At 40.4% G+C, this 57,671-nt stretch carries 54 protein-coding genes (1 of these 54 running past the window's edge); 13 read left to right on the top strand and 41 right to left on the bottom strand.

The genetic code is table 11. The features are described from left to right. On the top strand, nucleotides 1–338 hold a 338-nt coding region (locus tag DMI82_RS15120; protein ID WP_110103784.1), incomplete at its 5' end, for an RNA-guided endonuclease InsQ/TnpB family protein. Between the two features lie 193 nt (nucleotides 339–531). After that, complete coding sequence (locus DMI82_RS15125) at nucleotides 532–1,665, top strand: ROK family transcriptional regulator (RefSeq protein WP_044962240.1); 1,134 nt, start codon at nucleotides 532–534, stop codon at nucleotides 1,663–1,665. Between the two features lie 109 nt (nucleotides 1,666–1,774). Here DMI82_RS15125 and udk read toward each other — a convergent pair whose 3' ends face one another. The 13 genes from udk to DMI82_RS15190 form a co-directional block, all read right to left on the bottom strand. After that, on the bottom strand, nucleotides 1,775–2,395 hold the full coding sequence (udk, locus tag DMI82_RS15130) for a uridine kinase (RefSeq protein ID WP_110103785.1): 621 nt from the start codon (nucleotides 2,393–2,395) through the stop codon (nucleotides 1,775–1,777). 175 nt (nucleotides 2,396–2,570) lie between these two features. After that, nucleotides 2,571–3,449, bottom strand: coding sequence for a methylenetetrahydrofolate reductase (locus tag DMI82_RS15135; protein WP_015526188.1), 879 nt, complete (start codon nucleotides 3,447–3,449; stop codon nucleotides 2,571–2,573). Nucleotides 3,450–3,573: 124 nt separating this feature from the next. Beyond that, the gene (locus tag DMI82_RS15140) at nucleotides 3,574–4,194 is read right to left on the bottom strand and encodes a methylenetetrahydrofolate reductase C-terminal domain-containing protein (RefSeq protein WP_021976351.1); all 621 of its coding nucleotides are present in this window, start codon (nucleotides 4,192–4,194) and stop codon (nucleotides 3,574–3,576) included. Between the two features lies 1 nt (nucleotide 4,195). Continuing rightward, entirely contained in the window at nucleotides 4,196–6,160 is a 1,965-nt protein-coding gene (gene rsxC, locus DMI82_RS15145) for an electron transport complex subunit RsxC (protein WP_092069875.1), read from the bottom strand. A gap of 419 nt (nucleotides 6,161–6,579) precedes the next feature. Continuing rightward, the gene (locus DMI82_RS15150; protein WP_022426202.1) at nucleotides 6,580–7,104 is read right to left on the bottom strand and encodes a hypothetical protein; all 525 of its coding nucleotides are present in this window, start codon (nucleotides 7,102–7,104) and stop codon (nucleotides 6,580–6,582) included. 111 nt (nucleotides 7,105–7,215) lie between these two features. After that, the gene (locus DMI82_RS15155) at nucleotides 7,216–7,842 is read right to left on the bottom strand and encodes a response regulator transcription factor (RefSeq protein ID WP_022426201.1); all 627 of its coding nucleotides are present in this window, start codon (nucleotides 7,840–7,842) and stop codon (nucleotides 7,216–7,218) included. Next, a complete protein-coding gene (locus DMI82_RS15160; RefSeq protein ID WP_021652748.1) occupies nucleotides 7,790–9,133 on the bottom strand; it encodes an ATP-binding protein in 1,344 nt (447 codons plus the stop codon). The genes DMI82_RS15155 and DMI82_RS15160 overlap by 53 nt, the downstream gene beginning before the upstream one ends. Then, nucleotides 9,130–10,797, bottom strand: coding sequence for a histidine kinase N-terminal 7TM domain-containing protein (locus tag DMI82_RS15165; protein WP_110103786.1), 1,668 nt, complete (start codon nucleotides 10,795–10,797; stop codon nucleotides 9,130–9,132). The genes DMI82_RS15160 and DMI82_RS15165 overlap by 4 nt, the downstream gene beginning before the upstream one ends. Before the next feature lie 146 nt (nucleotides 10,798–10,943). Next, complete coding sequence (locus tag DMI82_RS15170; protein ID WP_021652746.1) at nucleotides 10,944–11,897, bottom strand: DUF4428 domain-containing protein; 954 nt, start codon at nucleotides 11,895–11,897, stop codon at nucleotides 10,944–10,946. A gap of 380 nt (nucleotides 11,898–12,277) precedes the next feature. Further along, nucleotides 12,278–13,840: a recombinase family protein gene (locus DMI82_RS15175; protein ID WP_110103787.1), complete on the bottom strand. Its 1,563-nt coding sequence runs from the start codon at nucleotides 13,838–13,840 to the stop codon at nucleotides 12,278–12,280. Beyond that, complete coding sequence (locus DMI82_RS15180; RefSeq protein WP_008369877.1) at nucleotides 13,833–15,488, bottom strand: recombinase family protein; 1,656 nt, start codon at nucleotides 15,486–15,488, stop codon at nucleotides 13,833–13,835. Before DMI82_RS15180 ends, DMI82_RS15175 begins: the two co-directional genes overlap by 8 nt. Next, nucleotides 15,489–17,162 carry a recombinase family protein gene (locus DMI82_RS15185; protein WP_110103788.1) on the bottom strand — a complete coding sequence of 558 codons (1,674 nt, stop codon included), beginning with the start codon at nucleotides 17,160–17,162 and terminating at the stop codon, nucleotides 15,489–15,491. 113 nt (nucleotides 17,163–17,275) lie between these two features. Further along, on the bottom strand, nucleotides 17,276–17,521 hold the full coding sequence (locus DMI82_RS15190; protein ID WP_008369874.1) for a DUF6870 family protein: 246 nt from the start codon (nucleotides 17,519–17,521) through the stop codon (nucleotides 17,276–17,278). 644 nt (nucleotides 17,522–18,165) lie between these two features. Between DMI82_RS15190 and DMI82_RS15195 the strand changes: the two genes are divergently transcribed. Continuing rightward, a complete protein-coding gene (locus tag DMI82_RS15195) occupies nucleotides 18,166–18,741 on the top strand; it encodes a helix-turn-helix domain-containing protein (protein WP_008369868.1) in 576 nt (191 codons plus the stop codon). A gap of 203 nt (nucleotides 18,742–18,944) precedes the next feature. Here the strand turns inward: DMI82_RS15195 and DMI82_RS15200 are convergent, their stop codons facing one another. The 7 genes from DMI82_RS15200 to DMI82_RS15230 all read right to left on the bottom strand — a co-directional run bounded on the left by DMI82_RS15200 (nucleotide 18,945) and on the right by DMI82_RS15230 (nucleotide 26,668). Continuing rightward, complete coding sequence (locus tag DMI82_RS15200; RefSeq protein ID WP_005333791.1) at nucleotides 18,945–20,684, bottom strand: ABC transporter ATP-binding protein; 1,740 nt, start codon at nucleotides 20,682–20,684, stop codon at nucleotides 18,945–18,947. A 1-nt stretch (nucleotide 20,685) separates the two neighbouring features. Then, a complete protein-coding gene (locus DMI82_RS15205; protein WP_008369865.1) occupies nucleotides 20,686–22,440 on the bottom strand; it encodes an ABC transporter ATP-binding protein in 1,755 nt (584 codons plus the stop codon). A 111-nt stretch (nucleotides 22,441–22,551) separates the two neighbouring features. After that, nucleotides 22,552–23,181: a TetR/AcrR family transcriptional regulator gene (locus DMI82_RS15210; protein WP_008369863.1), complete on the bottom strand. Its 630-nt coding sequence runs from the start codon at nucleotides 23,179–23,181 to the stop codon at nucleotides 22,552–22,554. A 399-nt stretch (nucleotides 23,182–23,580) separates the two neighbouring features. Further along, nucleotides 23,581–23,766, bottom strand: coding sequence for a hypothetical protein (locus tag DMI82_RS20725; protein WP_227159739.1), 186 nt, complete (start codon nucleotides 23,764–23,766; stop codon nucleotides 23,581–23,583). Nucleotides 23,767–23,844: 78 nt separating this feature from the next. Next, nucleotides 23,845–25,335: an ABC transporter ATP-binding protein gene (locus DMI82_RS15220; protein WP_005333781.1), complete on the bottom strand. Its 1,491-nt coding sequence runs from the start codon at nucleotides 25,333–25,335 to the stop codon at nucleotides 23,845–23,847. Between the two features lie 11 nt (nucleotides 25,336–25,346). Further along, entirely contained in the window at nucleotides 25,347–26,084 is a 738-nt protein-coding gene (locus tag DMI82_RS15225; protein ID WP_005333779.1) for an energy-coupling factor transporter transmembrane component T, read from the bottom strand. Then, the gene (locus tag DMI82_RS15230) at nucleotides 26,084–26,668 is read right to left on the bottom strand and encodes an MptD family putative ECF transporter S component (RefSeq protein WP_005333775.1); all 585 of its coding nucleotides are present in this window, start codon (nucleotides 26,666–26,668) and stop codon (nucleotides 26,084–26,086) included. Before DMI82_RS15230 ends, DMI82_RS15225 begins: the two co-directional genes overlap by 1 nt. A gap of 192 nt (nucleotides 26,669–26,860) precedes the next feature. Here DMI82_RS15230 and DMI82_RS15235 point away from each other — a divergent pair, with 192 nt between their 5' ends. Next, nucleotides 26,861–27,850, top strand: a complete 990-nt coding sequence (locus DMI82_RS15235) for a helix-turn-helix domain-containing protein (protein ID WP_005333772.1) — start codon at nucleotides 26,861–26,863, stop codon at nucleotides 27,848–27,850. A gap of 214 nt (nucleotides 27,851–28,064) precedes the next feature. Here DMI82_RS15235 and DMI82_RS15240 read toward each other — a convergent pair whose 3' ends face one another. From DMI82_RS15240 to DMI82_RS15260, 5 genes are all read right to left on the bottom strand, one after another. Further along, nucleotides 28,065–28,778: a DUF6040 family protein gene (locus DMI82_RS15240; RefSeq protein ID WP_242981852.1), complete on the bottom strand. Its 714-nt coding sequence runs from the start codon at nucleotides 28,776–28,778 to the stop codon at nucleotides 28,065–28,067. Next, entirely contained in the window at nucleotides 28,711–29,952 is a 1,242-nt protein-coding gene (locus DMI82_RS15245; RefSeq protein WP_227189164.1) for a relaxase/mobilization nuclease domain-containing protein, read from the bottom strand. The genes DMI82_RS15240 and DMI82_RS15245 overlap by 68 nt, the downstream gene beginning before the upstream one ends. Continuing rightward, nucleotides 29,901–30,281, bottom strand: coding sequence for a plasmid mobilization protein (locus tag DMI82_RS15250; RefSeq protein WP_172675350.1), 381 nt, complete (start codon nucleotides 30,279–30,281; stop codon nucleotides 29,901–29,903). Before DMI82_RS15250 ends, DMI82_RS15245 begins: the two co-directional genes overlap by 52 nt. A gap of 511 nt (nucleotides 30,282–30,792) precedes the next feature. Continuing rightward, entirely contained in the window at nucleotides 30,793–30,927 is a 135-nt protein-coding gene (locus DMI82_RS20490; RefSeq protein ID WP_015540887.1) for a hypothetical protein, read from the bottom strand. A gap of 111 nt (nucleotides 30,928–31,038) precedes the next feature. Beyond that, nucleotides 31,039–31,302, bottom strand: coding sequence for a hypothetical protein (locus tag DMI82_RS15260; protein WP_005333764.1), 264 nt, complete (start codon nucleotides 31,300–31,302; stop codon nucleotides 31,039–31,041). 106 nt (nucleotides 31,303–31,408) lie between these two features. Between DMI82_RS15260 and DMI82_RS15265 the strand changes: the two genes are divergently transcribed. After that, entirely contained in the window at nucleotides 31,409–31,642 is a 234-nt protein-coding gene (locus DMI82_RS15265) for a helix-turn-helix domain-containing protein (protein ID WP_015540886.1), read from the top strand. 51 nt (nucleotides 31,643–31,693) lie between these two features. Here the strand turns inward: DMI82_RS15265 and DMI82_RS15270 are convergent, their stop codons facing one another. The 8 genes from DMI82_RS15270 to DMI82_RS15305 all read right to left on the bottom strand — a co-directional run bounded on the left by DMI82_RS15270 (nucleotide 31,694) and on the right by DMI82_RS15305 (nucleotide 40,148). Continuing rightward, entirely contained in the window at nucleotides 31,694–32,146 is a 453-nt protein-coding gene (locus DMI82_RS15270; protein ID WP_110103789.1) for a hypothetical protein, read from the bottom strand. Continuing rightward, on the bottom strand, nucleotides 32,143–33,087 hold the full coding sequence (locus tag DMI82_RS15275) for a ParM/StbA family protein (RefSeq protein WP_040015520.1): 945 nt from the start codon (nucleotides 33,085–33,087) through the stop codon (nucleotides 32,143–32,145). The genes DMI82_RS15270 and DMI82_RS15275 overlap by 4 nt, the downstream gene beginning before the upstream one ends. 195 nt (nucleotides 33,088–33,282) lie before the next feature. After that, nucleotides 33,283–35,121, bottom strand: a complete 1,839-nt coding sequence (locus DMI82_RS15280; RefSeq protein ID WP_242981853.1) for a DNA primase family protein — start codon at nucleotides 35,119–35,121, stop codon at nucleotides 33,283–33,285. 111 nt (nucleotides 35,122–35,232) lie between these two features. Beyond that, the gene (locus DMI82_RS15285) at nucleotides 35,233–35,580 is read right to left on the bottom strand and encodes a TnpV protein (RefSeq protein ID WP_040015519.1); all 348 of its coding nucleotides are present in this window, start codon (nucleotides 35,578–35,580) and stop codon (nucleotides 35,233–35,235) included. Between the two features lie 195 nt (nucleotides 35,581–35,775). Next, a complete protein-coding gene (locus DMI82_RS15290) occupies nucleotides 35,776–36,618 on the bottom strand; it encodes a S8 family serine peptidase (protein WP_242981854.1) in 843 nt (280 codons plus the stop codon). Nucleotides 36,619–36,725: 107 nt separating this feature from the next. Beyond that, nucleotides 36,726–38,318 carry a recombinase family protein gene (locus DMI82_RS15295; RefSeq protein ID WP_005428244.1) on the bottom strand — a complete coding sequence of 531 codons (1,593 nt, stop codon included), beginning with the start codon at nucleotides 38,316–38,318 and terminating at the stop codon, nucleotides 36,726–36,728. Further along, nucleotides 38,315–39,904, bottom strand: a complete 1,590-nt coding sequence (locus DMI82_RS15300; RefSeq protein ID WP_110103791.1) for a recombinase family protein — start codon at nucleotides 39,902–39,904, stop codon at nucleotides 38,315–38,317. The genes DMI82_RS15295 and DMI82_RS15300 overlap by 4 nt, the downstream gene beginning before the upstream one ends. Nucleotides 39,905–39,980: 76 nt before the next feature. Continuing rightward, the gene (locus tag DMI82_RS15305) at nucleotides 39,981–40,148 is read right to left on the bottom strand and encodes a hypothetical protein (protein WP_009245398.1); all 168 of its coding nucleotides are present in this window, start codon (nucleotides 40,146–40,148) and stop codon (nucleotides 39,981–39,983) included. A gap of 343 nt (nucleotides 40,149–40,491) precedes the next feature. Between DMI82_RS15305 and DMI82_RS15310 the strand changes: the two genes are divergently transcribed. Beyond that, complete coding sequence (locus DMI82_RS15310) at nucleotides 40,492–42,735, top strand: tetratricopeptide repeat protein (RefSeq protein WP_005428247.1); 2,244 nt, start codon at nucleotides 40,492–40,494, stop codon at nucleotides 42,733–42,735. 336 nt (nucleotides 42,736–43,071) lie between these two features. Here the strand turns inward: DMI82_RS15310 and DMI82_RS15315 are convergent, their stop codons facing one another. From DMI82_RS15315 to DMI82_RS15340, 6 genes are all read right to left on the bottom strand, one after another. Further along, nucleotides 43,072–44,751 (bottom strand): ABC transporter ATP-binding protein, encoded by a 1,680-nt coding sequence (locus tag DMI82_RS15315; RefSeq protein WP_005428253.1) that lies wholly within the window; start codon nucleotides 44,749–44,751, stop codon nucleotides 43,072–43,074. Between the two features lie 25 nt (nucleotides 44,752–44,776). After that, complete coding sequence (locus DMI82_RS15320; RefSeq protein ID WP_009245400.1) at nucleotides 44,777–45,871, bottom strand: S8 family serine peptidase; 1,095 nt, start codon at nucleotides 45,869–45,871, stop codon at nucleotides 44,777–44,779. A 115-nt stretch (nucleotides 45,872–45,986) separates the two neighbouring features. Next, a complete protein-coding gene (locus DMI82_RS15325; protein WP_005428257.1) occupies nucleotides 45,987–47,507 on the bottom strand; it encodes a DUF6034 family protein in 1,521 nt (506 codons plus the stop codon). A gap of 255 nt (nucleotides 47,508–47,762) precedes the next feature. Further along, a complete protein-coding gene (locus DMI82_RS15330) occupies nucleotides 47,763–48,404 on the bottom strand; it encodes an ABC transporter ATP-binding protein (protein ID WP_009245407.1) in 642 nt (213 codons plus the stop codon). A 12-nt stretch (nucleotides 48,405–48,416) separates the two neighbouring features. Next, nucleotides 48,417–49,310 (bottom strand): hypothetical protein, encoded by an 894-nt coding sequence (locus DMI82_RS15335; protein ID WP_005428264.1) that lies wholly within the window; start codon nucleotides 49,308–49,310, stop codon nucleotides 48,417–48,419. Beyond that, nucleotides 49,303–50,058, bottom strand: coding sequence for a hypothetical protein (locus tag DMI82_RS15340; RefSeq protein WP_005428267.1), 756 nt, complete (start codon nucleotides 50,056–50,058; stop codon nucleotides 49,303–49,305). The genes DMI82_RS15335 and DMI82_RS15340 overlap by 8 nt, the downstream gene beginning before the upstream one ends. Before the next feature lie 537 nt (nucleotides 50,059–50,595). Between DMI82_RS15340 and DMI82_RS15345 the strand changes: the two genes are divergently transcribed. From DMI82_RS15345 to mobQ, 6 genes are all read left to right on the top strand, one after another. Then, a complete protein-coding gene (locus tag DMI82_RS15345) occupies nucleotides 50,596–51,513 on the top strand; it encodes a ParM/StbA family protein (RefSeq protein WP_009245410.1) in 918 nt (305 codons plus the stop codon). A gap of 3 nt (nucleotides 51,514–51,516) precedes the next feature. Further along, entirely contained in the window at nucleotides 51,517–51,900 is a 384-nt protein-coding gene (locus DMI82_RS15350) for a hypothetical protein (protein ID WP_005428271.1), read from the top strand. Nucleotides 51,901–51,924: 24 nt separating this feature from the next. After that, the gene (locus tag DMI82_RS15355) at nucleotides 51,925–52,641 is read left to right on the top strand and encodes a replication initiator protein A (RefSeq protein ID WP_005428274.1); all 717 of its coding nucleotides are present in this window, start codon (nucleotides 51,925–51,927) and stop codon (nucleotides 52,639–52,641) included. Next, nucleotides 52,638–53,495, top strand: a complete 858-nt coding sequence (locus DMI82_RS15360) for an ATP-binding protein (protein WP_005428275.1) — start codon at nucleotides 52,638–52,640, stop codon at nucleotides 53,493–53,495. The genes DMI82_RS15355 and DMI82_RS15360 overlap by 4 nt, the downstream gene beginning before the upstream one ends. Nucleotides 53,496–53,664: 169 nt before the next feature. After that, the gene (locus DMI82_RS15365; RefSeq protein WP_005428277.1) at nucleotides 53,665–53,886 is read left to right on the top strand and encodes a hypothetical protein; all 222 of its coding nucleotides are present in this window, start codon (nucleotides 53,665–53,667) and stop codon (nucleotides 53,884–53,886) included. A gap of 135 nt (nucleotides 53,887–54,021) precedes the next feature. After that, a complete protein-coding gene (mobQ, locus tag DMI82_RS15370; RefSeq protein ID WP_023924145.1) occupies nucleotides 54,022–55,731 on the top strand; it encodes a MobQ family relaxase in 1,710 nt (569 codons plus the stop codon). Nucleotides 55,732–56,142: 411 nt separating this feature from the next. Here mobQ and DMI82_RS15375 read toward each other — a convergent pair whose 3' ends face one another. Both DMI82_RS15375 and DMI82_RS15380 read right to left on the bottom strand, forming a co-directional pair. After that, complete coding sequence (locus tag DMI82_RS15375) at nucleotides 56,143–56,808, bottom strand: PBECR4 domain-containing protein (protein ID WP_005428282.1); 666 nt, start codon at nucleotides 56,806–56,808, stop codon at nucleotides 56,143–56,145. A gap of 309 nt (nucleotides 56,809–57,117) precedes the next feature. Further along, complete coding sequence (locus tag DMI82_RS15380; protein ID WP_005428283.1) at nucleotides 57,118–57,498, bottom strand: TnpV protein; 381 nt, start codon at nucleotides 57,496–57,498, stop codon at nucleotides 57,118–57,120. Between the two features lie 156 nt (nucleotides 57,499–57,654). Between DMI82_RS15380 and DMI82_RS20110 the strand changes: the two genes are divergently transcribed. Continuing rightward, nucleotides 57,655–57,671 carry the 5' portion of a hypothetical protein gene (locus DMI82_RS20110; RefSeq protein ID WP_005428285.1) on the top strand. Its footprint extends 154 nt past the window's final position, so 17 of the gene's 171 nt are visible here — the first part of the coding sequence; its start codon is at nucleotides 57,655–57,657; its stop codon lies beyond the right edge, outside the window.

Here is a 57,671-nt window from a genome sequence, read left to right on the forward strand (position 1 = left end):
AGCTTGCGGAAAGATATGATGCAGTATGTGTGGAAGATCTGAATCTGAAGGGAATGTCCGGAGGGCTGCACCTTGGGAAAGGTGTGCAGGATAACGGGTACGGGCAGTTTCTGTTCATGCTGGGATACAAGCTGGAAGAATGTGGAAAACATCTTATAAAAGTAGACCGTTATTTTGCATCCAGCAAGATCTGCAGTCTATGCGGACATAAGAAAAAGGAACTGGCATTGTCGGATAGAATGTATGTTTGTGAATGTGGAAACAGGATGGACCGGGATGTGAATGCAGCAGTCAACATCCGTGAAGAAGGAAAAAGAATCTATAAAGAATGTGCCTGACGGCACAAGAAAAAAATCCGTAACCGGATAAACATAAAAAACAAAACCGCGGGACACGCGGGGATAGCCTGTTTTAGCTTTGCCCTAAAGGGTAATCGAGCAGGAAGCCCCCACTTCAAAATCGTAAGATTTAAGTGGTGGGAGCATGTCACGACTTAAACATATCTATAATTACTTTTATCAGGAGAATCTCATGAGTGAAAAAGGATTAACCACCATCAATTTAAAAAAAATAAACCGCTCCAAGGTTTACCAATATATATACAAAACACACCAGACTTCCAAAATGCAGATCGTCCAGGATCTTCAGATGGGGCTTTCCACCGTAAGCCAGAACCTGAACCTGCTGGAAAAAGAAGGGCTTATTGACAGAAACGGATATTTTGATTCCACAGGTGGTCGAAAGGCCCAGGCCATCCAGATCGTCTCGGATTTCCGGATTTCCATTGGAATCGGGATCCTGAAAAACATGTTCCATATCACAGCAATCGACTTATATGGAAATGCCTTTTATACAGAAACCATTGCTCTTCCCTATTCCAACACAGAAGAATATTACAGACAGCTGACCGATAAAGTACGAAAATTCATCGCAGAAAATCACTATCCGAATGAAAAGATCCTGGGTATTTCCATTGCCACACAGGGGATCACTTCTCCGGATAATTCCACTGTGATCTACGGAAACATCATGAACAATACCGGAATGAAACTGGAGGATTTTTCCCGGCATCTTCCTTACCCCTGCCATCTGGAACATGATTCCAAATCCGCTGCTTTTCTGGAGCTGTGGAATCACCCGGAGCTTGACAGTGCTGTCGTGTTCCTTCTGAACCGAAACCTGGGCGGTGCCATTATCACCAATCATCAAATTCATCAGGGAAGTTCCATGCACAGCGGAACCCTTGAGCATATGTGCGTCAATCCTGACGGCCCTTTATGTTACTGCGGAAACCATGGCTGTCTGGAAACCTACTGCTCTGCCAACGCTCTGGAACAGTCTGCCGGGATGCCTGTGAAGGAATTTTTCCCTCTGCTCCGCGAAAAAAAATCCCCCCGGCTTGCTGAGCACTGGGAAGATTATCTGAACCATCTGGCCTTTGCCATGAAAAATCTGAACCTGATCATCGATGCACCGATCATCATCAGCGGATATCTGGCACCTTATTTTACAGAAGAAGATATTAATTATCTGTTAGAACACATCAACACAGACGCACCATTCACCCTGGACAGAAGCCAGATTCTGGTCGGCACCCACGGGCAGTATACACCTGCCATTGGTGCAGCTTTATATTATGTAGAGAAATTTACACAGAGCGTGTGAATACAGACATATTCACCTGAACCGGTCAAAAAAGCATGTCATACACAGCCAGACGGATACAATCTGATCCGCTCTGTCCTAGAGTATGACATGCTTTTTATTTTACTTATTATTTTTTCAGTTCTTTCAGCAGCTGCCCGATTTTTGACACAAACAGATCAAAGGCCACATTATTCTTACCGCTGTTGATCACAATATCTGCTTTCGCCCGTGTGGGCTCCACGTACAGATAATGCATCGGTTTTACTGTGGTAAGATACTGATCGATGATTCCGTTTAAATCCCGTCCACGTTCCTCCACATCTCTGGAGATACGTCTTAAGATCCTCTCATCTGCATCTGCTTCCACATAAACCTTGATATCCAGAAGATCTCGGATACGGGGATCTGCAAGAAGCAGGATTCCCTCTACCAGAATGACCGGTCTTGGTTCGATCTTCAGCACTTTGTCGGATCGGTTGTGCTGACTGTAATCGTATACCGGACATTGGATGGTTTTGCCCTCCTTGAGTTCTTTGAGATGCTCTACCAGAAGATCGGTTTCCAGTGAATCCGGGTGATCGTAATTCACCTTCACACGTTCTTCAAAGGGAATTCCGTCCTGTCTGCGGTAGTAATTATCATGATAGATCACCACCACATCGTCTCCGAAATACTTCTTCAGTCTGTTTGTAAATGTAGATTTGCCGGAGCCTGACCCTCCGGCGATCCCGATAATAATACTTTCCATCGTCTCTTTACCTCTTAAGCTAGAATTCTTCCGCTGTGGATCCCGCAGGCTTCCCGAAGAGTTTTTCCGTATAGAGAAGCTTTTTCTTACACAAAAGCTGCCCGGTCGGTGTGCATCTCCTGCATCCGGTTCCGGACAGCTTTTCTGGTTATTTTTTATAAAGCAATCGTTCTGATCAGATCTCAGCCTGCTCCAGAAGTGCCGGGATCTTGGACTCCCATCCAAGTGCCATGATATGTACACCCTGGCAGTATGGCTTACACTCTTTGATGATACGTGCAGCGATCTCAACACCTGTGATACCAGCTTTTGTCTTCTCTTTGTCAGCTTTCAGCTCCTCGATCATCTCATCCGGAACATGGATGCCGGCTACGTTGTTGTTCATGAACTTAGCCATTCCGGCAGATTTCGGAATGATGATACCAACCTGTACAGGTTTTCCGAACTGTTTTGCTTTTTCCATAAATTTGATGAATTTCTCCGGCTCAAATACAGCCTGTGTCTGGAAGTAGTCTGCACCTGCAGCAACCTTTCTTTCCATCTTTGCAAGCTGAGCGTCAACGGAATCGCTGCATGGAGATACAACGGCACCCTTGGAGAATTTCGGTGGCTCACCAACCAGCTGGTTTCCTCCAAGATCTACACCGGACTCGAGAAGCTGTACTGTATGAAGAAGAGATACAGAATCAAGATCGAATACCGGTTTTGCCTGCGGATGATCACCCATCTTCGTATGGTCACCTGTCAGACAGAGGATGTTCTCAATACCAAGCATAGCAGCACTTAAAAGATCAGACTCCAGTGCGATACGGTTTCTGTCACGGCATGCAAGCTGGAAGATCGGATCCATTCCGGCGTCTTTGAGAACTTTACACATTGCAAGAGATCCAAGACGCATAACCGAAGACTGGTTATCTGTTACATTGACTGCATGAACGCCTTTGAGATAAGTTTTGGCTTCTTCTACCAGTTCATCTACATGGATCCCTTTTGGCGGTCCTACTTCTGCAGAAACTACAAATTCACCACGGTCGAATAATTCTTTCATTTTCATATTATATTTGCTCCAATCATTTAAAATTTGGGGTACGGTCCACCTGCTCTGCTGCATACATTGCGGAATATTTCCGGTGAACCGTATCATAATTTAATTTGGCTTCTTAATAAATCTTTGCTTATTATTTCACTTCATCATCTGTAGCGAAATTATGGATCTGTGTCGGGCATTTCAGTGCGTCAAGGCGTCCGATCTCTTTCAGACGTCTGTAGATGCGCTCCCATCCACACTCCATATCACTGTCCACTTCGCATTTACCATTCTTGGAACCGCCGCACTGGCCGTTGACAAGACTTTTGGAGCATGCTGTGATCGGGCAGATCCCGCCGGTAAGGTTCAGATAACACTCACCACACTGGTCACATTTATATTCTAACGGTGTTACACCCTGGAAACCAGGTACCGGGTATGTATCGCAGGCTGCGCATACCATCTTGTCTTCCAGATATTCTGCGATGGTCTGTACACCAACACCACAGGAGAATACCAGGACCAGATCCGCTTCTCTGATCTTATCCATGTGTTTCTGAAGACGTAACTGCATATTTTCCGGATTACAGATATAATCCGTTGTCATGATCCCTGTCACATTTCCTTCAGCGGAAAGCTCCTTCTGAAGTTCAACAGCTTCTTTTTCCGGAAAACGAACTTCCTTGCATCCATGGCAGTTGATGATAAAAACTTTCTTTCCGGCTGCCAGTGATACGATAGTTTCTTTTGCTTTTAACTGGGTAATCAACATATCACTTCATCCCCCTTACTGCATTTTTTCCGGCTTTGATACTGTTAATGATCGGAATCTTGGAAGAACAGATATACTGACAGCATCTGCACTCAACACAGTCCATGACATTCATGTCCTTCATGCCCTGCCAGTTCTCTTCTTTCGCATATTTTACGAAATACAGAGGAGAAAGTTCCATCGGACATACGTCCACACAGCGTCCGCACTTGATACATGGCTGCTCTTTGGTCTCATCTGTATCAATGGCGATGATACCGTTGGAGCCCTTCATCATAGGTACCTCCAGAGTGTTCAGAGGGAATCCCATCATAGGTCCGCCCATCTTGACCAGAACATCGTCATCTGTAAATCCACCGCAGTAATCGATCAGCTCTTTTACGCTGGTACCGATCTTGATGATAAAGTTGCCAGGATTCTTGATCTTCTCGCCTGTTACGGTTGCAACACGCTCGATCAGTGGCATACCCTTCTGGATCGCATCGGAAATTGCCTTTACGGTACTGATATTATCTACGATAACGCCAACATCTGCCGGAAGGCCGCCGCTTGGAACCTTTCTGCCCATGACGCGCTTGATGAGAGTTTTCTCAGCACCCTGCGGGTATTTGGTTCTTGCAACAAAAACTTCCATATTTCCGATATCGGCAACTTTTTCCTGCATTAATTCGATCGCATCCTGCTTGTTATCCTCGATGACAATGATGCCCTTCTCAGCACCTGTTGTCTTGAGGATCGCTTTCAGACCGAAAATAATATCATCAGCAAACTCAAGGAGAACCTTATGGTCTGCTGTTAAATATGGCTCACACTCACATCCGTTGAGAAGGATGGTATCAACCGGTTTTGCAGGTTTCAGCTTGACACAGGTCGGGAAACCTGCACCACCCATACCAACGATTCCGGCTTCTTTTACGATCTCAATGATCTCATCCGGTGTAAGTTCATCCAGGGCTTTATGTGGCTGTACGGATTCGTGCAGAGTATTTTTTCCGTCGGATTCGATGACAACTGCCATCACCTCACTGCCTCTTGTACCATGCATACGTGGCTCAACAGCAACTACGGTTCCGCTTACACTGGAATGTACCGGTGCGCTGATAAATCCGGCAGCTTCTCCGATCTTCTGTCCAACCTTTACTGTGTCGCCTACTTCCACGATCGGGTTAGCAGGTGCACCAAGATGCTGGGACATGGAGATCACAACCGTCTTCGGATCCGGGAATTTCTTCAAATCGATATGCTCGCTGAATTCCTTGTGCTCTGACGGATGAACGCCACCATAGTATCCGTTCAGTCTGTCCTCTCTAATAGACTTCACGTAATCATTGATCACCTTAAAGTTAACCTTGGAGTAATCACGTACCTGTACCGGCTGGTTCAGGAACTCTTCCAGACGACCCTGTTTTGCCAGTCTCTGGTAGATCTTCTCCCATGCGCAGTCCTTGTTAGGATCCACTTCACATTTCCCGTTCTTTGCTCCGCCGCACTGTCCATTCACAAGACTCTTGGAACAGTCGACGATAGGACAGACGCCTCCGGTAATGTTCAGATAGCACTGTGCACATGCATCACAGCTCTTTTTGGTAAGTGCCATGCCGTGATGGCCTCTGTAGTTAAGGGTATTACTTGCTGCGATCACCGGCTTACCGGTCAGATCTGCAACAGTCTGGATACCAAGACCACAGGAGATCACAACTACATTCTCTGTACCTTCCGGCAGCAGATCCTGTAATTTTCTTTCTGTGTGCATCTTGTTGCACAGAAAATCGAATTTCGCACTGCCTGTGACGGTTTTTCCCTGCTCCGCAGCAAATTTCAGGAATTCCTCGCAATCCGGTTCGTCAACGGTCTCAAATTCCTTGAAACACTTGTTACAGGCGATTACAAACAGATTGTCCCTGCCGTTCAGCACTGATGCAAGCTCATCACTGCTTTTCAGCTTGTACTTAGTATAGTTTTCCAATTGCTCACCTTCCTTATAAAGATTATATCCTTATGATTATCTGCTCTTATCCGTTCCCTCCTTCTCTGCACTCCCAGGAAAGAAACAATAAAACCAAATAAATAAGTTCTTTGTTATTTGTTCAGCCCTTCGAAAATCCCGGTCCCAAAAAAGGCCGCAGTATTTCCTCTGACCGCTACAATAAATGTACCATAATTTGAACATATTATCCAGTTTTATTAGCTATTTTTATAAATTTATTCTATGATTTCATCCCAATCGTCTATGGATGTACGGATATTTGTACAACTTCTGTTATGCTGCATGCGTTAGTTATATGCAACTTATATAATTTTGTTTATAAAATATCCTTTTTATGCATTGAGCATATTGCACAAGGATTTTATCTTTAACAGGGCAGATCCGACAGGTGTCTTTTGTCATGGGGTAAGACGCTGTCCGCAATATTCACAGGTGCTCAGACGACCTTTTATTACCTGATTCTTTGCACCGCAGCTGGGGCAGGTAACTGTAATATAGATCTTCTCATTTACGCGTCTGTTCGGTGCAGTGATCATAATATAATTTCCTTCTCTGTCTATCTGGATATTCCGGATATATCCCCCCGCAATAAATTTTTCCAGCTTTTTCACTGCACCTTTTCCCAGTTCCTGCTCAAACTTTTCAAATGAGACAGTATTCTGGGCATAGGATTCAAACCAGCAGGCAATTTCTCCAGCTTTTTTCTTCTTTAATGCTTTTTGAATTTCCCGGAAGGTTGGATACAGAAACAGCAATCCAAGTATGATCTCTGTTGCTGCCATTCCCCAGCGCCCTTCACCAATATACTTCTCCGATGCGCCAATAGCTCCCAGGGAAAAAAGTATAAAAAAGCCACAAAGAACCCATTTCAGTTTCCCAAGTATTCCTGTTTTTTTATTTTTTTCTGTCAAAAAATCGCTCATGTCTATTTCCTCTTTCCTATTATTCAAAATCTTATGCTATATTTGTGAATGCTCCGTCAGCTCACGCCAAACTCCCTCTGTCCGAATATGTTTCTGCATTCTGTGGATCTTCTATTTCAGTGTGGTTACGATCAGTTTACTTTCCAGTGCAGCTGCTATCAGATCCTCTTTGCAGCTGTATCCCGCCTTGGCGATCATTTCCTGAAAATTCCATCTCACCCCAGAAGCAGAACAGTCCATTTTCCTTGCGATCTCGGAATATGACATCCCGTGAATATACAGGCGCAGCATCTCCAGCTGTCTGGGACTGATATCACCGCTTGTGATCCAGTTAAGTTCCACCTCCGGTGCCACATCCGGAAATACATGCTCCCCATTTAACGTTCTGTAGATCACACTCCGTATTTCCTCTTCACCGTGATCCTTATACCATAGACTGTCTGCACATCCGCTCTTTGCTCTTTCCAGCACCTTGGGATCGATCAGCGAAGTAACAACCAATACCTTTGTATATGGATATTTTTCCCTGATGATCTTTCCGGCACTCAGCCCATCATGATTATGAAATGTCTGCACATCCATAAGCACAAGATCAATTGCCGAGTAAGAGCAGATCTTTACAGCTTCACAGGCATCCGAAACTGTCTGGACATGTCGGAATTCCGGTTCCCGCATAATAATACTTTCAAAATACTTCTGCATGATCCTCTGATCTTCTACTATCAGTATCCGTACCATAGACTCCCATCCTTTCTGTCAGTGGCATTTTCAACACCAGACAAAACTCCGGCGAAAAAGAAACCTGCATAATACATTTCTCTGACTCCGCAGCTTTTCTCAGTGCAGACAGACCACCACCTTCTTCTGCATTTTTTTCAGGTGCATCTCCATCATTCGTTATCCGGATGCTGTATTCATTTGCACCTTTTTCTATCTTCACCAGAACTGTACTTCCATGGGCATGTCTGGCACAATTTGTCACACATTCACGGATCGCTCTGTCTGTCAGCAGCCTGTAGGAGGGATGTTGAGGAAAATTCCCGCTGATCTGAACATAAATTCCAAGTTCTTCTGCATGCCTGATCGTATCCGCGCATAATTCTTCCATATTCTCAACAGAAGAATCTGTAAGAATATAGACCAGATGCTTTAGTGCAGATAGCTGTTCATCCATTTTATCCTGATTTTCTTTTCTTTCCAATATCCTGCGTATTGACAGAAGGCTTCGGCCAAAATTGTCATGAACCTGCATTTTCATGGCAAGTGTCTCCTGCTCTCTTATTTTATCTCCGATTTTTTCATACATTTCCTCCAGCTTATGATTCAGGATTTCCAGCTTTTCATTATTTGCTCTGATCTTTTCACCATTGTAATAAATTTCTGATACATTAACTGCCACTGTCTGCAGATATCCTGCACAATCCGGCTCCTGCAGACGATATTCCTGAAACATCCAGACGGAATCATCCGGAAAATAAAATACATTACTGTCACTGTTTAATCTGCGAAGTCCCTCTGCTTCGGATCCTCCATTTATTACTTTCCGCAATGCCTCATAATCCTGCAGATAGGAGCCTGTCATTATCCTGCTCAGTTCATGCATCTTAGTGTTGCATAAAACGATCCTTCCAAGAGGATCCGAAAAACACACCCCACATGGAACATCATCAACAGCTTCATTCACAGACCAGTAAGACAGAGAATGATGATATCTGCGTCTCTCTCTCCAGATTGCCCAGCAAAGATAAAGCAACAATACCACCATCGCTGCCATCAAAACACTGACCGGACACATTCGGAGCATTAGCTGATATGCGCTTTCCCCCTGGCAATATCTGTGATCATTCATCAGGAACCCCATAAGCATAAAAGAAACTGCAAAAACAGTCACTGCTGTTATAATTTTCTTTTTCCCGTAAAAACAGGTTATCCTGATCAACAGAAGGATCAATTCCAGAATCAGGCAGATTTCAAGAAGGATCATCAAAAAATCCTGCATTGCCATACTGCATTCCGCAAAATCAGTCATCTTCCGCCTCTCTTTCTGAATACGATACATCCGATAAACCATTCGTTTTCATCTTCCTGCTGCACATTTAATTCCGGTCTTTCTGACATTAATCCCCGAAGATCTGCTTCTGCTACAATATGAACCGAGATCCGCAAAGCATCATCGATCTGCGACACACGGTAAAAAACAGACTGCATTGTATCAAACAATCGTTCCACAAGCCATTCAAAGGTATCATAGCATTTTAGTATATCATCTGCATTCAGCTGCACTTCACCATTTTCGACATAATAAGCTGCCCGGATCTTACATAATTTTAAGCTGTCACAGGATTCCGCAAGACTCTGTCTGAGATCCTCCATTGTAAGCAGATTTCCGTCTGATGCATATTGTGTCAATACCAGATTTTTTCTTCTTTTTAAATATGTACCAACAACCACGATTTTTCCCAGGATCCGGTCATAGTGTTCCCTTGACTCCGTTCTTTCCAGCTCATCCATCAGCTGTGACAGCAATTCCAGCTGCCCGGCTGTCTGATTCTGTATCATGTTCAGCAGTCGGTTCTGTTCTTCTGTTTTTCTCCGCTCAGCTTCTTTCTGATAGGTTTTCTGCAGCAGACGATTTCTGGCAGTCAGCTCCTCCTGCTGTTCCCGGATATCCTGATACTGATCCAGAAGCACCGAAATATCTTCTGACCAGAACAAATGTCCTCCTCTTATAGGAATATGGTTGATCCGGATTCCCTGTTCCTGTACAGCTGATCTGTTTATTACAATTTTACGCAGTTCCGGTGACAGCTCAGGAAAATCACCGGAATGATAATAACGCTGAAAGGAATCATCCGTAATCTCTGCATCCAGTCCTCCGGAGGTCTGGAATAATTCAAAATATCGATTGTTCGTCTGTATCAGGCCGCATAATATACATCCCTGGTAAATTGCCGCCATCAAAAGGCAGCATACCGCTGTCATATCTCCGGCAATTGTTTTGATCAGAGGCAGACGGAGTAAATTCCCGATATTCCATCCCAGAAGCAATATTCCCGGAATAACCGGCAGCCAAAATTGCTTTCTTCCCGGAATCCTGCTTTTTCTGATCAGCATAATTTCCATCCATATCAGGCAAAATATGATCCATCCCTGGATCACTATAAAAAGAATACCATAGCTGTAATCTCTGTCCGAAAACGGAGGCCGCCCGGAAAACCGAAACACCAGCTGATGCAGGTCATTTGTAAAAACACAGACGATCATAATCACCGCAAAAACCAGCAAAACAATAATTTTTCTGCCCGTTTTCTCGCCGTCCTTTTCACCAAGAAACATCGCTGCTGCCAGTCCAAGGACCGGTATCAGGATCATCGGGATATAATACAGATACCAGCAGATATGTTCTCCAAGCGGATCATGAAAAATATGAAATTTTACTGTCCGTACAAAAAACCAGAAGACCATCAGACAGCCAATTGCAGTCAGACATCTGCGCGTTTTTCTATGCACTACATGCTTTTCCAGATAAATCACCCAGGCACAATACATTCCCAGATAAATACAGTTACGACACTGATCTGCGAGATTTCTCATAAAAACATTTTCCGGTCTTCCCAGCCTGCAGAAATACGCCAGAAATACACTTATCAGGATTCCTCCATACGACAGTGCCCTTTTTTTATTGTATGTCATGAAAATTCCTCTCTCATCAATACACCTCTGTGATAAGTATACTATAAAGTTCTATTTTATTATATAGTTTTCAGAGAAACCATCCATTCTCAACCCCTGTTATCACAAACAGAGTGAACAATTCTGTCCACTCTGTCTATCATCACTCAAAATGGTCTTGGCTGGCCACAGTATTCGCAGAATCTTCCGGTATTCTCTGCACCGCACTGACATTTCCACAAACCGCCGGGCTGCTGCATTCCGTTGTTCATCTGCATTCCAGATTGCTGCATTCCGTTGTTCATATTCATCCCAGGCTGCTGCATTCCACTGTTCATGTTCATTCCGGACTGCTGCATTCCATTGTTCATGTACATCCCGGACTGCTGCATTCCGCTGTTCATGTTCATCCCGGGCTGCTGCATTCCATTGTTCATGTTCATTCCGGACTGCTGCATTCCATTGTTCATGTACATCCCGGACTGCTGCATTCCGCTGTTCATGTTCATTCCGGGCTGCTGCATTCCAGCCGCATTTGGTGTCAGGGCGGCTATGATCTGATGACCTGTCTGCTCCACTTCCATCAATTCACCTCTGTTATCGCTGCTTATGGAAAAAGTATTCAAACGAAAATCCATATCATCAAACCATGGAGTTTTTACTTTAATACGCATAGTATAATCAAATTCATACTTATATACCGGTGGCTGATAGCTTACGGTTTCTCCATCCTTTGTTGTATATGTTTCCTCGTTCTGCTGTCGCTCTACATCAACTCTGCACTGCACAACAGCGGATAAAGGAACTATATCCGGATTTTCATTGACATCCAGCTTCCGTGCAACAGTAAAATTCCCCTTATTGTCATCAATAAAAACATTGTAATTTCTGGTATTGATCTGACGTGTTATACAAAAATCCATTACGGCTTTTTTGTTTTTTTCACGATATTCCAGTTGACGTTTTATATCCTCTACCGTACTGTGCCGCCGGTCTTCAAACCATGGTGACAATTTTTTTGCACAATCCTTACACAGATTTCCGTCATCCAGTTTTCTGTTGCCTAATAAACCTATTTTCTCTCCGCAGATATCACAGATCTTCTTATCAAATAATCCCATACCCAATCCTCCTTCTTTTTATATTTGTGTTTTTGTTTATCTACATTATGCGTGAATGCTTCGCCATTTGCACTAGCATCTCTGACAGTAACTGAATTCATCTTCATATCAATGTCAGGATCATAAGGCTCGTATCTGAAAATCCTGTCCGTTTCTATATGTTCAGGATATGCCGTATGGGATACTCTCTGCCAGACACAACCGTCCCGAGGATGTCAAGTCATTGCTACAAACTTTTTTGCCACTTTTTCCTCGATTTTTCCCATAAAACCGTTGTTTTGGAACAGAGGACGTTATATTGTTGTCACAAAATCAGCAGGGAGGATGTAACGTCATTGCTACAAGTTCAGTAGTAGTGGACGTTACATTATTGCTACAAATCAAGCCAGTGATTTCCATTCCACCTCCACTCTCCCATCATCATACACATATATCCCCTGCACATATTCTTCCAGCATCTCTCGTGTCAGCTTTTCATAGCCTAAATACATCAACATCTGCTCCACCGGAACATTCTTTTTCATCAGGATTTCTTTCTCACCGTTTATCAGTTCTTCCAACTCCTGTATACGTTTCTGCAATCGTTCTCTTTCTTCTTCCAACTGCTTCTTGGCTTCCATGAACTGTTTCTGGTTCATCTGTCCCTCGTGATACTTCTCATAGTTCTGACGGTTCTGAAGCTTTATCTGCTCCTGACGTTTTTCACAGTCCGTACTTTCCAGCTCATAGGCTTCTATGCTGTCCGTATGCTGTTTTCTCATAGATTGCTGCATCTGTTCCTGGCTGATATTCTGACGTAAATATGCCTTAATTTCTGCCAGCACGATATGCTCTAGCATTTTGTTATCAGCTTTTCCGGCAAAGCATCCTGTATCTTCTTTTCCTTTACTGTAAGCACAGCTATAAAGGATATGACCATGAACCGGACTGCTTGAAGTCAGGCTTCTGCGACAATTTCCGCATTTCACATAGCCACCTAACAATGTTGTTTCCCTGTCGAATTTGCTTTTCTTGGTGTATCTGATCTGCAAGGACTGTGCTTTTTCAAAAATTTCTTTTGATACGATCGGCTCGTGATGATTTTCCTTCACTTTCCACTGATTTCTCGGTACCGGTACTTCTTTCCCTGTTCCGGGATCTGGAATTTTTGTCTTTCCATAGACCATACAGCCTATATAAGTTTTATCATCCACAATCTTCCGTATCATATCACTCGTCCACTGCAGTCCTCTTGATGCAGCTTTCTTGCTGTCTGATTTCTGTCGTCTGCTCATGGACTGCAAGGGAGTCAGTACCCCCTCTTCATTAAATAACCGACAAATCTCCATCTTGGAATACCGCTGATTTGTCAGTTCAAATACTCTGCGAATCACTTCTGCTTCGTCCTCTACAATCACCAGTTCTTTCTTATTTTCAGGATTGATTCGATACCCATAAGGTGCAGATCCACAGCAATACTCACCTTTTCCTCGTCTGGTACTGACTGCCGATTTTACCTTTACAGACTGGTCTTTCACATAAAAATCTGCGATCAGTCCTTTAAACTGTACTTCGATGTCGGAACTCTTTCCTATATAATCTTTAGAATCATATCGGTCTGAGATAGAAATAAATCGTACTCCCAGGAATGGAAAAATCTGTTCCAGATAAGTTCCCATCTCAATATAGTTTCTGGCAAAACGTGAAAAATCTTTTACCACAATACACTGCACTTTATTCTCCCTAGCAAGTTCCAGAACCTGCTTAATTGCCGGACGCTCCATACTGGAACCAGAATATCCATCGTCGTAGAACTCCTGAAATGGCATAGAAGCCAGTTCCGGGATATTGGAAATATAATCTTTTACCAGTTTTCTCTGATTGATAATGCTGTTACTTTCTCCCTCTGAATCATCTTCCATGGAAAGACGGTAATATCCAATAATCAGTTTCTGATCACTCATGTTCTACCGCCCCCTTAAACCCGAAGTTGATTTCCAGTCTGCCATCACCATACAGATACATACTTTCAATCAAGCCCTCCGCAAGTTCCGCATTGATTCTGGTTGTCCCATCCAGTTCCAACAGACTTCGTAAAAATCTGGCTTCTTTTTTCTGTTGTTTTTCCAGCTTTCGTATGGTCTGCTCCAGAGACTTCTTTCTCTCTTCACAAAACTCTTTCCAGTTATTACGGTCATCTTTCATTTCTATATAGGCTTCTTTGGAAAATTCACCCTCTTTATATTTCATAAATGCCTGTGCCAGTTTTTCTGAACGTCTTTCCATATCTGCATCCAATTTTCTGATCTCAGTTTGAATCTCATTGATTTTGGAAAGAAATACCGCACTGCTTATAGCAGACATATCCTTTTTCCGCAATCCAGATAACTGAAACTGTCTGGTTAGCTCCGAACGGACAATTTTCTGCAGCTTCTCTTCGGAAATAGATTTGTGACTACATTTTCTTTCATCCCGATACCAGGCAGCATTGCAAAAGTAATACACATTGCCTCTGTATCTACGTGTACACATTTTCCGCTTACAATCACCACAATAGAATACATTGTAAAATGCTCTTTCATCATCTTCCCACCCTGCAGTAGTTTTTGTTGCTTTCTGTTGTGCTGCTTTTAGCCTGACCTGTGCTTTTTCAAACAATTCTCTGCTAATAATTGGCTCATGGGCATTTGGCGTAATAATCCACTGGCTCTCGTCCAATATGTCACACCATTTTTCACCTCTTTGAAATCTGGATTCATATTTTCTCTGAACCAGATCGCCATAATAATTATTCCGGTTCAGCACTGCACGTATCGAAGAATTTCCCCACTGATGAAGGTTCTCTCCGTCCTGACAGTACACATGATGATATTGGTTATAATCTGAAATCCGATGTACCCTATCCTCAAACAGCCTGTCAATAATGCTCTGTACGCCATCTCCCGAAGCATATTCTTCAAAAATCCTGCGGACAATCTTTGCAGCTTCCGGTTCCACCATCAACTTATAAATTCCATTTATCTTTTCCACACAATATCCATATGGAGCTGTAGATCCCACATACTCACCATTTTTCTGTGCAATACGTTTCGCTGCCCGTTCTTTTGCGGAAATGTCTTTCGCATAAGCATCATTCACCAGATTCTTGATATTCATGGATAATTCCTGATTCTTGGCATCCGGTGCAAATGAATCATAGTTGTCACATACAGAAATAAACCGCACTTTCATAAAAGGAAGAATCTTTTCCAGATAGTTGCCAGTTTCGATATAATTTCTTCCAAATCGTGAGAAATCCTTTACCAGAATACAGTTTATTTTACCTTCCCTGACATCATTCATCATCCGTTCAAATCCCGGTCTGTCAAAATTTGTTCCGGTTTTTCCCAGATCAGAATAAATGTTATATACAGCAATTTCATACTCTCTGTTCGGATTTTCATTGTGCTTCTGAATGAACTCTTTTATCAGCGTAACCTGTGTTTCAATAGGTTCTGACTTTTTTTCATCACTGTCTACGGATAATCTGACATAAATTGCAGCCATACATACCGGAATCCCAAGAACTTTCTTCTCTGTGTTTTTCTTATATCTTTTTGCTGTCCTTGCCATTTATCCCACCTCTTTCCTGCACTCTGTCCGGTGTTCCGCATAAAACCGTCTTATGACTTTCATTTTCTCAATCATATCCTGATAACGGATATGAATTTTGATCTGTTTGTTTTCATAAATATAGATTTTATCTACAGTCAGTGCCAGCAATGTGCGATCCAGTTCTTTGATTTCCAGTGATTTCTTCCAGTCCTCCAACTGAACGGTTGCAGACACTCCACCCTCAAACATTTGCTTTACCAGTTTTTTCTGGTTTTCAATCATCTGCTCCAGTTCTTCACATTTTCTTCCGTAACTTTCCCGAAAATCATCGAACTCCTCTTTGCTGATCAATCCCTCTTTCAATTCATCACCCAAAGATGCTTTCAGGCTGTAATAACGGTTATATTCTTCCTGCAACTTACTAATCTGCGTATCATAACCGATTACCTGATCGTAACTGACTTTCATTTCACAAAGTTCTTCCATAATCATCTGATAGTCTACGAAAAGTGCCGTATATGCCTGAATCTCTTTCAATACAATCCTTTTCAGCACCTCTTCCGGAATACTGTGTCTGGTGCAATCTCCACCTTTATTTTTTGTCTGGCAAATATAAAAGGCTTTTTTCTTTCCCTTATACTGATTTACCCTGCGTATCATCGGTGTATGGCAATCTCCGCAAAATACAAAACCCGAAAAAAAGTTTGCACTGTCCGATGTTTTCGATGCCCTGCCATCATACTGAAGTAGCTTCTGCACCACATCAAAATCATTCTGCCTGATTATTGCCGGATGCGTATTTTCTACTTTCACCCACTCTGATTCTGGCTTATCCAGACGTTGCTTTACCTTATAGCTGATTCGTTCCTGCTTGCCTTGCACCATGTTTCCAATGTAAACCTCGTTGGTCAGAATCCTTTTAATCTGCACTGCCGACCATTTCGGTGTGTCTGAGCTGTGAAATCCAGAATTGTAATTCTCGCCATTTGCCTTTTTATATTCTTTTGGCGACTGCACATGACGTACATTCAGTTTTTCTGCGATTGCTCCAAGACTGAATCCATCAATTTTCCACGAAAATATTTTTCTTACAATATCTGATGCATAAGAATCAATCACCAGACAATTCTTATTCTCTGGATCTTTGCAGTAACCATACGGGGCAAACGCTCCAATAAATTCACCTTTTTCACGTTTGATTTTCTGGTGGCTTCGCACTTTACCGGAAATGTCCCGACAATAGCTTTCATTTACGAAATTTTTGATTGGAACTACAAATGACTTCTCTGAAAAATCTGCTGTTTTACTGTCAAACTGGTCTGTAACTGAAATAAAACGCACATTTAAAGCCGGGTAGGTCTTTTCGATCCATCGCCCGGCTTCTATATATTCTCTTCCGAATCTGGATAAGTCTTTTACAATCACGCAATTTACTTTTCCAGCTTCTATATCAGTTGTCATTCGTTTAAACTCAGGTCGATCAAAATTTCCTCCTGAGTATCCGTCATCCACATATATATCAAAGATCTGAATATCCGGCTGGCTTTTTACAAAGCTCCGAAGTAACTCTCTCTGATTTGCAATGCTGTTGCTCTCTGACTTCGCACCGCCCTCTTCCATATCATCTTTCGATAATCGAAGATACAATGCAGCATCGTATATATCTGGCATATTCATTTGCATCTGTTCCATTTTACATCGCTCCCAACTTACTTATTCCATTGAATTTGAAGTCAGAAACCATGTATCACGTTCATTTTCCCTGACCTCACATTAACATAACATCTGTACCTTTGCAAGACATTTTAATACATCAACTCCGTCCTTTTTCTCAGATAATCACTAATGGCATCTGTGGCATCCATTTCTCCTGTCATCTCCACAACCACTACATATCCTTCATTCATGTGAGCATACGGCTGATCGCCGGATTTATCCAGAAAAGTTTCCACTTTCTCAGAAATAGCTTTATCCATATCAGGAATTAAATCTTCAATGTCCTTTAACTGCTCCAGATCAACACTAGAATCTATTACCGACTGATTCACCATGATGCTCACCTCTTTTCCAACATATTCTTTGTATCAGTTGTCCTATACCTACAATTTTCTCAATCACATCACCTTACCTTTCACATTTTGTTCTCAAATTTTATCTATTACTATGGCATTGCATATTCTGTTCGGCGTGTTGGCTTCCATTTGTATAACCCGTTGTCAACGTCACAGTCAACCTCTATCAGAGTATTTCTGAATACTGCCAGCTTCTTCGCAAGCCTACCAGTCGTTTCCGGAGTATCTTCGACGCTCGCCCATAAAATCATTTACAGGGTTATGGCATCTGTGAGATCAGATTATACAGCTCATGTAATTTTCAAGGTACAAAAGAGTTTTTTTGAATATCCTTTCACTTATTACAGCCTGGAAACACCAAAATGTTGTTCACTTCAAAAAAATCCTCTCACTAATAAAGCCTGACAGAAGGATTTTACCAACCTCATTTTGCAATAATTTGCAAAAAGTATTTATCCTCATCTGTACATTCGCTTTCATGCGAACCTTTATCGTACTGTTATTTTAATTCGCATTCATGCGAATGTCAAGTGTTTTGTTCGCTTCAATGCGAATCTTTCTGTTTACATTCACTGTTTTTGGTAGTAAAATGGATTTATCAAAAAGAAAGTGGGAAATCTGATATGACAATCGGTGATAAAATAAAAAAAATCCGGACATTCCGGAATATGACACAGGCAGAACTTGGTGCTGCCCTCGGTTGGGGCGATAAAGGTGCAAATCGTCTTGCCCAATATGAAACGAATTACCGGGTTCCCCGCAAAGATCTGGTAACTGAAATGGCTAAGATTCTGGACGTAAACCCACTGACACTACATGAGCCAACCACGATGGACGCCTCTGAACTGATGGAAATTCTGTTCTGGATTGATGAATTTAACCCAGCAGCTATTAATCTCTTTCAGTTAGAAACCTATCCGGGTAAAAAATGCAATTCCAGTGAGGGTACCGCTGTCCGTTATCATGATTCTGATAACTGGCCGGCTCATCCACCTGTTGGTATGTGGTTCAATTATGGAGTTCTCAATGATTTTATGAAAGAATGGCTTCTCAGAAAAGAAGAATTGAAATCCGGTAAAATTACCAGAGATGAGTATTTTGAGTGGAAAATTAACTGGCCACAGACCTGTGATGGGTGTGGGAAATATGAGCCGAAAAGGCAATGGCGATCTGCAAATGCAGAACTTAGTGAAACTTAGCAAAACTTAAATTTATTATGTTTTTTCTCTTTAACCAAAGAAAAAAGCACTGAAAACCATCAGTCCAACGGTTTTCAGTGCTTTTTTCATATTGCTCTATTGAATTTTCCTCATTCCACCTATACAAGTGAAACTTAGAGAAACTTAAATTAAATCTCTTTCAGACAATTCAATTTGGATATTCACCAACTGTGGATTATTTCTCAGTGGGCCAGTTTCCAGCTTACTGCCTGCTGCCTTGCATCCACAAATCTCTTATAAATGCCTTCCTGCTTCATTAGTTGCTCATGTGTTCCCTGCTGTACAATTCTTCCTTTGTCAACAACCACAATCTGGTCTGCATGTCTGACCGTTTTTAATCTGTGGGCAATCATAATAATCGTTTTTTCCTTTGTAAGTGCATCTACTGCATCCATCAGCTCCTTTTCATTCTCTGGATCAACATTTGCCGTTGCTTCATCCAATATGACGATTGGCGCATCCTTCATAATCGCTCTGGCTATCGAAATACGCTGTTTCTCACCGCCGGAAAGTGTGGCTCCACCTTCTCCAATCACTGTGTCGTACCCATCCGGAAGTTTGCTGATAAAATCATGACAGCACGCTTTCTTCGCCGCTTCCACCACTTCCTCATGACTTGCATCCTGACGTCCGAATTTAATATTATTCTCAATGGTGTCTGCGAACAAATACACCGACTGAAATACAAATGAAAAATTACGCATCAGACTGTTCATGCTGTAGTCTTTTACATTCACACCTCCAAGTGTCACTTCCCCGGAATCCACATCCCAGAACCTGGCAATCAGATTGCAAAGTGTTGATTTTCCTCCACCAGATGGTCCAACGATTGCTGTCGTCGTTTTCTGCGGAATAGAGAGCGATATATCATCAATGATCTTCCGTTTGTCATAAGAAAACGAAACATTAGAAAGTCTAATATCGTAATTTTCCGGCTGTATTTCTTTACCGTCGATATCCATGGTATCCAGCTCCAATATTGCATTTGCTTTATCTACACATACGCTTACCACATGTAAAAGAGATGAATAATTTCCTGCACATTCCAGACTGGCATAAAGCATAAATGCTGAGATTGTCATACCAATTGCATAGACCGCACTCATAGTTCCATTAATATAAAAATATGCACTGCATGCTACGATTACTGCACCTGTGGTTTTTGTTATGACGCTTTGCAGAAAATGATAAGGGACAAACAACATCTCCATCTTTGTATTAATCTTTTCGCATGCTTCATTTGCATCATTTAATCTTTTTGCCTGTTTTCCAAGCAGGTTGTATGATTTTACTTCTGATATTCCCTGCAGATACTCCATGATCTGATTTACAAGCTCTGTATCGCATACCACTTTTTGCTCTGAATCGTTTTTCCCTGCATTCTGCATCACAGCATTTACACCAAAGAAAATAAGCACTCCTGCTGCAGCTGTCAGTCCAATTCTCCAGTCAAAAAGAAACAGCATAAGAATGATCATGGATGTTTCCAGAATTCCCTGCATGGTCAGCATAACCACTCTCGCAGCTACATCGCCAAGTGTTTCCATTGTATTCGTCGTAATAGAAGAAATTTCCCCGATGCTGTTGGCATTAAAATATCCCATCGGCAGATAGCGCAGATGCTCTGCAATCTTGATTCTCATAAAAGCACTCGCATTATATCCTCCTTCTGTCTGAAGCACTGTAGAGTATCTCTTACAGATGACATCAACTACAATTGCAATCACCATGATCGCAATTGAACCACCAATATATTTTCCTATTGGTTTTCCACTCATCAAACCAATCAATATGTACATAATAGCCGGTATCTTCATTGCTGAAGCGAGAGCCTCTATAAGTCCGATCACTATCGACAGTTTAAATTTATTACCATTTTCCCTACCTGAAAAACGAAAGAATTTTGCCAGAATTCCAAACATATCATTCTCCCTCCTTCACCGTATCTTTTACAGAAATATGGGCATCCCACATTTCCTTATAAAGCGGGCATAACATCAGTAGTTCCTCATGTGTACCATGTGCTGTTACATTTCCATCATTTACGACAAAGATCTGATCACTGTCCTTAACGGTAGAAAGCCTGTGTGCGATTACGATCAGTGTCTTCCCTGCTACCAGTTTTGCAATAGAATTCTGCAGAATCGCCTCATTTTCCGGATCCGTATAAGCAGTTGCCTCATCAAGAATTACAATCGGAGCATCCTTCAGCATTGCCCTTGCAATGGAGATACGCTGCCTCTCTCCTCCTGACAGATGTCCTCCTGCACCTCCTACAACCGTATCAAATCCGTTCTCAAGCTGCATGATAAATTCATAGCATCCGCTTTTCTTTGTCACCTCGATGATCTGTTCATCTGTAGCCTCCGGATTTCCCTGTCTAATATTTTCACGTACCGTTTCATTGAACAGATAATTATCCTGTGCAACATATGCAATTTTCCGATTAAAATCTGCAAGCGACATTTCTTTGACATCAACTCCACCGATTTTAATACTTCCGGAATCCACATCCCACAAGGACGCAATCAGCTTTGCGATGGTTGACTTTCCGCTTCCGGAAGGTCCTACGATTGCATTTACCGTTCCTGCTTTTAGCTCCATAGTTACTCCATGCAGAATCTCTTTGTCGTGATAACCAAACCTGACATTTTCAAGTGTAACGGAGTTATCTTTTGGAACACTTTTACTTTTCTCTGGACGTTCAAGCTCCGGCTGTTCCAGAATTCCTGCCACTTCACCAACAATCACTCCGATCTTGCCAAGATCATCTGTATAGGAACCCACTGTGATCAACGGTCCAACGATTCCAAGTGATAAAATAATGCAGATGACAAAATCTGAAATCGCAAGTGTTCCATTGGCTACATAATGTGCCCCAAACGGCAATACCGTAAGAAGCGTATAAGGTGTGACCACCATCATCAGTCCATGAAAGATCGAGCACCGTTTCATCCAGGAAATAAAGGAATCTGCATATTCAAAAGCCGCCTTTGTAAATTTGGCATAAGAACTTTCTGTCTTTCCAAATGCCTTGATCACTTCGATTCCGTCAATATATTCCACTGCCGCATCATTCAGATCTTTTGTTGTCTGAACCGTTCTCTCGAAGCTTGGTTTATAATCCAGCATCATTCCAAAATAGGAAAGAAATCCCACTATAACCGGCACCAATGACCAGAGTGCCAGTCTCCAGTCTGTCAGGAAGAAATAAATCAAAATCACAATCGGTGCCAGCAGATTGGACGTGAATTCCGGGACAATATGCGCCAGTGTTGTCTCGATACTGTCGATTCTTTCCACCATAATATTTTTAAATGTACCGGAAGGTGTGTCTTTCACATAGCCAAGAGGTACCCGCGCCAGCTTGTCACAGCAGGATTTTCTTATATTTGCAAGTACTGCAAACGTTGCTTTATGTGACAATGCTGTCGAAAGTGAATGAAGCAGTTCTGCAATGATAAACGATAATGCAATCAGAACCGCTTTTGCAAGATATATTTCAAACTCCTTTTCACCATTTAAAAACAGCTTTACTATATCTGCAATAATAAAATACGGCAAAATCTTAAAAATCACATTTCCGATTGCAAGTAACACACTCCATACATAGGCAATTCTTTTTTGTCCGGCCCATGTCAGGATCCAGCTGATTGCCGACTTCTTTTTTTCTTTCACATTCGTTCACTCCTTACTTTGGTTTTATTGTTGTTTCTTTCATTAGTTTATTCTAACTCATATATAATAAAATAGGTGGCTTACTGGCATTAGCCACCTGACTTACATTAGTTATACCGGGAATTCAATATTCCACAATCGTTCCCAGCCACCTGTATTGAATTCTTTCAGCTGATGCACATTTTTCTTTGCAGTCTCCCTGTCTATATCATGCTCAATGATCTGAAATACTGATGAAAAAAATCCCGTATAGATCATATGCATAAGGCTTTCCTCTACAATCGGTATTTTCACACCGTTCTCTTTCATCTTTTCCATATATTTCAGGCTGGACTTCATTTCCCGTTCTACCATATTGTGTATGAATAGTTCAAATTTTCCACTGTCTCCACATTTCAACAATAATCTGAAATTATCATAATGATCATAAATATAATCAACCATCTGCTCCATTCCATCACTGGATGTATACGACATATTCCTTGTCTGATCACTGGCCGAAAGCTTTTCAAACTCCTCAACGATCTGATCATAAATCTGATAAATGTGTTCCATATAGGGATCTGTCAGTGCATCAAAAAGTGCCTCTTTCGTCGGATAATATTTGTAAAATGCACCAGTAGTAAGTCCGGCATCTTTTACAATGTTTCTTAAAGATGCTCCGGTCAGACCATCTTTCAGGAAATGTTTTCTGGCTGTATTTAATATATTTTTTTGTGTATCTTCTGCTTTTGTCGACATTCTTTTCGTATCCTCTAAAGTTCTTTCCAAAAATATAACAGTGCTATATAGCACTGTTATATTTTAACTCATTACAGGAATTTGTCAAGTCTGCTGTTTCGATTTTTTATTTTCCCGTGTATTCAATTTTCACTTAGCAGATGCATCTGTAGTTTGATTTTGCCGTCGTCACACCACATGATTCTCTTCAGCATCTTTCCTTTTGACCAATATAAACTTTTCATTGCTATATATAAGAACGGAACCATGATTCTGCGTGTTGCCTTTCCAATTTGTACAAACTGTCCACCATCAAAAAATACATGCTTTAACGGTATTTTTGCCTATGTCAGAAATGCCATGGCAAGATCTGCACCAATCGAAGATGCAACTACAAGTTCTATTTCTTTGATTCCATGTTTAAGCCTCCTCTTCGACTTTTTCAAAATCTACTGTCAGTTCCTTCATAGAAATTTTTACCACCTTAAAACCATACTGCAAAAGTTCCTTTTTGAATGTAAGGAACGAATGATCTATAGGCACTCCGGCAATGTTTTCAATTTCAGCAAAAGTCAACTTGAAATCGTCTGTTTTATTTTTATTGATTCACTTCCATAAAGGATTATATTTGCTCATAATTATCATTCATCTACTTTCCAAAACTATTTACAATATCCTTTGCCATCAGTCAGATTTACTCCACTTGCCACAACACTTTTCCTGGATAAAATATTTTCTTATCTTCTCCATTCCTTCTGCATCCATCTGATACTGATCTGCAATAGTTCCATTTTCAAAATGAATGACATCAGTGCAACACTCTATAATCAGTTCCAAATCATGTGTGATCACATAAACCGAAATTCCGGTATCCCACACTTCTCTTAGAACCTCTGCAACCTCCAGCATATGCTTATGATCAAGACCACTGGTTGGTTCATCCAAAAACAGCACAGAGCGCCCGGAGGCAATTGCAGATGCGATAGCCGCCCGCTGCTTCTGACCTCCGGAAAGTGACATTGGATGACGGTCTTTGACTTTTATCAGATCCAGCATATCAAGAAATTTGTCTGCTTCTTTCTCATTTTCTTCTTTCATGCTAATCATAACTTCATCCTGTATTGTCTCTGTAAAAAGCTGATGATTCACTTCCTGCATAACCATATAACAGGCTTTCAGCCTTTCTTTTGGTCTGTAAGTTTTTCCATTCCAGATGATTGTGCCACATTGTTTTTCCAAACCACAGAAACAACGGGAAAAAGTAGATTTTCCAGCTCCATTATTGCCCGTAATTGCGACAATCCGATTTGCCGGAATCTCACATTCTCTGATATATAAAATCTGTGGACCATTCTTATATGCAAAATTAAAATCATGAAGTTCCATTGTGGTTCTTTCTGATATCAACATCTCTGGCATAAGGAGATTTTCCAGAACATAAGCCCGCAGTCCCATCTCTTCTCGCTTTTCTTCTGTCAGATTTTCAAACTCTGTGGCTGAATAATCCTGAATAATCTGTCCCTCTTTCATATAAATAAACCGATCCGCCAGCCCACGCAGATAATACAGGCGATGCTCCGATATAATAATCGTTTTTCCCTGTTCCTTCCAGTGGGCGATTATTCTTCGCAGATCCATGATTGAAGCTGCATCCAGATTAGAAGAGGGTTCGTCCAGGACAAAAATATCCGGTTTCATAATAGAAACCCCTGCACAGGCAATCTTCTGCTTCTCTCCACCTGAAAGCTGAAAAATATTGCGTCCAATCAATTTTTTCAGATGCAGCTCCTGAATTGTAGCCTGCAATCGATCTTTGATTTCTTCCTTTGGCATTCCAAGATTTTCACATCCAAAAGTAATCTCGCTTGTTGTATCTACATTAAAAAACTGTGACCGTGGATTTTGAAAAACACTTCCAACAATTTTTGCTGTATCATACAGTGGCTGCTGCGAAACATTTATCCCATTTATCCATATCTCACCAGTTAATTTTCCTTCATAATAATGTGGAATCAACCCATTGATCATTCGAGTGAGTGTTGTTTTTCCACAACCGCTCTCCCCACATAGCACAATAACCTGACCATCTTCTATCTCCAGATCAATATCCCGGATTCCCACAGAATATTCATTATTTTCTCCATATGTAAATGTTGCATGATCTATTTTTATCATAATGTACTACCTCAAAAAACAATATACTGATGCAAAAAGAACAATATAAAGCATGCAAAGCAAACAACAATGGCACTAAAATCCTGTACATGAAAGCCAATCTCGCAGACATTGGTTCTTCTGACCGGTGCACCAAGTCCCCTTGTTAGAGCTGCTGCAGACAGCTCATCACCAATTTTTATTACGGATACCATCAATGGTATCAGCCGGTATTCAATCATAAGGAATGGATTTTTACCACCAAAACGGATATTTCTCATTTTCATTGCATCCCGGATTGCCTGATATTCTTCCTTGATTGTAGGAAAGAAACGGAAAATAACTGACAACGGTATTATGATTTTTTCTGTGACATGCATCCGCTCCATTGCACTGATAAACTCACTTACAGATGTAGAAGAAATCAGATATGCGCCTGTCATAATTCCCGGTGCAAAACGCGTCATAATTGATGTTGCTGCCAATATCAGAAAAGAAATCATACCACTCCAAACATTCAATGCCAGCCGCTCCAGTACAAAGCATACCGCATAGAGAACTGCATATTTACCGGCTGTTTTGAATTTGTGCTCTGACAAAATCAATGCAAATGGTATAAGGCTTAGTATTGGTTTCACTATATTCATGATTCCATCATTGCTGGTACTGAACATCAATGTTGTAATCGTTATAAGCATAAACAATTTTGTTCTAGGATCTAAAACAATTCCATTTCTGCTGTCAACAGTAGCAGATAATATCTCATCCATTACACGATTCCTGCTTTTACAAAGTGTTTTTTGAGCAACGCTTTTCCAATCATTCCTCCAATGATTGCGCAGATAAAGATACCTGCAATCACAAGAACAATGCTCCACATAGGCATGACAGCCATTACTTTATCTGCATACTCTTTACCAAAACTGGCTGCGAAGCTGGCTCTTGAATCTTCTACCATGAAGTACATTGGAATATATGTACCAACCATCCAGAGACTGAATACTGCATATCCAATCAGGCTCCTTTTAGCACTTTTATAATTGCCAAATTTCAGAATCAAATCTCCCAGCAGCCCAAAGATAAGCCCCAAAGGTACACCCCAATATCCCATTCCGGTAAGTCCCATCAAAAGGCCACTCAGAATTGCCATCAGCGTTACCATACCAAACTTCTTTACCCTCGTCAGGAATAACATAAATGGAATTCCTGTGATCAGTGTCCACAATGCACCAAGAATCGGAAGAAATATCGGAACAAAGCCAATCGGAATTGCCACACAACATCCGAGTACAAAATAAAGGACTGTGAAAAGTCCCAGATTAATCAGGTCCTTCGCCTGTAATTTGTTATTCATACAGAATACCTCCCTTGTATAATTAGCTCTATCTAACTACTCCATAAAATACCATATGTTTTGTTATATCTCTACAACCAAATATCATTTTAGCTCCAAACAGCATTGGGTTTTATTGTTGACTCTGCTCTCTTCAAATCCTATAATATTATCTGTTACAGGGCAAAAGTACTTATATCAGGGAGATCTTCTATGAAAATTAACGACGTGATCAAAAAATGTATCAAAATACCAGGTATATCCATAAAACAGGCTGAATATAGTATGGAGCTTATATTAAATACGAAGGAAGGTAAAGGTTCGATGACCTTTTTTTCACTTTTTCCCGGTCTGTCTCTGGCATATATTTTTATAAATTCTCCAACCTGGACGGCTCCCGACCTTCGATCAGACAGCTCCATTACAAAAGGTCCATTGCTTCTTAACTATTGTGTGACAGGTCGTTGTGAAATGATCCTGAACAACAAAAATTTTGTCTACATCAAAGACAGAGAACTTTCTCTCACAGAATGCTTCGCCCAAAAAGAATATGTTTATCCAAAGCGCATCTATGAGGGGCTTGAATTCTTTATTGATATAGATACATTTACTTTAGAAAATACATGGGTACAAAATGAATTTAGCATTGATTTCAGAAAAATCTCAAAGATGTTTTGTCCTCATGGAAGCACTTATATATCGACAGCGACCCACGAAACTGAGGAAATTCTCAAAAAACTATGGGAATTATATGATTTTCCGGCCTCTTTTGCAGTCATTCAAATGAAAATATATACGCTCGCTTTATTCTCAGTACTACAAAATTTGGAGGCTATCCCTAAGTCTCAGGCCTGCACTTTCTTTACTGAATCTCAGGTTAATATTGCTAAAAAGGTCGAAAATATCATCACCTCAGACCTAAGGCTGCATCATCCTGCGTGGGAATTGGCTGAATATTTTTCTATCAGCGAAACCAGTCTAAAAAATTATTTTCGCGGTGTTTACGGACAGAATATTTCTGTCTATCTGCGTGAAATGCGTATGAATAAAGCAGGCGAACTGCTTGCCTCAACACGACTGTCTGTAGCTGAGATTGCAGCACAGGTCGGATATCTGAATCAGAGCAAATTCGCCTCTGTGTTTAAAAAGCATTTTGGTGTATCACCTTTGGAATATCGCCGCACCAGACATTTAGACTCCTAAACTCTCCATTTTGTTGCCTCTCTTCTTTCAACAATAAAATGACGATAAATCCCATCCTGTCTCACAAGTTCTTCATGTATTCCCTGCTGTACGGTTTTCCATTCTCCAGAGCGAAAATCCGTTCAGCTTTCTGTACTGTTTTTAGGCGGTGTGCAATCATAATAACAGCTTTATCATTTGTCAAGTACCACCCACTGGTCATTAAAATAACAAATTACATATAATCAAACTTCTTCCGAAGATATATTCTGAGTAGCATGATACCCATATTAATGAGTATAAATAGCAAAATCAAATTCACCGGCAGATATTTTCTAGTTACATCCCCAAGCACTGCTATCCCTGAAAGGCTTCCAATCAAAAACATTTGTGAAATTTCGTTCCACATTTTTTTGTATTGTTTTATTGTTTCCATAATTATCACCATTATGATTCCCATTATGAAAAGCACAGCTACGATTGCCAGAATCCTGATAACCCATACTTCCCCACCTGTATATGCTATTTTCTGGTTAAATCCATTATCATAAGTTGGATATACCAGCCATTTACAAAATCGAACATACCACATGAATGGAGCCATAAAAAAATCTATGAAATCATGTTGAAAAGCACCATTCTGTAGAATTGCAAACAGGACTACCGTAATGTATCCCATTCCCCAGAAATATTCTATAGACTTCATGCTTTCCGTTCTGTCCTTTACTTCTTTTTTCGCTTTACGAATTTCCAGCTCAGCACGTTTCTTTTCGTTACGGGCTTTGGATTCTGCCTGCTCTATCTTTTTCTCTGCTTCTTTTTGTTTCTTCTGTGCTTCATCTACTGCTTCAACAGATGATTTATTAACCTGTATCTGCAATTTAGAGTTCTGGTCCCGAACGTCTTTTATTTCTTCTTCGAGCTGCTCTTGCTCGCTCCTGCTCTTCAAGCCGTTTCTGTTCCTCAAATCGTCGTTGTTCTTCTGAAGCGATTGATTCAGCTTCTGCGTTTCGGACAGTTCGGTTGTCAAACGATGAATTTCGTCGTTTAATTTCCGAATTTCGTCTTGCATTTCGTGATTCTCGAAGAATAGCTTCTGTTTTTCCATTTTCAGCTTGTGTGTCCTTTCCTGAAATTTCTGGATAAACTCGTTCATCTTCTGATTTCTCACCTGTAACTCGTCTCTCTCTTCCGTCACTAGCTCCAGTGACGCCGCCTGCTCCTTCGCAAGCTGCTTCCACTTGTCGGTAGTATCCGGCAAGTTCTTCATCTGATCTGCTGTCTCTGTTGGCTGAATCTCTGGCTTTTTTCCTATTTCCATTAAATTCATTCTCTAGTCCCTCCTTGCTGATATCCAAATGAAATGTTTTGAACAGATTACTGTCACGTACTTTCTTTCCCTCTTGGTTCTGAAAAGTAATGTGCTTCCGTTTCTCTGTCCAGTTTACGTTCCATCCGAACTGCTTCATTTTTTCTATAAACTTTTCTTTGCTGATACAATTTTCCAGTGCTTTTAACACTGCCATTGCACAGTCCGCTACAAAGCTATCCTTTACCTGCTGACGGAACAGATTATATTTGTCTTTGCTCCATGCAATGACTTCCCCTTTTTCAATCTGACTTCCATCAAAATGCTTTCCTTTTTCGGCAACGGTCAGTCCTCGTTCCCGGCACATCTGATTGGTAAGCTGTTTCATACGTTCCAGATCTTTTCTGGTGTTATGCAGCTTTCTCCCATCTTCATAACTCACTGAATTAGTAACCAAATGGCAGTGGATATGGTCTTTATCCTTATGCACAGCCACTAAGGTCTGGAATCCACTGAACCAATTTTCTGCAAACTCTTTTCCAAATTCAAATGCCTGCTCCGGGGTGATCTGCTCATCCTTATGCCAGGAAATAATGTTGTGGGCATACATTCTCCCTGTATCTTTATTCCACATCTTCTTTTCTTCCAAAAAGGTTCTGTACACCAGATCATAATTAATTTCATTGTGACAGTACGGGCCTGTTATATAAGTAAGCAGCTCACTTGTCTTGTCCTGTCGTAAAACATATTCAATACAATTTCTCATTGCTCCATGTGTATTTGTCCGCTTATTAATCGTCTTATTAACTGCCATATCCTTTCACTCTCCTTCCGATACTTGAGAATATTTTTATTGAGGAAATACAACATACTGTCGTTTGGGATTTCTCCATCTGTATGCAGTTTTCTTGCAATCTGGTTGATATTTGTCGTAGCTCCCCGGAGCTGACAAAGGATATCCGCAAACATCTGGTTCAGTCTTTTCAGTTCTTCTATTTCCTCTGCCGTTGCTATCTTCAAGTCTGCGATTGCTTTTATCACAACTTCCTGCTGTGTTCTTCCGGATTCTTTAACCTTGCTCTGAAACAAATCGTATTCCTCTTTATTCATCCGTATGGTTACTGTATGATTTCGTTTTCTCATAGGCTTTTGTCTCCTTTCATTGCTTGATTTTCATTCTTTGTTAACAGCCACAGCGTTCTGGCGGCATATTGGTAGGAGATTTATAAGAGAGTGCAACGCTCTCTTATACAGGTGCAGGACAGCGTCCTAGTCAATCAGTAAGTGTTCCGTAGGAATGTCCGGTGGACATTTCGCAGGAATACTTACGCCATTGACGTGCCGGGGTTCCAAGGGGCGGAGCCCTCTGGCAAGTTTAGGAACAGCCCAAAGGCTGGCTCCGGTGCATAGTGGCTTGCCACTTTGCGAAACTTGCCTGTCATCTCCCCACCACTGAATCGACACCCGCCAGGCAATATTTTCCACCCTACATTATCAAATCCAAATGGAGATGACGGTGGGTTTGTGGTGCAGGAGCCGACTGCGGAAGAAAAAGAAAAGCTCCACCTTTCATAGATTTTCCCTTTCTGAAACAGGCTGGTCATGCACCACTCCGATGCGAAGTATCGGACAATCATGTGCCGTATCCGGCACCCTATATCTTTTCTTTGCCTGTTTGTACACCCCTCTCATCTGCAAACACCTTTCTGCCATATTTCCCTGTTATTTCTGTCTTTCTTTTTCTGAACTGCTTTCTATTTCTGCTGAAAGGCATAAAAATAGCAGTCATGAACATTTCTCCAACTCATAATGTCTGAAATGCTATCACTGCTATTGTCTTTTTCTGCTATTCTGTTTTCGTAAAACTATTCTTTACTGTCAGTCCTTTTTCCTGTTACTGCTATTTTATTTTGTCGCAAATTTCAAGCAGGTCATGTAATAAATTCTCCAGTTTCATAAGTCTGCGATGCTGATACCAGATCAATCCTGGCAATCCCGCTGCAAGAAAGAACGAAGCACACAAAATCTTTATTGCCTGTCCTCTGCTGCTTATCCCTCCATATCCAAATCCACATACCAGATTCACGAATAAAACATAGAAATATCCACAAAATAAGACAAACTCAAAAATCCACACCAGCACCTTTTTCACTTTCTCTTTCACTCTGTACTTCTCCCTCCTACATTTTTAAATTCAGTGTAGCGAATTTCCCGCTATATTTCAATAGTGAATATCTCGCTAAGTTATTATTATGCTAGAGGTGAAACACATGTATCAGAGAATACGGGATCTGCGTGAAGATCGTGACCTTACGCAGAAGAATATGGGTGAAATCCTAAATTGCAGTCAGCGTATTTACAGTAATTATGAATGTGGTGATGTCGATATCCCTACTCACATTCTGATTAAACTGGCTGAATTTCATAATACCAGCGTTGATTATCTGCTAAACCTGACAGATGATAAACGTCCTTACCCAAGAAAAAAGAATAGCTCCACTTAAAGCAGTCTGATTTATTTTATGTAAGCCAGACTGCTTTTCTTTTATAATCAGCTAAAAACTGTCTGCAAAATCCAGTGCTGCATCCATATCAGCTTCTTTCTCCCAGTCCAGATTATCTTCTGCGATCTCTTCATCCGTTTTCTCCATTGTTAGTGTTCTGTCTGGCAGATTAATTTCTCCTACCGATTCTTTTACAAACGGTACAAGCATTTCCATCAGATTCTTCGCTATAGTCATCGGGGCAGATTCTTTCACTCCATCCCGGACAGCTGTTTCCACTCTTTCCAGAAAAGCATCTTCCTTTTCTCTGGTTTCCAGATACGGATCTGCTTCATTCCTGTACTCTCTGGAAAAATAATCGTTTAAAGCAACTACAACTGCTCTGGTGTACGATTTATATTTTTCCCTGTCCATCGTCTGCAAATATTCCCATGCCTGCCTGTCCTGTTCATCACAAAGATTCAAACGGATATTTGTGTTGATGATTTTCCGTTCTTTTCTCATACAAGCATCCCTCCGTTTCTCTGGATTTTCCTTACGCTCATTGCTTCATAGCCTTTCGCTGTGGCACAGATGTCCCGTACAATTGTCACCCGGCTCTTGTCATATTCTCCAAAATTCTGGATCATACAACCGCCACCGCCGACCACATACAGACGCATCAGTTCTGGATTATATTCCCGTTCTCTCAGCTTATGAAAGATTTCTTTCGTATAATCTCCGGCAGCTTTACGAATGACTGTCAGATATTTCTCACCAATATCTGCTGTCCCGGTACGGATCACCTGCTCAATCACCAGATCATCCACCACTGTTCCCAGTTCTTTCAACAAAGATTCCCTGACTGCAAGCACACACTGGTGCGTTCCATATTTCTCTGTAAAGCATTTCTTCTCTAATGGACGGGAATTATTGATATACATGATGTTCATAGTCCCGTTTCCAATATCCACAAGCATGTTGATTCCTTTGAAATCCTGTAAACGGTAAAAAGCTGCTGCAAATCCCTGTGGGTAAATATCAGCTCCTGCAAACTCCACACGATATTCTTTATTGCGGAATGTAAAATCCACACATTCATTCTGGAGAAGATATTTCTGGAAATCTTCTTTCTGTATAGCTACCCAGGTAAGTGGAAGTCCGGCTGCAATGTGTACCTTTGCCCGGTTCATACCTTTCCCATCCAGTTCCCTTGCGATAGCCGCCAGTGTCAGCACATAATAGTCCTCGTCCTGCGTTTTCTCTGCACAGAACTCCTTGTGTTCCTCTCCGATCTGGTAATACATGTCATTGTAAACAAGAAGATTATTCTGGAAGATTGGCTCCTTGTCATATCTGGCTACACCGGATGGAAAGCATCTGGTGGCTGTTTTCATGTTTCCATACCCATGATCAATCCCGATCACCATAACTGTCTCATTATTGTTGTTTTTCATCATTCTCATAATCATACCTCATACTTTCTTAATATTTATTTTTGACTTTCTCCCAAATTTGGGAAAAACCTATATTTGTATCAGCTAAAACGTTGATACATGAAAAAGGGCAGTCAGTGTAAAAAAAGCAAAATTTTATGTACTCTGGCAGCTATCTTTGTTATTTCTCCTGCTCCGGTAACATTTCTTTTTGCTTATTTTGCCCTAAATGCCCTTAATTTCCTGATTCATATTTAATTGTAACTGTTTATAATCTATATCTGTTTCTTCAAAAGGTATTCTTTCTTCTGGATCTACAGGACAAAAATCTTCTTCCTTAACTGCAATATCCTGATAATAAAACTCACCATTGTACTGCTTCAGAAGGAAACCTTTATCTGTCATATTTCTGAAAAAGTTGGATTTACCATGCCCCTGTCTGCCATTCTCTTTACAGTATTCCTCATACATATGGAACACTTCACTTCGTTTCAGACGTTTTCCTTTGGCACGCACCAATGACTCATCAATAAAAGCACAGATACTATCTGACGTCCGTTGCACTTCTCTTACACATTCTTTGCTGTGTTCGCTCTCCGTGAACTTTCCCTGTTCGTACAGATTTTTCAATGCAATCATCGCCATATGAATTGCATAATCGGATTCTGCCTGTACCTTTTCCTTTAAGTGCAGATCTTTTTCACCACTTTTTACTACCCGGTTCATATCAAGAATCAGTAGTCTACGGTAAAAAGCATCTGACTTATCCTCAAGATTCTGCGGCATTTCATTGGTAGAAAAAAGCAGCTTCGCATAAGAGTGGAAATGAATTGCATCCTGTCCTTTTTTCTCATAAATCAGTGTGTCCTCACCGACTGCTTTCTTTAATACATCTGTGTTCTCCATTGCTTTGCATGGAATATCTGCACAGGCATTTAACAGCTTTCCATACATTCCAGTCGCATAGAATCGTTTATTTAAATCCTGTAAAGAAATACTGGACATATTGGTGATTCCAACTACATGCTGGATCAGCGATACTGCCACAGACTTTCCGGTTCCACCATTTCCTTTCAGTGTAAGGAATTTCTGAAACTGCGTATCCTGTGTCATGCAGTATCCAAAATACTCCCAGAATGTCTGCTGTTCTTCTTTATTAGGAAGAGACGATGCAAGATACTTTTTGATATTTTCTCCACCATGCAACACCTGCTCTCTGTCCTCCGGATAATAGGGAAATGGTATCTGATTGATTGTCAGATAATCTGGATTGTGTTCCAGCATTTCACCCGTAACCGGATCATAATATCCATTTTTAAAATTAATCCACCGTACAGGCTGCTTATTTAGTTCATATGCCTCCCGGTGAACTTTCGGCTGTGTGATCAGTAGATTATAGATTCTTTTGATCACTCCACTCTGTACCTGGTCACGATAGATCAGCTTCTGGATACGGTATTTCATTCTTACCCCATCATGGTCTTCCAGGAAAACACCATGCTCATAATAATACGGTGTGATTCCCACCACAAAAAACTGAACATTCTCCACCAGATAATCTACAATCTCCATATCCCGGACACCTTTCACATTTCCTTTTGCATCAAATAAGTGAAAACGGCTTAGTTCCGGTTCTTCTTTTGGATCTCGCTCAAACCGAAGAATATACTGTTCCAGTAATTTCTCAACTTCTTTCTGATTATCCAGTTTGCCAAGGTACTCCTTCTCTTTGAACAACTGCCAGCCTGCTTTTCCATCAAGACCAGCGTCTTTGAAAAATGTCTGTAACTTATCATTCATCCACTTCACCGTACAGGCAGCCACATAATGATAGGCACTCTGACAGCTTCCAGTAAACTGAATAGACCTCATTTCCTCTATAAAGGAATCTACACTGAAATAATATCCGTCATCTTCCTGCACCAGGCAAAGTGCCTGATAACCTGACATCACAATATTCAACGCTATATCCTGATTGTCCACCAGAAAGATATAGGTCTGTGCTGTCCCTTCTGGATTGGTTTCCATATAATGCTTCAAAAACTTCTTGTTCAAACTTATCACTTCCTTTCAGGCAAAGAAAAAGACGCAAGCCATATCTTATGACTCACGCCTTACTTCGCTCACAATATTCTATTTTTATCAGTTACCTGCCAGATTAGTTACTGACAATCCTTATACATAAATCAATTCTTTCAGGATAATCTCTTCTGCAATCGCTCTGTGCTGATTGGCAGCTCTTACCCATGCCATCTGATTTTTCTCCTTATCCGGCAGTGGTTCTTTTTCTTCCAACTGTTTCAGAATCACTTCTTCCCGTTCCCTGGCTGCCTTGTCCACTTCCAGAAGATGCTCTCCAATCGTATCCTGCAGAAGCATCACCTGATAGGTTGAATTTCGATGGTTCTTCAGATAATCTCTGCGTAAGAATCCATATTTGCCAAGCTGCTCCATCTGCTCACCGGATTTATAGGTGAGGTTCGGAATCAGGTATCCATTTACATTTGTATAAGTCAGTTTCATATCCCTATGACCTCTCTTTCGTTTAAACTGTTGTCTGTAACAGAACCAACTGTTCATGTTACGTCATTGCTACAAATCTTTCTTTCCATATCATTTTGAATCCAACCCGGGCAGATTTTCTTCAAAATCATGGTAAAAGTGCTTCGTTTCTGTGTTGGGAAAATGAACGGAAACACTTGATTTTACTGACTTTCTTCAATGTAACCTTATTATAACGTCCTCCCCCCATCCCACCTCCACATTCGGATATTCCTCATATCCGCCCACACTCTGTGCGCCTTTCCTCAGATACGCCTTCACCTTTTCCCCATAAAGAAACGGATCATTTCCTTTCACGATCCCCCATTCCATAAGCAGAGCTGCGCTTCCGCTGACAAAGGGTGCCGCAAAGGAGGTTCCGGTGACAGTGGCGTAGCCTCCGCCGGGAACCGGGGCGGAGATGGATACACCGGGAGCTGCGAGGTCAGGCTTCCGGATCGGCAAGAACTGACTTCCCCTTCCGGAAAAATCTGCGTAGGCATTCTGTCTGGAATCATAAGCTCCAACAGAAATAACTTTTCCGGCAGTGGAAGGAATCGTCAAAGTTCCCACAGCCCGCGGAGAATAAAACCCGGTTCCGCGATTCAGTACATTTCCACCCGGCAGCCAGAGGAAATACTGTCCGGAGCGCACACGTTTTCCACTTAAAAGAACTTTCCAGACACCGCTATCCACATAATTACCCTCAGGAATGAAATCTATGTAGATTTCCTGGGACAGCTGATAGGGACCGGGTTTTCCATAATAGATCAAAAGCTCTGTATTTTCCAGCAGATGCCGCTGTGGACCCAGCCTTTCATATAATGGACCGATCCGTTCTCCGGACGGACTTTCCAGATAAATTTCCATCTCATCTTCATAATCCTTCCATAACTGTACATTTAATGTGGGCTCAAAAGCTCCCACCGCCAACTGGATTTCTTCTGTTTTCCCCTGCTGCAGGATTCCTCCTGCATGCCAGGGCTGGCTGCCGTTATTTCCGGTTCCTGTAACGATCACAGTCCGCCCCATGGCCGCAACTGTATCAATATAGTTTTCCAGAAGAGAATCCCCTCTGTGTGTTCATTATAACTAGGGGAAAATTACTGTAAAAAAATTTGCAGTCTTTACACTGCCTGTTTTTCTACCGGATAAGGCGACTGATACTTAAATACAATATCAATGCTCTTATCTCCATTCACAACAATTTTTTCAATCAATTCTGTCACAATTTCTCTTGTCACTTCGGATAATGTTCCATACTTGATAAATTTCTCTATCCAGTTTTCATAAGATTCTTCTGCCTCTCCAAAGCTGTCTTTCTCTTGTTCTGCCAACTGAATCTTCGCCCTGATATCTTTATCCTGCTTTTCATATTCTGCCTTATAGGAGAGATATTCTTCTTTATCCAGAACACCATCTACATAATTTTCGTAAGTTTTCTTTTTATACTTTTGGACAGCCGCAAGTTCTTTTTGTAACCGTTCAATCTGCTGGTCTGCTTCTGCACATCGTCTCTGCACCTCCTTCTTCCTATCTGCTACTTTTAATATTTCATCCTTATCACTTTCTTTCAGTGCCAGTTCCGCTTGTCTTTGGATTTCATTTTTTACAATAGAATCCAATACTTCTTTTTTAATGAAATGAGAATAACAAACTGTGTTTCCTTTTTTGTGATAGGTACCGCACTCATAACCGTCCCGACAAGTAACCCTCTGGAAATTATATCCGCAATCTCCACAAACAATAATTCCTGCGTATGGATTTACCTTTCTCACTTCGCTATTAAATCCCGGTGTCCGTGTTCTTTTCTTCATAAGTTCCTGTACCTGCTCAAAAGTATCTTTGCTAATAATTGCTTCGTGCATTCCTTCCACAATATACTGCTGTTCCTCTGGAATATATTGATACTTTTCCACTTTATAGGATATCTTTTCTGATTTATGCTGTACCATAGCCCCTGTATAAACTCTGTTTCGCAAAATTACATTGATCGTAGGATATGCCCAGCCCTTTGCACCCGCTTTTTCTAATGCATTGGCATATTTCAATCCCTGCACCTTTCTCTTATACTCTGACGGTGTCAGAATTCCTTCCTGATTCAGTTTCTTTGCAATACCATCCCTGGAATATCCTTCCAAACTCATATAAAAGATTCTCCGTACCACTTTAGCTGCTTCTTCATCTACAAGAAAATGATGCTTATCTGCCGGATCTTTTACATATCCATATGGGGCAAACCCAGACATAAACTGTCCCCGTTTCTTCTGGGCGGTCAATGCACCTCTGATTTTCTTAGATATATCACGACTATACATATCATTAAACAACGTCTTAAACTGTGCCAATTCTTCATTACTGTGATGAACAGAATCCACGCCATCCAAAATTGCAATATAACGCACACCCAAAGATGGAAAAACACGCTCAATATAGTTACTGGTTTCAATATGTTCACGCCCAAGCCGGGAAATATCTTTCGTAATAACGCCTTGAATTTTCCCTTTGTAGATATCCTCCATCATCCGCTGAAATTCCGGTCTATTCGCAAAATAAAGCCCCGAATAACCGTCATCAATATAAATATCTGCGATTTCCAGATCCTCTGATTTAGTCACATACTCACGAATCAGTTTCATCTGATTTTCAATACTCTCACTAACTTTATTCTCTCCATCATCCTTCGACAGACGACAATATACACCCATCTGATACATCATATCACCCCATCTTTCTCAAGTATTCTATCTGGTGAACTCTCTACTGAAGCAAACTTAAAATATATATCTATTTTCTGCTCTGGATATACATAAATTTTATCAACTAACTCCACAAGCGCTTCTCTGGTAAGCTGCTTTACCGTTATTCTTCTGCGATTAAAGTGCTCCAACCATATCTTTGTTTCATTGACCGCCGCCCGCTGCCTTTGCTCTTCATGGTTCAGTTCTGATAATTCTTTTTGATATTTCTGATTCTCTGTTTCATACATCTGTTTTAATTCCAGATATTCCTCTTTGGAAAGTACTTCATCCATAAACTGTTCATATGCTCGTTTCCGGTATTCCAGATTTCTTTCTATTTTTGCCTGCAATTTTGCAATTTTACCATCCAGTTCCGGCTGTTTCTGTCTGATCTGAGTTTCCAGATTATTCATATCCATCTTCATCTGTTTCAATTGCTGGTTGATTGCAAATACAACCAGTTCATCCAGCTTTTCAAATGTAATATGATTCAGCTCACAGTAATTCTGCCCCTGCTTCTGATGAAAACCACACATATATCCGTCATAGTCTTTATGAGATGCCAGATAACGTTTTCGCATGGCTGTTTTACATTTCCCACAAAAGAGCAGTCCCACATATTTATGTGGTTCATTGTTTTTATCAAAATAGGAAACTCTGCGCCCCTTTCTTATTTGCTGAACCCTATCAAACTCTTCTTTAGAAATGATTGCCTCATGTGCATCCGGCACCAGCTCCATTTCTTCCAGGGGAATTGCCTTTTTGTATTTCAGCTTATAAGACGGTCTTTCATGTTTCCGAATCACAACCGCCCCAGTATAGACCGGATTCTTTAAAATTCCACTTACAGTAGACGATGTCCACAGACCTTTTCCCGAATCCCATACATAATTGGTTTTTAAAACTTCCTTTTTATATTTTGCGGGACAAGGGATTTCATCTTCATTCAAAGTCCTGCAAATAACCGTACAGCCAAATCCATTTTGATACATTCTGTAAATTCTTCGAACAACCTCGGCTGCATAAGGATCAATTTCCAGATGATTATGAATTGTTTTACTTTTCACATATCCAAAGGGGGGCTGTTTCGGAGTATATTCGCCCATACTTCTTTTGGTCTGAATCGTTGTCTTAATCTTTCTGGATGTATCTCTCAAATACATATCATTCAGCAAAGTTTTTATTTCTAACATTTCATCATAAGTTCCAACGGCTGAATCATAATTATCCAGAATCGAAACAATCCGAATCTGTTTCTCCGGGAAATATTTGCCTAGATAATAGTTGGTATCAATATGTTCTCTTCCAAGTCGAGATACGTCCTTAAAAATCACCATATTGATAACACCAAGCTCAATATCTGCCAGCATCCTCCGAAATTCAGTTCTTTCAAAATTACTTCCAGAAGCCCCATCGTCTACATAAACTTTTTTCTCTGCAATATCTTTATTCTCTGCAATATAATCTCTTGCCATCTGAATCTGAGAGTGAATACTATTGCTGTATTCACCCTCTTTATTTTGCTCTTCAATGGAAATTCGGCAATAAATTCCTGCCTGATACATTCTATCCCTCTTTTCATCGGTCTTGCGTAGTCATTGTCTTTAATTGTCTTTATTTTACAACAAGAACTTAAGAAAATCAACCTGCAATTTTTCGTTCAGTAAGATTCTGAATGCACTGGATCAATGTCTTTTCCCCATTAAAATGCACTCGAATCTGATATCCTGCATGTTCATAGCTTACATTCTCTTTTTGGATTTCTTTTTTTGTATCCAGAACTTCTACAGAATCAAATAACGTATTCATGCTATATGCCTCCTTCAGCATACAGTTCTCTCTACATCCTATGCCGGCAGGATTGTACAAAAGTTCTGTATGAATTGAATTCGGCTTTCGAAAGCCTGATTACATTCTAAAATTATTCTGCACCAATCACATTGAATTGAAATTGACCGCAGATTGAGTTTTTAAGATTCATTTTCTTCCTATACAGTATCAATTCCTATTGTCCGGAACATTTGTTCGTGTTATAATAAAAAGACTTTAAGAATATAAAACACGAAAACCAAAGGAGGGATTTCTGTTGGAACGATGTGATTTTTCTTCTATTAGCACATGCCTAAAAAATCAAATCAGTGAAAGCAATCAGATGAACCAACCTGATTTTTTATACGAATTATTTGAAGATTTTATGAATGATCCGATAAATGAAGATTTTTCTATGGATAATGGTCTAATTTGCCGCTGGATAACCGGACAAGCAAAAATCAGTCCCAAAATAACCTCATATTATGCAAAACCCAGCAATCAGAAAAAACTGGCAACAACCATTCAGCGGAACTTACTTCCCTTAATGGCAGACTGCAACATGGTTATACAGGACATTTACACGTTATTCATACAGGACGATACGATTTCGGATACAAAAAAGCAGGAACTTGTATCTCTATATAAACCTTCTGATTCAAGGCTGTTGTTTTTAGCAAAAGTACTTTCTTTTGGTATGGAACGGCAATTTATTAAACGTGATACAAGAAATCAAAAACTGATTGCAGGAGGTGTTCTATCTCCGATTGTTCTGGATTACATTATGGACAGCGAAGTCCCAAAACCATGCCGTCATTTTCTAGGAAGAGAAGAAGAACTGGATGAACTCCATACTTTGTTTGAAGAGAACCGACATATATTTCTTTATGGAATTGCCGGAATTGGAAAAAGCGAGCTTGCTAAAGCCTATGCAAAGCAATACAGAAAACAGTACACCAATATTCTCTATATGGAATACACCGGTAATCTATATCAAGATATTGTAGACATGGATTTTATTGATGATCCACCAGAAATCAGTGAGCAGGAACGTTTTCAAAGACATAACCGTTTCTTACGCTCTTTGAAATCTGATACACTGCTGATCATAGACAATTTTAATGTCACATCCACACAGGACAGTTGCCTGTCAGTCGTATTAAAATACCGTTGCCGGGTTTTATTTACAACCAGAAGCCAACTGTCTGAATACTGTAGTTTTCAATTAAAAGAACTGAAAGATATACCCACTCTTTTTCAACTGACATCTGTATTTTATTCAGAAGCAGAGGAAAACCGGGCAATCGTAGAAAAAATCATAGAAACTGTACACTACCATACTTTTGCTGTCGAACTGGCAGCCAAACTTCTGGAAAATGGAATTTTAACTCCAGAGCAATTATTGATAAAACTTCAAGAGGAAAAGGCTTCTCTTCATAATGAAGATAAGATTAAAGTAATGAAAGATGGTCAGAGCAAAAAAGCCACCTATTACAACCATATCCATACCCTGTTTTCGTTATACTCCTTATCACGGAAACAGCAGGATATTATGTGCAATATGTGTTTTATGCCTTCATCTGGTATTTCTGCCCGTATATTTTCCAAATGGCTGGAGCTGCCTACTTTAAATGACGTGAATGATCTGATCGAGACAGGTTTTGTACAGTCAAGTCTCCGGCATACTATTTCTCTGCATCCAATGATTCAGGAAATTGCAGTTTCCGAGACCGCACCTTCTGTTACAAGCTGCCACACGTTATTGGATTCTCTGCAAAAAATATGTTTGATGCATGGCATTGAAGTTAGCTATTATAAAAAATTATTTCAAACAGTAGAAAACATCATGCTTTTCATTGAAAAGGACGATATTCCCCAATACCTGTTATTTTTAGAAGATGTTTTTCCATATATGGAGAAGTACCACTATCAAAAGGGTATGAAAAAAATCATCCAGGAACTACAGCATTTTATAAAAGCAAATACTTACGGGACTGCATCTGACCGTGCCTTACTATTGGATTATCAGGCAACTCTGGAACCCAAAACAGAAAAAGCGATAAAATTAGAAAAAGAAGCACTTGCTCAAATAAAAGAAACCACAAAAGAAAATGCCCACCTGGTTTCCAACCTCCATTCCAATCTTGGAGGGCTTTACCGAATCAACGGACAACTTGATCTCGCTAAAAGGCACATGAAAATGGGTATCTCTCTTTTACAACAATACCAGCTTCTTTATACTAATGACAGTATTCCTCAGATTAATAATTATGCTGTCCTCTTAATTGAAATACAAGAACCTGACCTTGCCCTGTCTGCTCTTCAGAAATTAGCACAGATTATCAAAGAATATAATTCAAACCACTGTTTGGATTATGCCCAGGTACAGGAATCCCTTGGAAGTATCTGCCTGATCACTGCAAATATTTCGCAAGCGAAAACCCATTTTAAAAAAGCCTTGAAAATTTATGAGGATATATGGGCAGACGAACCCGAATTGATTGAAGAAAAATATCAAGCAATTCAAGAATTGTATCCACAAGCTGGAATTGCTCTGGCAAAAAGTATTCTTCTCACCAAGCACTAACGGTTCCTACAAACACTTGTAAAATATATTGCCTCAATAATGTAAACGCCTAGTTTTGAGATACACTCCAAGACTAGGCGCTTGTCCATTTCCATTTTTTCTTAGACATGGAGCGTTTACATAAGGATCACTTTTCTTTTTTTGACACTTTTCGCTCCTCCTATCTCAAATTTTTTATAGTCTAGGTATATTGCCTTCATCAATGCCTGAGAACTTGTAAATATGCTCCTCTGCTTGTTCAATCTGCGATACATTACAATCATCTCGTCATCAACCTACTGTTTGATACAATATGTCAAATGCATAGTGGCTCAGTTCTATTAGAAATTTATATCTCTAACTCCGCACCAATTCTAAAATTCCTTTTGAAAGGCGATATACTTTATCAACACTTTCCAGTTCTTTATACTTATGCGTAATAAAAACGATAGTCTTATTTTTTAATTCACTATGTAATAACTCACGTAAAGCTTCATTTGATTCAACATCAAATCCTTCTGTAGCCTCATCCATAAGTAAAATGTCTGCATTTTTCAGCAGAGCCCTAGCTACAGCTATCTTTTGTCTTTCTCCTCCAGAAAGTTTTGCACCATCTTGCCCAATTTTTTGTCCAAATCCATGATCCAATTTTTCAATAAAACCTAAAGCACCACTTTTTCTACATGCTTCAACAACTGCATCTCTTGACGCCTTTCCATCGATATTAACATTCTCCTCTATAGTCCCTTGGAATAGATATGGCCTTTGGCTTATAACCGCAATTCTATTTCTCATATCTTGTATATCCATCAATTCCACAGGAGCTCCATACAATTTTATTATTCCTTTTTGTGGCCGGTAGAATCCCGCCAAAAGGTTCAAAAGTGTTGATTTGCCACTTCCATTTTCTCCTACGATCGCAATTCGTTCCCCTTTTTTTACACATAGTGAAATACCATTTAAAATAGGGTGTCCTGGTTCATAACCAAAGACAAGATTTTTTACTTCAAAAACCATATCCCTATCTTGATAAATTTTCTCAGGTTTCATTTCACATAATTTCATTTCCAATTCTTCCGGTTGTCCCCATAACTCAAAAAGACGTTTTGCCGATGGCTCAATTTGCGCAAAATAATATTTAATGTTTATCAATGCTGAAATTGGATTTACAACATATGCACTATATGTAATAAAAGCAAATGCTCCGCCTATAGTGAATTCTCCTTTTATTATAAAAAGCCCACTTAATATATATAATAACGCATTTACAACCGTGTCTATTACTACAACACTGACAGTACTATATTCATCTAGCATTGCGTTCTTTTTATATGAATCCATCAAATCTTTTTGCAGACCTTCAAATTGAGATTTTTTTACCTGAAACAGATTCCAGAGCTTCATTTCATGAATTCCATTTATACACTCGGCAAACCAACTCATAAACTTTCGTTTATCCTCAATCCACTGTTCAAACACTTCCCGTTTCTTGTTTGCACAATAGGACACTATTATAAATTTCAGTGGAATAATTGCTTCTATCAATATTGCTAATTTCCAGTCTAATAAGGACAGCCCAACTACTCCTCCTATTATTTGGAGAATTGATGATATAGAAAACTGAGTAATCTGATCCACAACAGATGACACATTATCAATATCCATACCAATTGTATTTATAATCTCTGCACTTCCTCTTTCAGCAAAATACTGTATTTTCATCCTATTGATTTTCCAGTAAGTCTTTTTATAGAGAGAATGTGTAAACTGATTATGTACATTTGAAAATAATTTTGTTTGGATTATATTTAACTCTTGCTGGGTTAAAGAAATTATTATTAATATAACAGAAAATAAAAGAATGTATTTCATGTTTTTCTGCAATATACCACAATCTGTTATTTGTCTTATAAGCAGTGGGTGTATAAACGTTATGAATGATGAACCCAAAAGGCAACAGATAATCCCTGGAAAATACTTTTTATATTCACACAACATTTTACAAATTCGATACCATGTTTTCCCATTTTCTCTCATATCCAATTGCCATCCTCACTATTCGTTAAGCAAAATATTGACAAACAAGCTCATATATATCCTCTATATTGTAAGTGATTCCTATTCGATCTTCTGCATACAATTCATACATATTATTTTTACGCACAATATACATATCTATATCTGATGCCTTACTACTTTCAAATATTTCTTCCTCTTGATTCAAAAGAATAATATCAGGTTCATAAGCTATATATACTGTATAAAGGATATCGTTCAATGACTCATTGGAATCGTCATAATATTCTAAAGGAATTACATTTTCATCTAAAGGATTTTTCTGCAGATTTATTGCGTAATAACCGTTCTGACTAAACATCACTTTTAGCTGTATCATTTCCTCGTAATCTAAATCAATACCGGCAATTACCGGTATCTCTATATTGGTTTTATCCCTTATTACATTTTCTAGTATATCCGGATAATCAGATTTATGCGTTGCTATAGTCATCAAAAAGTCCATAACATCATCAAATCCTGCTGTGGGCTTTCTGTTTAAATATGTAGCAATATGTCCAGTGACAACAGGAGCCGCATAACTATTGGCTTGATTTACGATCCCATTCCACGAAAAATTTGCTATAATAGAATTCTCAATATTATAACCTTTTTGTTCTTGAAACAGAATTTGACCATTTCCCAAAAGACCATAACGATCCTGCCTGACACCAAAAACACCTGGATATGCAGCTGGATAAGTCTTTATATTTCTGTTATGATATGCTGCTACTATAATCGCATCAGCATCAAGTAATCTTTTTATTTGAATCCATAAGGGTTTAATATCAAAATAATTGATTGTTCCAAGACTCATGTGAATTAACTTTATTTTATTTTGAATACACCATTCCAAAGCTTCCAGCAAAACTGTGATCTGTGTTGTTCCTGCAGAGTCAGTCACATTCAAGTCCCATAATTCTATATCACTACATATGCTTGTGATAATTCCGACGCATACAGCGCCATGGAATGATTTATCGTCTTTATACTCACTTGGATCGCATTTAGAAGCCAAAAAAGATTTATGAACAATCCTTTGATTCCTGTTATTTCTCATATGATAAGGTATACCGTTATCAATCAATGCGAGCTTAATCATTTGCACTATTCCTATTCTTACCTGTTATATATCCAAGCCAAATATCGCATATTTATTATTCTCATGATAAACCTTGTAATTCTATGGTCAATAAAAATTCAAGTGTCGCTGAACCCTAATATGCTTCTCCAATCACACTGCCATCATAAGCATTGATCACATAAGAAAGCTCCTGTAGAGAATTTCCACCAATACTTTCCCTGACAGTAAAAATCCATGCTGGAACCAACCATGCGTGTTTCGGCTCCTGATAGGCTGTGGTATAAGTATACTGCAATTTTGCGTTTACCACATCATACTCCAGTGCGGTAGTGTCGTTGGCAGACTGGCCTTTTCCGGAATACCAATAAAAAATCTGATCTGTCAGCTTTGCCTGTATTTTTTCAAAAGGCAGAAGCTTTGTATTTTCCGTCACCGTACAGACTTCTTCCGATATCCCATCCCATTTAAAATATTTAATTCCTTCCTCTGTTATCAGAATAGAGATTGTTTCTACCTGGAACGGAGGCACATAACTATCCACTGTTTCTTCCGCAACCACGCCATCAGGAACTGAAGTAATACCCTCTACACTTTTCGAAAAACAATACAGATATCCCGGTAATCCTCTATCCAGATCTCCCTGCCACAAAGCATCACTACCAAGTCCCAGACCATTGCGCTCTGAACATGCGCCATTCGGGAACCACACGGTACGATCAGAATCTACAAGGCCCATTCCATCGATACCTAAATCCTCTAAAACTTGTTCTGCCTGTTCCTTTCCATCTTCCTCTGTAAAGGTGATCTTGTCCATGCACTTTCGATACGCATCTGCCAGTTCATGAAATTTCTCTGTATAGCCGTTGGTATCCATGCCAAAGCTACTGTAATACTCACTCTGCATTTCCTCAGTTTCTATTGTTTCTTCTTCTATAAAATTAGAACCCTCCATCCAGAGAAAACTACTGTCATTGTCAATTTCCTGATTATACCGCTCTGCTTCTATATATGCCTTCCTGTCCTCGCCCACATCTGCAGTAAAATAATCCTCTGTATCTGTGTTTTCCAATTCAGTACTCATCCAACTCCGTGCCGCTTCCACACCGTGATCCTCTGTTTTTTTTTGAAATTTTATCTCCATCTTTTCCGGTGCAGACGCTTCATCCGGTGCAAGCTCCATCCCCTCTCGGGTTGCGTTTTGAATCCCTGCAATCGATGTAGAATATGCTGATTGCAAGTAACTTCCTTCCTTGCTGGAAATCCTGTCTAACACTTCCTGATACGCATCCTTTGTCACCATCTGTGGCATATATAGTTCCTCACCGTCCGTAAAATAATCAATCAATCCATTCAGTTCTTCCTGCGTTAACTCGTGATTTTGCATCTCTATGACTGGAAGATTGCCAATGCTTTGTTCGCCCAACTTAATATCTGCCTGGATAACCACACGGTCGTTGCTTTTCTTTTCTTCAAATTTCCAATGCGTTGGAACATTTGTCTCTCTCTTTTCTCCTTTTTTAAGAGGTTCACAGACAGCCGCCTCGCTAATCCCATCCACTTTGCTGACTACCGAACTCTCCTCTGGTGTTTCCTGACAGCTGGAAAGAATAATACACAACGCACCTACCATAATTGCTAGAACACTTTTTTTCATTTTTCCTCCATATATCTTATAGAATTGTCGCTTTTTCACGAAACTTCAATTATAAACTCTTTAACTTATAAATACCTTCCTGACACTATTAACGTTTTCGTATATTTTTTAGAAACAGACTACCTTATTTATTTTAATGTATAAGGCAGTCTGTTCTATGTACTAGTAATCCAAAGAACGATCATAAAAATATTTCTGCATTGGTGTTTGAATGCATTTAATTAATACCTTTCCCATATTCTTTCCCCCGTATTTTTATTTTATCTGCGTCAGGACACCTGCATCCATCTCACAGATCGTATCGCAGAGCCATTCGATCTCCAGCATGTTATGTGCTGCGATAAGAATAGTCTTCCCTCGTTCCTTTAATCCCCGCAAAAGCTCGCAGACCTCTCCTGCCCCCTGCTTGTCCAGACCATTAAAAGGCTCGTCCAATATCAAAAGCTCCGGATCTTCCATGATTGCCTGTGCGATACCAAGACGTTCACGCATTCCAAGAGAATACTGTCCTACCTTCTTTTTAGACAGAGGATCAAGCCCTAGGGCACGCATCGTCGCCCTCACATCGTCATCGGAAATACGGTGTTTCAGAGACGCCAGTCTCTTTAAATTCGCAAAACCGCTGAGATCCAGAAAGAAGCCAGGGTTTTCAATGATAATGCCTACGGAATCTGGAAAGTCCAGCTCCTTCCCGATCTGTTTTCCCCCTACGAGCACTGTGCCGCTCTCAGGTTGTAAAAATCCACAGATGCATTTAAACATTACGGTTTTCCCTGAACCGTTAAACCCCATAATCCCATGAATCTTCCCTTTTTCAAAATCATGGGTAATGTTCTTTAATACTTTTTCTTTTTGAAAGGATTTTGTCAGTCCCTTCAACCTGATTGCATATTCCATTTTGCCCTCCATTTATTCGTTTGTCTGCGTAAAAGAGAAATTATAGCCCTTAATTCGGACGGCTGACAAGCCGATCAGCGCTATGATTAATATTGCAAATATGAACATGCTCATCCCGATCCCTGGCAGGTAATCATAACCAAAGCTGTGCATGGGAAAGGTAGCTTGGTTCAACGGAGACAGCCAGCCGCAGAACACGTTCGCCCTATATTCCTGACTTTCTGTAAAATGAAACAGTTTCCGGAAAACATCTGGGTTCAGCAGGAGCCCATACAGACTGACTGCAAAAGCACCGATCACCCCTGCCATATTTCCCGCAGCCAGATTTAAAAACAACATGAGAACTGCGATAAAAAGAGTATATAAAAGTACAAGTCCAAACACTATTGCTGCGCACATATAAGGAGTTGAGCTTTCCATTGTTTTTATGGAAACAGGAACGGTTATGCTCTCCCCACCGCCATAGCCCAACATTGCCGCTGTTTCGCTCCACACATTTCCCGTAAAGGAAAAGGGAGCTCCCATAATTCCAAGCATCACAGCCAAAAAAATATTATAGATCACAGTCGCCAGGATCACATAGATAATCTGACCCGCAAGCCATATCTTCCGTTTTGTGCGTACAAGCCAATACGGAGTTGCCTGACTGATAAATGGCATGTCCGCAAAGAGCAGGATTAAAAGCAGGGAGGACAGCATAACAGAGGATGCATCCCCATATGTCCAAATAAACGGCTCGAATACCTGAAGGATTGTCTCATATTTTATCGCATGGGAAATAATCTGATCCGACAGCATCAGACATAATATAGCTGCCAAAATAAAGGTCATCCAGATCCTCGGACTTTTTTTCCATCCATAGAAATTCTGGCCTGCAATCCAAAAAGCCTGTTTAATATCACGCATACCGCAACCTTCTTTCTATTGCGCACATAAAGATCAGTGCCGTTAAAAAACTTCCAACCGCTAATATAGCAATGCAGAAGATATCATTGTAGTAAATAGACGCCGCCCAATAGCGGGGACTCAGAAAGAATGCTTTTTGATAGTAACGCTCCTGAAATACGGTCAGGACATAATAAAGAATAAAAGGAACGGCATAGGACATATAGCGATTTTTTGTTATGACAGCCGACGTACCGCCAATTAGCGCCCAAAAAGCGCCATTTAAAAACAATCTCAGAAAGCTTACCGCCGTTCTGCCCACAAGCACTGCCATCTCATAATTTCCGTCAATCAGAGAAGGATACTGACCGAACCTCAGTATACAGATTACAAGAAGGAACACCATGGCTAAAAAAGCTGTCAAACCTCCGGAGACCAACAATCCTGCTGCTTTTCCTACGAGATACTGTTTTCTCCCTGAACGGATATAACTGAACAGAAAAAAACGACTGTGCAGCTCAGCCTCCGTATTCTCTCCACCCGCAAAAGCAACAGCAATGGGAACAAACAGAAGCATATTAACGCTGTTCATACAATAGGTGTATGCTACGAACCAGCCTGGTCCTTCTGCAGATCCGCCTGCATTTATGATCTTCTGCAACATCTCATGCTCAGACATCAGGGTAGCCGAAACGATTAGAAAAATCCCCAAAATAAAGCGAATGCTTCGAATATTGTTTTTTATGTCCGTTGCCAACACATTTCTCATACGCTTTTCTCCTCACTTCAAACAGCTATAGACTTGATTTTTTTATTTTTATAAAATCCTAGTTTTTTGCAATAATATCACTATTTGTATAAAACTACACTCCTTATCAAACAACAGTTAAGGACTTGCAAAAACTGTTGTTCCTACTGAAAGCATTGCAACAGCTGTAAAAATTGATAATATTTTAAATTTTCTATTATTCTAAGTTCTACAAATACATAAGCCGCCAGTTAAGTACGATTAGTTTTATTATAATTCAATAAATTCCATCCAACTTTCCACATTTTATTGTACAATTTTACCATTTATATAATAACATGTCAACATTTAATGAACGTTTATAACAAAAAAATGCAGGGCTATAAAAAACTAAAGAAATTGCTCTATTTTACAAAATTATATCCTATTTTTCAATTCCAACTCAATTTTCCCTCAATGTCTTTTTCCTCCAACTTTCGTATGCTTATCTCACAGCAAAGCAGTACCACACCGGTACAGCCTGCTGAATTAATCAATACGAAAATGGAGGTGTTTTTTATGCGAGAACTCAGAAACACAAAAATCATTGCTGTAGATCACGGCTACGGCAACATGAAAACAGCAAATACCGTCACACCAACCGGAATCAAAGCCTATGAAACAGAACCCATCTTCACCGGGAATATTCTGGAATATAACGGCATTTACTACCGGATTGGCGAAGGACACAAAGAATTTATCCCAGATAAAGCTATGGACGAAGAATATTATCTTCTAACTCTCATGGCGATTGCAAGGGAACTGAATGTCTTTTCCATCCGTGAAGCAGACGTTCATCTGGCTGCCGGGCTTCCTCTGACATGGATCAGAAACCAGAGAGAAGATTTCCGTTCCTATCTGCTCCAGAATCCAGAAGTCCATTACCGATTTAACAGCAAAGAGTATCATCTCCGTTTTGTGGGATGCAGCCTTTACCCGCAGGGATATCCGGCTATCGTAAACCGACTTGGAGATTTCAAGGGGACAAATCTTCTTGCAGATATCGGCAACGGAACCATGAACATTCTGTATATCAATAATAAGAAAGCACAGGAAAGCCGGTGCTGGACAGAAAAGTTTGGCGTAAACCAATGCATGATTGCCGCTAAAAACGCTGTTCTGGACAACTTCGGAGTAAAGATTGAAGAATCTACCGTAGAGCAGATTCTGCGGTTTGGAACCGCTGACATTTCAGCGTCTTATCTGGATTGTATTACTGCTGTTGCCAGACAGTATGTCACAGATATTTTTGCCACGCTCCGCAAATATGAATACAATCCTGGCCTGATGCGCCTGTATGTGGTCGGAGGCGGTGGATGCCTGATCCGTAACTTTGGAGCGTATGACAAATCACGAGTTACCATCCTTGATGATATCTGTGCCACTGCCAAAGGTTATGAATCTCTGGCTTATATGAGCCTGAAAAGGAGGGGATAAGCCATGCAGAACCATATCCGCAACACAAACCTGCGATTTAATCTGGACAAAGACCAGCAGCGGAGAGCCTGGGAATATTTACAGACGATGGACAGACAGAATTTTAAATCTTACAGCCAGGTAATCTCCCTTGCACTGGTCGATTATTTTGACCGCTACTACCGCACTCAGGCTGATCCCTATCTGGAAACAAGGGAACGGGAAGAACTTTTTGTGAAACAGATTGTAGAAGCAGTAGAACACAGCCTGAAACAGTCATTGCCGATTTTTCTGTCCGGGCTGACTGCAGGCATGTTGGAAAGGGAATCCCCCATCAGGATGCCCTTTCCAGCTCCTGAAAAAGAACAGCCGGATCGTGATATAGACTGGGATTTTCTTGGAGAATAAACCATTGTGATTGGAGGTGAACACATGACGGACTTTCTGACAGCAGACACAAGCCTGCCATCTTATATGATGTTTCCCCGTTTTCTTCTGGACATGGAAATAAACGAAACTGCCAAAATGCTTTATATGATCCTGCTCGACCGTGCAAGGCTTTCCCAGAAAAATGAGGGCTGGTCAGATACAAATGGTCATGTGTTCCTCTACTTTACGATTGAAGCACTGGCAGAAGTTCTCCACAAAAGCCAGATGACGGTGAAAACTGCTCTGGCAGTACTGGAAAAACAAGAGCTTATCTTCCGAAAACGGCAGGGACCCGGACACCCTAATCGGATCTATGTAAAAATCCCGAAAGAAACCCTCAGCAATACAGACAGAATTCTTTCCTCAAGACAGACAGAAAACTGTCCTATTGACAGACAGGATTCTTTCCCTGATACAGACAGAAAACTGTCCAGTAATAAGAAAGAGATAAAAAAGAACCATTTAACAATAAGAGGGAGTAAAGAGCCACGCTCACCCTATGGAACATTTCAAAATGTTTTTCTGTCAGAGACGGAGCTGGAAAATATCCGGCAGACAATCCCTGACTGGCAGGACTATATGGAACGCTTATCCGGTTATATGGCTTCTACCGGAAAGCAATACCAAAACCATGCAGCTACCATCATCCGTTGGGCAAGACAGGATCATCCTGTTTCCCGGCAACGAAATTATGAAAGTGAGGAATACGAAACATTATGACAACATTTACAGAAAAACCAACAGCTATCACACCAAACAGAGAGCTTCAGTCTGATGAATATTTTAACGAAACAAATCACCTGATCTACTGTTCCAAATGCAATACGCCAAGACAGTGCAGGCATGAATTACAGGGAAAGGTTCTTATTCCTTCCATCCGCTGTAAGTGCCAGCAGGAGATCTTTGAACAGGAGGAAGCCCAGAGAAAACTTCATGAAAAGCAAATGGAAATAGAGCATCTCAAAACCAGCGGCTTACAGGACAAATCACTTTATGACTACACCTTTGCCAAAGATAACGGCAGCAATCCGGAAATGAAACTTGCACACAATTATGTAAGTAACTGGGAAGAGATGAAAGCAAACGCTTCCGGACTTCTCATCTGGGGCGATGTCGGTACTGGAAAATCTTTCTTTGCAGGCTGCATTGCCAATGCCCTTCTGGAAAAAGGCGTCCCGGTACTGATGACCAACTTTTCCCGGATTCTGAATACCCTTACCGGAATGCATTTTGAAGACAGGAATCAGTTCATCCACAGCTTAAACCGCTACAGCCTTCTGATCATTGATGACCTCGGAATTGAACGGAACTCTGACTTTGCACTGGAACAGGTATTCAATGTGATTGACAGCCGTTACCGCAGTAAAAAGCCCCTGATCATAACAACCAATCTCACTTTATCAGAGCTGAATAACGCCGCTGATATCGCACACAAGCGAATTTATGACCGGATTCTGGAGAGATGTGTTCCCATCCGTATCAATAACCGGAATATCCGTCAGGACAATGCAACAGCTAATTTAAAAAAAACGAAAAAAATTCTGTTAGATAATCACACTTCAAACCAGAGTTGAAACAAAGCAGCATCGCACAATAACTATTTTTCACTGACAGTAGTACTACTTTCTTTTCTTATTTATCACCAGAGACATGCCACTGTCAGTTATCTAAAACTATAGTACTAAACCACAAGATTTTAAAACTAAATCGCCCGGATACGGGCATAAAAAGGAGGTGCCAGATATGGCAAATAAAAGAATTATGACACCAGAAGAAAAAGTGCTTTTACAGGCAAAACACAGACTGGAAGAAATCGAAGCAAGAAACCGTAAAAAGGAACGTAATGCCAGAACACGCAGATTGATTCAAGAAGGAGCGATTCTGGAAAGCATTGCTCCACATATTAAAGAAATGGATTTAGATACCCTAAAGCGGGAGCTGATGCTCCGGCTAAGAGGAATGTAAATACACAAGTTCTACTCCCGAAGGGCGCACTTACTCACCACCCGATAAATCGGGCGGTGGTATCCCCTACGGGGCTCGTGCGCTCTGCCGAGGGCTATCCGCTGTTGCAGGCAACATCGAAAGGAGGTGCCAGATATGGCAATTTATCATATGCAAGCCAAGGTCGTCAGCCGTGGTTCCGGGCGGTCTGCTGTCGCTGCATCTGCTTATATGAGCTGTAGCCGCATATACAATGATTACGATGGCATCCAGCATGACTACACCCGAAAACATGGACTGATCTATCAGGAAGTAATGCTTCCCCCTATGGCTCCGCCTAAATGGAAAAACCGGGAGCAACTCTGGAATGCTGTAGAAGCTGCTGAAAAAACAAAAGACAGCCGACTGGCAAGAGAATTTGTTGTCGCACTCCCTATTGAGTTGGATAAAGACAGCAATATTTCTCTTCTTCAGAATTTTATTCAAAAGAATTTTGTAGATATGGGAATGTGTGCCGATTTCGCCATTCACGATACAGATGGTCACAATCCCCATGCACACATTCTACTTACTGTCCGTCCATTAAACGAAAACGGAACATGGCAGTATAAAACCGAAAAAGAATATCTATGCATCAAAGATGGAGAGGAAAAGGGATTTACTGCTTCTGAATTTAAGGATGCTCAGAAAGAGGGCTGGGAAAAACAGTATCGTTATAAAGCTGGGAAAAAGAAAGTATATCTGACTCCCTCGGCAGCACAGGAGAAAGGTTATGAACGTATCGACAAACATCCAAAAAGCACCCGGTATGGCAGACAAAACCCGATTTCCGAACAATGGAACAGTGAGGAACAGCTCTGCCTCTGGAGAGCAAACTGGGCAGATGCCGTAAATAAAATGCTTGCCCTTAATCAGATAAATGCCGCCATTGATCACCGCAGTTTTGCAGCTCAGGGAATCACTGAACAGCCAACCATCCACGAAGGCTACATTGCCCAGAATATGGAAAAGAAAGGCATGATAGCAGACCGGTGTGAAATCAACCGTCGGGTTCGTGCGGATAACAGAATACTACGGGAATTAAAAACACAGATAAAAAAATTGGTTCAAGCTGTCGAAAAATCTATTCCGGTAATTGCAGAAACATTAGAAGCAATCCGCAATCATATGATTTTTACACAATATCATTTACTTCATAATGAAATGCAAAAAGAAGTGATCCATGACTGGATGCAGCATTTTCGTCCTATCCTAAATAAATATGATACCATTAAGAAAAAGCTCAAAGCGAAAGTTACTGAAAAGAAAGAACTAAATGTGCAAAAAAGTAAAACCAGTATTCTAAATCCTTTCCAGCATATAAAGTTAAACCAGCAGCTTACAACCGTAACAGAAGAAATCGAGGAACTGAAATCTGCCAAAGAACAGCTGCTGTTTCAGGCTGAATGCTCCACAGAGAAAGATATGGCGAGCCTTTCCAGAAAATACGACCAGATGGATAAGAATCTGGATATTCTCGATTCTCAGGATATGGCTCTCAAAGAGCAGCTTGAAAAAGATGCTGTCGCTTTCCAAGAGGAAAAACTCCGGCCTAAACCAGAGCAATATACAGAATTACTGGATGCCAGAATCCAGATACGACCTACTTTCCGAGAGAAACTGATTGAGCAGCTCAAAGGTACTTTTGGTGAATATTATGACTATCACTATCGTGATATCGCAACCCATGAAGTGGATGATCTCAATATGGAAGATCCCTATAGCTTCTCTCATCGTACCTGGGAACTTGAATATCAGAGGAAACAGGAATTGCAAAAAAAACATCCTGTTCAATCCAGGCAAAAATCGCACAACACAGAACTATAATGTTTAAACTACTAATATAAAAAATATCCCGTTTTCTCAAAACAGTTATATTGCTTCATCCCAATAATTCACAAACTGCTAACCACCGAGCAAAAGTGAGGCACAAAGTGCGTAAGCATAATTTGATTTCTTTCCGCTTACGCACTCTCTTTTTATCTTGAGCAAAAAATTCCTACTTTGTAAAGCCAACAAATGGGGTTTGGGGGGCTCCCAAAGTGCGTTTGGATATCCAAACGCTATGCTTGCAAAACCAGTTCCACTAATTTCCCTCGATACTCCCTTCTTCTAAAATCAATGATAATTATAACATTGCCAATTTTGTAAAGTAATAATCAACTTAAAATATAGACGACAAACAATAAAACCATGATACTGTTACAAAAAGCAGTAGCATGGTTTCTTTATATTTCATTATAGATTTTCTCTATCTATCATATTTTCTATTGTTTCTGAGAAACAACACTCTTTCAAATCAATACTTTTGTCCATCTTCACAAGATTTGTATATTTCTCATCTGTATAGTGTTTTGATATTACAGCAAATACTTTATATGTAGGCTGTGCTGTTACATCTCTGATGTCCTTTTTCAGCAATGTGTTCGGTACATTTAATTTCGTATTTTTATCTTTTACGAAGCCAATACAACCACATATATTCCCGGCAGCTTTTTCTGTATATAATTTCGGTCCTCGATCTGTAAATTCTCCTATCATTGTTACGTTTTTCTTAATAAGCATCATACGTTCCAATATATCCAATTTTTGCCCCGTAGAGCCATCTTTTGCAAAAACAAAATCATTTTCTGTTAATCGCTTATCCAGGCATTTCTGGTAAAAATGAATTGCAGAAGCTGTCTCTTTTTTATTCAATCGAACTCCTGTCAAATGTAAAAAATTGTATCTATGGAAAACAACTTCATATCCCTGTACAGATGACAAAATCTTATTACTTTCCTGTAATTGCTTATTCACCTCTTTCGGTAAGCCATATAGGAACAAAACCTTCTGATCCTCAAGATGTTCTTTATATAGTTGTGCCGCTTTTGTCATAATCTGAATTGCACGTCTTTTGTCCATAACTTAATCCTTATCCCATAAAATTTAGAGAAGGGAATGTTCACGCCGCAGCACTAAACATTCCCTTCTCATGGTTGATTTTTCCGTTGTCTGCCAACCTCCAGCACCTTCGTCTGGAAAATATCAGGTTTTTCCGTTGCCTGCCAACCTCCGACACCTTCGTTCGGAAAACGTATCAGATTTTAGGTGTCAACCCACCGCTGATGCACAGCTTTTCTAATTACATTTTACACGAACTATGTGGAAAATGCAATTACAATTTTATCTTATGATGCCCTGCTACATTTTATACACTATTTATCTTACATTTCATTCTTGATAAATTATCTCTTTATCCACAATCTCCCTCGCACATACTTGTATATTGTTCATTCTTCCTATCCATTCCAAGACATTTTCCACCTTTAGCTGTTCTGTAATGCCTTGTGCCTGTTTCATCTGTTCTACAAGTCTTTCAAAGCGTTCCTGTGCCTGTTCTTCTATATCAGCCAAATAACCATTCAGCCTGCCGCTTGTAAGCATATTCAGATATAGCAATCTGCGGTATTCCTTCAAATACCGCAAATGTCTTTGTCCCCATACACCGACAACCCTTTGTTCTTCTTCCTTCGGTAAGGTAAGAGCAGGGATAAGATAATCCCCATGTCTGATATAAGTACCGCCCATCTCTTCAAAAATTGTTTTCTTCATTGTCTGTTCTACCTTTCTTATCGTTCTCTATTCATAGATTTTCTTTACGACCGTTCCAATTTTACAGTAACAATAATTCTTCAATTTTCAGTTCACATTGCCCCTCCCGAAGAAGTATGATAGAATAATTCTATTAAATTGAATCGGAGGTGCCACATGGCTATCAGTTCCAA

It is taken from the genome of Blautia sp. BCRC 81119 (genome assembly GCF_003184505.1).
Classification (GTDB): domain Bacteria; phylum Bacillota; class Clostridia; order Lachnospirales; family Lachnospiraceae; genus Blautia_A; species Blautia_A fusiformis.

Coding starts and splice junctions, on each gene's coding strand:
- DMI82_RS20490 (WP_015540887.1), bottom strand. CDS start 30,927: ATGACTGCTATTTTTATGCCTTTCAGCAGAAATAGAAAGCAGTTCAGA.
- DMI82_RS15265 (WP_015540886.1), top strand. CDS start 31,409: ATGTATCAGAGAATACGGGATCTGCGTGAAGATCGTGACCTTACGCAG.
- DMI82_RS15330 (WP_009245407.1), bottom strand. CDS start 48,404: ATGGAATATGCAATCAGGTTGAAGGGACTGACAAAATCCTTTCAAAAA.
- DMI82_RS15305 (WP_009245398.1), bottom strand. CDS start 40,148: ATGAATACGTTATTTGATTCTGTAGAAGTTCTGGATACAAAAAAAGAA.
- DMI82_RS15360 (WP_005428275.1), top strand. CDS start 52,638: ATGACAACATTTACAGAAAAACCAACAGCTATCACACCAAACAGAGAG.
- DMI82_RS15325 (WP_005428257.1), bottom strand. CDS start 47,507: ATGAAAAAAAGTGTTCTAGCAATTATGGTAGGTGCGTTGTGTATTATT.
- DMI82_RS15230 (WP_005333775.1), bottom strand. CDS start 26,668: ATGAATAACAAATTACAGGCGAAGGACCTGATTAATCTGGGACTTTTC.
- DMI82_RS15375 (WP_005428282.1), bottom strand. CDS start 56,808: ATGGACAAAAGACGTGCAATTCAGATTATGACAAAAGCGGCACAACTA.
- DMI82_RS15355 (WP_005428274.1), top strand. CDS start 51,925: ATGACGGACTTTCTGACAGCAGACACAAGCCTGCCATCTTATATGATG.
- DMI82_RS15275 (WP_040015520.1), bottom strand. CDS start 33,087: ATGAGAATGATGAAAAACAACAATAATGAGACAGTTATGGTGATCGGG.
- DMI82_RS15340 (WP_005428267.1), bottom strand. CDS start 50,058: ATGAGAAATGTGTTGGCAACGGACATAAAAAACAATATTCGAAGCATT.
- DMI82_RS15140 (WP_021976351.1), bottom strand. CDS start 4,194: ATGTTGATTACCCAGTTAAAAGCAAAAGAAACTATCGTATCACTGGCA.
- mobQ (WP_023924145.1), top strand. CDS start 54,022: ATGGCAATTTATCATATGCAAGCCAAGGTCGTCAGCCGTGGTTCCGGG.
- DMI82_RS15245 (WP_227189164.1), bottom strand. CDS start 29,952: ATGGCAGTTAATAAGACGATTAATAAGCGGACAAATACACATGGAGCA.
- DMI82_RS15250 (WP_172675350.1), bottom strand. CDS start 30,281: ATGAGAAAACGAAATCATACAGTAACCATACGGATGAATAAAGAGGAA.
- DMI82_RS15295 (WP_005428244.1), bottom strand. CDS start 38,318: ATGATGTATCAGATGGGTGTATATTGTCGTCTGTCGAAGGATGATGGA.
- DMI82_RS15150 (WP_022426202.1), bottom strand. CDS start 7,104: ATGAGCGATTTTTTGACAGAAAAAAATAAAAAAACAGGAATACTTGGG.
- DMI82_RS15220 (WP_005333781.1), bottom strand. CDS start 25,335: ATGATAAAAATAGATCATGCAACATTTACATATGGAGAAAATAATGAA.
- DMI82_RS15270 (WP_110103789.1), bottom strand. CDS start 32,146: ATGAGAAAAGAACGGAAAATCATCAACACAAATATCCGTTTGAATCTT.
- DMI82_RS15190 (WP_008369874.1), bottom strand. CDS start 17,521: ATGGTGAATCAGTCGGTAATAGATTCTAGTGTTGATCTGGAGCAGTTA.
- DMI82_RS15380 (WP_005428283.1), bottom strand. CDS start 57,498: ATGAAGAAAACAATTTTTGAAGAGATGGGCGGTACTTATATCAGACAT.
- DMI82_RS15345 (WP_009245410.1), top strand. CDS start 50,596: ATGCGAGAACTCAGAAACACAAAAATCATTGCTGTAGATCACGGCTAC.
- DMI82_RS15225 (WP_005333779.1), bottom strand. CDS start 26,084: ATGGATGAGATATTATCTGCTACTGTTGACAGCAGAAATGGAATTGTT.
- DMI82_RS15315 (WP_005428253.1), bottom strand. CDS start 44,751: ATGAGAGAAAATGGGAAAACATGGTATCGAATTTGTAAAATGTTGTGT.
- DMI82_RS15125 (WP_044962240.1), top strand. CDS start 532: ATGAGTGAAAAAGGATTAACCACCATCAATTTAAAAAAAATAAACCGC.
- DMI82_RS15180 (WP_008369877.1), bottom strand. CDS start 15,488: ATGGCAAGGACAGCAAAAAGATATAAGAAAAACACAGAGAAGAAAGTT.
- DMI82_RS15350 (WP_005428271.1), top strand. CDS start 51,517: ATGCAGAACCATATCCGCAACACAAACCTGCGATTTAATCTGGACAAA.
- DMI82_RS15160 (WP_021652748.1), bottom strand. CDS start 9,133: ATGACTGATTTTGCGGAATGCAGTATGGCAATGCAGGATTTTTTGATG.
- DMI82_RS15235 (WP_005333772.1), top strand. CDS start 26,861: ATGAAAATTAACGACGTGATCAAAAAATGTATCAAAATACCAGGTATA.
- DMI82_RS15165 (WP_110103786.1), bottom strand. CDS start 10,797: ATGACATACAATAAAAAAAGGGCACTGTCGTATGGAGGAATCCTGATA.
- DMI82_RS15200 (WP_005333791.1), bottom strand. CDS start 20,684: ATGTTTGGAATTCTGGCAAAATTCTTTCGTTTTTCAGGTAGGGAAAAT.
- DMI82_RS15310 (WP_005428247.1), top strand. CDS start 40,492: ATGAACCAACCTGATTTTTTATACGAATTATTTGAAGATTTTATGAAT.
- DMI82_RS15335 (WP_005428264.1), bottom strand. CDS start 49,310: ATGCGTGATATTAAACAGGCTTTTTGGATTGCAGGCCAGAATTTCTAT.
- DMI82_RS15285 (WP_040015519.1), bottom strand. CDS start 35,580: ATGAAACTGACTTATACAAATGTAAATGGATACCTGATTCCGAACCTC.
- udk (WP_110103785.1), bottom strand. CDS start 2,395: ATGGAAAGTATTATTATCGGGATCGCCGGAGGGTCAGGCTCCGGCAAA.
- DMI82_RS15175 (WP_110103787.1), bottom strand. CDS start 13,840: ATGAGTGATCAGAAACTGATTATTGGATATTACCGTCTTTCCATGGAA.
- DMI82_RS15170 (WP_021652746.1), bottom strand. CDS start 11,897: ATGGGATTATTTGATAAGAAGATCTGTGATATCTGCGGAGAGAAAATA.
- DMI82_RS15365 (WP_005428277.1), top strand. CDS start 53,665: ATGGCAAATAAAAGAATTATGACACCAGAAGAAAAAGTGCTTTTACAG.
- DMI82_RS15195 (WP_008369868.1), top strand. CDS start 18,166: ATGACAATCGGTGATAAAATAAAAAAAATCCGGACATTCCGGAATATG.
- DMI82_RS15185 (WP_110103788.1), bottom strand. CDS start 17,162: ATGGAACAGATGCAAATGAATATGCCAGATATATACGATGCTGCATTG.
- DMI82_RS15320 (WP_009245400.1), bottom strand. CDS start 45,871: ATGATTAAGCTCGCATTGATTGATAACGGTATACCTTATCATATGAGA.
- DMI82_RS15300 (WP_110103791.1), bottom strand. CDS start 39,904: ATGTATCAGGCAGGAATTTATTGCCGAATTTCCATTGAAGAGCAAAAT.
- DMI82_RS15210 (WP_008369863.1), bottom strand. CDS start 23,181: ATGTCGACAAAAGCAGAAGATACACAAAAAAATATATTAAATACAGCC.
- DMI82_RS15155 (WP_022426201.1), bottom strand. CDS start 7,842: ATGGTACGGATACTGATAGTAGAAGATCAGAGGATCATGCAGAAGTAT.
- DMI82_RS15135 (WP_015526188.1), bottom strand. CDS start 3,449: ATGAAAATGAAAGAATTATTCGACCGTGGTGAATTTGTAGTTTCTGCA.